Here is a 47,802-nt window from a genome sequence, read left to right on the forward strand (position 1 = left end):
ACTTCTGCGTTTTTCCTCTAACTCCCTAATTATCAAATCCTGTTGCGTTAATCTGCTGCAATTCGGCGGATATTCCATAGATTTTTCGTAAGTTTGCCTGCAAAACCATAAAAGACATTTACATTCATGCAACGTTACGATTACTTGATAGTAGGCGCCGGATTATTCGGCTCCGTATTTGCCTACAAAGCTACACAAGAAGGAAAGAAATGCCTGGTCATCGACCGCCGACCGCATTTGGGAGGAAACTTATATTGTGAAAACACTGAAGGAATCAATGTACACAAATATGGAGCACATATCTTTCACACCTCGAACAAGCGGGTCTGGGATTTTGTCAACTCAATCGTAGAGTTCAACCGTTATACCAATTCGCCCGTGGCAAACTATAAAGGTAAACTTTATAACCTGCCTTTCAACATGAACACGTTTTACCAGATGTGGGGAGTGACCACACCTGCCGAAGCTCAGGAAAAACTGGAAGAACAACGGGCAGTGGCGGTAGCACGGATGAAAGAACAAGGCATAAGCGAACCGCGCAACCTGGAAGAACAGGCACAACTGCTGATAGGAAAAGACATTTACGAAACACTTATCAAAGGCTATACCGAAAAACAATGGGGACGGAAATGCACCGACCTGCCAGCATTCATCATCAAACGCCTACCGGTGCGCATGGTTTTCGACAACAACTATTTCAACGACAAATACCAAGGCATCCCCATCGGCGGATACAACGTGCTGATAGAACGGCTGCTGAAAGGAACTGACACCCGCCTGGACTGCGATTTCTTCGCCCACAGGCAAGAACTGGAAGCACTGGCAGACAAGATTATATTTACCGGTGCCATCGATGAGTATTACGGATATAGATTCGGCAAACTGGAATACCGCACGGTGCGGTTTGAAACGGAAACGCTGGACACGCCGAATTACCAGGGCAATGCGGTGGTGAACTACACCGAACGGGAAGTGCCCTACACACGCGTCATCGAGCACAAGCATTTCGAAATGTTCGGTGCGGAAGTGTACCAATGTCCTAAGACCGTCGTGTCACGCGAATACAGTTCGGAATGGACCGAGGGAAGCGAACCTTATTATCCGGTGAATGACGAGAAGAACAATGCACTCTACTTGAAATACAAAGAGCTGGCAGACAAGGAAACCAACGTTATCTTCGGCGGACGGCTGGCAGAATATAAATATTACGACATGCACCACATCGTAGAAAAAGCCCTGCTTTTATAAAGAGCCAGTCGTTTCTATACACGGTACAGAATACCTCGAATCAGAAACGCACCATCATTTCCACCACCAGCTTATCCTGTTCCGACTCCAAGGCAAGCGAACGGCCGGCATAAAAATACTTTTCGTAATTTAAGCGGAGGTCTGCCTGAAACGGTTTCCCGAAACTGAACGTCAGACCTCCGGTGATACGCTTGCGTTCATAATCGGTAACCAGGAACTCGCCTTGCCCGTCTAATGTTCCGTCGCTATTATCGCCCATGTAATCGAAGCGGGCAAGGAGAGAAACCTTTTTGAACAGGCTTTTCTTTTTTCGAACAAACCAATCGTAATTTACAAAAGCATTCACCGCCCAAACACTCTTGAACGATGAGTTGACATACTCCTTATACATGGTTTCCACCTCGAAATGCCAGTCATTCCAATTGTAATAAGTTCCTACATCATACATATAAATATTTCGATCTGTAGGACGAATACGCTGTGTACTCAATGTCAGGTTATACCCTTTAAAAGGAGTTAATTCCAACTTTGCCGAATACGAAAGCGCCTTGTGCCAGCCTTTTTGCTCCGTCAGCCCCGAACCGCTGAACAAACCTGCTTCCAGCGAAAAGGGGAACCCTTCTTTACGCACATACTTTAACGTAGCGCCAGCATCACGCAGGCTGCCCATCTGCTTGGCGATAAACGAACGGTTAGCGAAATACTGCAAGTGAGGCGAGCGGTGCGCGTCAATCGTAAACGGCACACGCATCTGCCCGACAGTAACATAAAACCCTTTCAACGGGGCAACCCGTGCGTAAGCATCCAGCATCTTGATTTCTCCTTCATCGCAAAGGTCTATTTCGGCTTTATAGCTCACGATGGGAGTTACATTTCCCGTAACGCTCACCCTTGCGGTACGTACCTGAAAACGCTGTTCTCCGGTAGCGGTCTGGTACTCGTACTTACCTCTCAACGTTCCGTGTACTTCCGGCAAGTAGTCTTTCCAACTCACCTCTTGCGCAGCAGTCCCTATTGCATTAAACGCAACAAGCAATGCAAATATAGCTTTCTTCATAAACCAACTTTATAAAATATATATGAACGTCCTTTAGACCGGATTTGGCTGTAGGGGCGTATCGCATACGCCCTGAAAACGACCGCATGAATCAGTTGACACATTCGGGCATGCGATACCCCCTACAGCCAATTGGGCTAAATGTGGATATTTAGTCATTTATCCCCTCCAGGCTTTACATTCCAAACCAGCAAAGCACAGAGTGTTGACAACAGTGCCGCACCTATCCAGAACCAGTTGATAGCCGTAAAATCATAGACTTCCACGCCATCGGCCACCGCCTTGTTGCCCTCTATCAGAATGCCGCTCATCACGTCCTGAATGCCGGCACCCACGTAGCTGGCTATGCCTACCACGCCAAGTGCCGCTCCCGAGGCGTTGCGAGGCGCAATGTCGACCGCCATCAGCCCGCCCAGAAAACAAAGCAGCACGCCGATGCTGAGACCGAACAATATCATCGCCGTCACGTCCAGCCAATAATGCACGCCGGGAACCAGCAGGAACAGACACAAGGCACAGGTATTCAACAAACCGAATATCAATGCAGGTGCATTACGCTTGCCTTTGAACAAGCGGTCGGACACGAAGCCCGATAAGACCGTGCCCACAATGCCGCACACCGAGCCGATGGAGATAATGAAACTGGCATCCAACGTATCATATCCTTTCTGCGCTTCCAGATAGAACACGCCCCAACTGTTTACGGCATAACGGCTAATATACATAAAGGCGCTTGCCAATGCCAATATCCAAATGGCAGGCATCAGCAGGACCTGTTTCTGTGCCCTGTTATAGTCCGCCGCCTCTGCCTCGGTCAGTTCTTTCTTCTCTTTCGGCTGGCTGACGGGAGGCAGTCCCTTGCTTTGTGGCGTGTCATGGAAAAAGTTCCATACAATTAAAGCTCCCAGCAAGCCCACCAGTCCAGCTCCCCAGAATCCGTAACGCCAACCAAACGCACTCACAATGGAAGCCACGATGATAAAGGTCAACGCCTCGCCAATGTTGTGGCTTGCCGACCAGAATCCGTAGAACGAACCACGTTTTTTGTCATCAAACCAACGCGACAAACCCACCACGCACGAAGCTGCTCCCATCGACTGAAACCATCCACTGATTCCCCAAAGCACAGCAAACAGAATGAACGAATGGGTAAAGCCCAGGCACAGATTCACAAGCGCCGTTACCAGCAGACCTGTCGACATAAAACGCCTGATATTGCTTCTGTCCGCCAAAAATCCGTTGGTAAACTTCCCTATTGCATAGGTGAAGAACAGCACCGATCCGATGATGCCCAGTTCGGTTTCCGAGAAGATACCTTCTTCCACAATGGGTTTCTTCACCACATTCAGGCTCAGGCGGCAGACGTAATACATGCCGTACCCTAACGTGGCAGAAAGGAAAGTGGACCACTGCAGGTGCTTCAGCCTCCGTTCCGATTCAGGCGTCCATCCGTCTCCGCAAGGTTTCGGCTTGGATACTTTATAAAACTCAATTATTGATTTTAAAATCATATCATTTCTTTTTGTTCTAATTCTTTTAATATACAACTCTCCAAATTATCACCCGGCTTATAATGCAAGACGCTCATCCCTAAAGACCGAGCTGTCATGCAATTGGCAAAAGAGTCATCAATGAATAAGGTCTCCCTCACATCTATTCCGGCATCCTCAACGGCTTTATGGAATATAGCCGAATCAGGCTTTGCCGTATGCAACTTATAGGAAAGGTAGATTCCCTTAAAAAAATCATCGGCATTTAATCCTCTATAATCGAAACTTTTCTTGGAAAACGTGTTCCAATGTATAGAATTGGTATTGCTCAAAAGATATAAATTGTATGTATCCTTCAGTATATACAGGAGTCGCAATTTCTCTACAGGAATCCTGCCCAACATTCCATTCCAAACCGATCGACTTCCTCATCCGAAAGAATCACGGAAGCCCTTGCACGTATTTCGTTTCTAAATTCACAATCAGACAGGTTTCCTTTCTCATATTCCAAGAAAAAACCGGCTTTATGGGCACTGCCGACTTCATCATCAGCGAACTGTATCCCGAACGCTTTGCAGGACTTGGCAAAGCGTTCCACAGATACATCTATCAATACATTGCCCCAATCGAATATTAAATTCTTAATCATACCTAACACAATGTTTGGAGACTGAGAAACAGTTTCTGAGAATGGCTTATATTGTCTGCATGGCCTTACGGAACCATGCAGACAATTATAAAAGCTCCATTCAACCTTTATTGATGCAACCCTTTATCCCTCAGATAGTCCAAGAGAAGAGCCGGACGGTCTGTCTGAATAAGCTTGGCTCCCTGATTGATAATCCATCCCCAGCTTTCCTCCGGTTCGCCCAATTCCACCGCACGGTCATCATCGTGTCCTCCACAGAGTTCAGGCCACAAAGAATTGATGAATATCTTAGCCCCACTGTCTTTTACCTTCTTGATGAGACGCAATACTTCGGGCGAATCATTATTGAAAACCAACTCAAAAGCTTTGGGTTTCATATGCTCCAGGTAACCATCGATAAGGGCTTCTGCCCCCTCCTTATGCAAGTTTACCACCGGCATAAAGACCATCTTGTCCAAGACTTCCCCATTTTCGGCCTTCACCTTTTCATACGGATGGTTCGACTTTATCACACACTGGTCTACCGTAGCTGTTTTTTCCAATACGACGTATGCATCCTTAAAGTAATCGTATCCCTTGTCTACGTTCACCATTATCTTACCTTTACAAAGCATCATCACTTCTTCGAAGGTAGGGATTTTGTGACGGGTCTTCTGACCGTGCCCTCCTTTCAAGAAGAATTCCCTCAACTCTGCAAGCGTATAGTCTTCAGGTTTTCCTTTGCCTGTTGTCGTACGGTCAATGGTCTTGTCGTGCATCAAAACCAAATATCCGTCTTTTGTCTTTTTCAAATCTATTTCCACCATATCCACTCCCATGTCTATGCAATTCTGAATAGCCTGTAACGAGTTCTCAGGAGTGTTGCGCCAATCACCACGATGTGAAACCACTAAGATTCCTTCGGACGCTAAATTTTCAGTAACAGATACACTCTTCTTTTCAATGACTGGTTTCTCAGCAATTGAATTATTCTTCTCTTTCGGTCCGCAAGATGACAATGTCAACAAGCAGACACATACCATATATATAAAATACCTCATATTGAAAACCTTTTTAATTTGAACGACGACCGTTTCTCAAACTGTTACCTCCCCGCATTGACCAGCCTTTCATTGCCCCGGTAGCGGTTGTCCGGAATGCGCACAATCTGCCCGGCTGCTGGTTTGTCTCGACATTCACACAAATATAAACCGTACCGTCACTGCCTATTGCCGGCGATGAATAAATCTCATTGCCCAGCTTGACTTCCTTATATACTTGCTTGCCTTCTTCATTCAAGATGTAGAAATAGCCGGCACCGTCTCCGAAACAGATATTTCCGTTATCGGTTATGGCAGGTGTACAACGAATCCTTCCCTGGCTGCGGAATGTCCAAACCATATCTCCGTTCGATTGGCTGTAGCAAGTCATCACGCCGTCACTATCACCGACATACAGACGCCCGCTCAAGTCAAGCGCAATTCCGCTATTGTCGTATTTCGATACACTTGGCGACTGCCATTTGACAATTCCGTCGGCAGCATTTACAGCCATGACGATGCCTCCGTCAGACGTGTTGCCGCACATATAAATCGTTCCGTCTTCGCCCAAAGCCGGTGCAGCCGTACAAGACGCTCCATATTCTATTTCCCAAAGTTTAGAACCATCTGCCTTGGCGAAAGCCAGCATCTTGCCACTGTTGTTGCAGACATATACGGCATCGTCACCGATAACCACCGGAGACTGTATGTCACCGCCGCAATCCGCACTCCACAATTCACTCATCGAAACAGCTGAAAGAGCACATAACTTTTGATTGTCACCTCCATAATATACAGTTCCGTCCATATCCACAGCCGGAGAAGTATATTTCACATTGTCATTCGTATCGTATGTACCCAAAATGGTTGAAGACTCCGCTTTGAACGCATACAAATTATCATCATAACTGCCAATGTAGAACGTTCCGTCATCAGCAACAGCCGGCGTACTTCTTACCACATCACCCGCCTTATAAGTCCATTGTTCTTCGCCGTTATTATTCAGCACCGCAATGTTATAATCACCGCGGCTGTTATTGGCATCGCAACCGAAAATGATGTTCCCTTGATTATCGACTGCCAAAGAAGCATCCTGGAATCCCGTAGTGGTAGCATATTCCCATATCAGTTCCGGTTCCTCATCTGATAACGATTTTTCCTTGACAGCAATGGTCTTATCAAAGGAATTTGCATTCTGCTGCCCCTGATTGTCCCATACAGTCAACACCACCTTGTAATCACCTGGCTCATTGTAGGAAATGGTAGGATTCTCTTCTTCCGATGTTGTTCCGTTTCCGAAATCCCATTGCCAGCGGCTTATCTGCCCGTCTTCGTCAAACGACAGATTGGTAAACGAAATGCTTTGTTCCACTTCCACTGTAGTAGCCGTAGCCTTGAATGCAGCCACCGGCTTAGTATTCACTTTATCATCATCTTGGCAGGCGGTTATCAATACAAACGCCGCTGCCATCCATATTAGTTTTTTCATACGCTGTTAATCTCTTTTTAAGTTGTCAAGATATTTTTTTAACTCGACAGGAAAATCCGTCTGTGCAACAGTTCCTCCCAAACTGACAAACCTGTTTACTTTCTGATAGTTGTCCGTATATGGAGTATCATCGTCATTGACATAGACATTCATGAATCCGGCTATCCCGTTACTATATGCTTTCTCCAAAATATCGTTTTTCCAAGCCTCCGAATTGAATTGAACGATAGCAAGTTTATCAACTAAAGACATAAAGCCGTCTAAGTCATCCATTGTGTAAACAACCGGAAACACATTCACCGTCTTGTCAATGTTCAACAAATTAGACGCATCCTGCAACTCGTAAACAGTAAACATACATTGAGACAGCATACCGCATTGTTTCACTATATTGTAAACGGAACGGTAATCCGAAATCTTCATGTCAATATCCACATATATCTTCCCTCTTGCCGCCATCAGCGCCTCTGCCAATGAAGGTACATGTTCCATTGTCTGTCGACCGTCAAAATACAAATAGTAAGACTTTATCTCTTCGAATGTCAAGTCAGAAACCTTACCTGTTCCATTAGTGGTTTCATCTATCGTGGCGTTGTGCATCAACACAAGCTCATTGTCTTCCGTCATCCGCACATCAATCTCGATGAAATCAATGCCGTTCTGTATAGCCTTCTCGATAGCGGAAACCGAATTTTCCGGAGCTTCCTTCCAATACCCACGGTGTGCACATACCTGATAATGCCTGTCTGTCAAAGATTCAGGAATAGAAAGACGGACTGCCGAATTTATTTCTTCGGCAAAAACCTTTACCAAAGTCTTATATTCTTTCACCTCTCCAGTAGACAAGGTTACTGAAGCCACTACCGTATAATCATCAGGAATACGATAAGCATGTGACGGAGCAAATGCATCAGACGTTTCACCGTCACCGAAATCCCAACAGACAGAAGCTACATCTGATTCCGTCACATTCTGGAGCGTAAATGTCACGCCTTCTCCATAACCGACCTCATTGGCAGAAGCCTCAACCGCTATGGATGCAGATGCCGCACCTCCTTCTATCGAATCGGAGCCACAGGCATAGAAAGACATGACAGATACGAGCATGAAAAACTTAAAAGCCTTTATCATTGCGTTTCTCCTTTATTTGTCCCAATTCGGGTTCTGTTCCAAATTCTCGTTCAACAATAAGTCGCCTGTTGGCAGAGGATACAGATAATCACGCGATTCATCGAATTGTTTTGTATTATCCTTAAAACCGATTAAATTGCCGTGGTCACCTTCCGTAAGCTGAAGCACACCTCCGATTTCCACACTTTGCGCAGCGGTAGTCGAAGGGGCAGTACCCGTGTACAACATCAAATCAGGTGCACCGTCTCCATCCAAGTCAAACTCGCCTAATGACGGGAAATACATACCGATAAAATGAGGTTCCAGCAATTTGCCGGCTTTCCACCTCACGAGGTCATCCCAACGGAAACCTTCCATTACCAACTCAATCCGCCGTTCTCTTCTGATTTCCAATATGATTCCTTGGTTGCTTCCCGATACATTCGGATACAAGGCTGCCAATACCGCATCGGGCGACTGATTAGCGGATGTCATATCTAAATTAGGCATACTGACCCGACTGCGTATCAGCCGGATAGTACGGTCTATATCATCTTGCGTAATAATGCCCAGTTCAGCTTTTGCTTCCGCATAGTTCAACAAGACTTCAGCATAACGGATAAACGCAACATCCTGATACGAAGCTCCGTCACCGTCTTGCGTTTCGTCAGACAAGAACTTACATAGCTGATAACCTGTCATCGTAGCTGCAAAATCAGGAAGCAAGGTCGCTGTTCCGCCTATACGTTGATACCCCAAGGAACGGATTGTCTGCGCCAAACGGCGGTCACGGCTCTGCATTTCATCATAGAATCCCATTGTGGCATATCCTGTCTTGCTTGTAAAAGGCATTCCGTTCAGTTGGAGGTAGGAGTCTACCAAGTCTTTTGTCAGGCCGATGTCACGTTGGGTACGTGATGTCAAGTAATAGTTCACATTATGCATCTGGTTCAAAGTCAACGAATAACGGCGTCCCAAAATCACTTCATCCTCTTTTAATGTAGAAGCGAACAAATCCCGATAGTCCGTATCCGGATTGCCTGTACTATACAAGGTATAGCCTGATTCGTCCATCACTCTTCCTGCAGCTTCGTAAGCTTTCTGTAGCAATGTATCACTTCCTTGTATACCCAACTCTGTATGATATTTACGGAAAGTACCTTCATACAAACAAACACGGGAGAGAAGGGCCAATGCCGTCCAGCGGGTTACCTGATCAGAAGCACGTTCGTCCCCCAACTTGTCTACGGCTATCTCCAAATCCTGTATAATCTTGCTTACAACAAATTCACGGCTATCACGCGCTTTATACAATAAATCGATGTCACCGGTCTGAATAACCGTTTCATACCAAGGCACGTCGCCGAAGCGTTTTACTTTGTCGAAATAGAACCACGCACGGAAGAACCGGGCTACTCCTTCATACTTATCGCGCCCCGCTTCATCGGTACAGCGTTGGTAATTGTCGAAAAACAAGTTTATTTCACGCAGATCTTCCCAATCCCAGCCTCCGCTTCCTGTTTCGGAAGGAAGAATCCGTTCGTGGCTGCGCTGCTCATCCGGTATGCTGGAATACAGCACATTATCCGTCTTCAGGTCTGCATCGATAATGTTACGGATAGAAGGAAGCTGTTCATAAAAACCGTTTGTGTACAGTCTCAGGTCATCTGCCGTCTTAAATGAATTTTCCGGCGAGATTTCCGCAATGGGATAACGGTCCAGAAAGGAATCGTTACAGGAAACCGTCAATATGCTTCCCACAAAAAGGGAAACCAATTTGATTGTACTATATTTCTTTTTCATAACTGATATTCTTTAGAATTTAATGTCAAAACCAAAGGCAAATGTCTTGCTGAAAGGATAAGCATTGCCATTACCCAATTGTTCAGGGTCGACAGTACGGTCTGGATTATTCTTGTACAGCGGAGAGAATGTCAGGATATTCTCGCCGGACACATACATGCGGATGCTTCTGATAATCTTCAGCTTCTGGCAAATCCGTTCGGGCAAGGTATATCCAAGAGTAATGTTTTTCAAACGCACGTATGCTGCATTCTGAAGATATTTATCCGAAACAACTCTTAATTGTGAGCCTTCGTAATCGCCACCTTCATTGGCTGCATAAACAGCCAGACGCGGGAAATAGGCATCCGGATTATCCGGTGTCCACGACATGGATTCGATGCTTTTCGGATAGAAGTTCAGGTACTGTCGGGTGAAAGGTCCCCAGAAATAACCGTTGTCATCGCCCGGCCACCAGTCTTGTTTTAATACACCCTGGAAGAATGCGGAGAAATCGATACCCCGATAATTGAACCCTAAATTGACACCCAAGGAATATCTTGGTGTGGTATTTCCAATCCGACGCAAATCGCCGTGATCGCTCAATGTCTGTTTTCCCGGAGTGATTGAACCGTCTTCATCAATGTCCTTGAACTTCAAGTCGCCCGCTACAGGATGGTTTACCAGATAATAGTTGCGTATGCGCTGGTTCACCAGCAGCTGGTCGGCATGAGTCAGATATTCGTCATCGGTCTGGAAGAAACCTTCAATCGTATATCCCCATACTTCTCCCAGTTCTTTTCCTACATAGAAATCATCAATGTTCCCGCTCGGATTGTCGAACCGGGTAATAACCGTACGGTTATCTGCAAGGTTTACCCCGATATTATATTCGAAAGGAGCATCCCATAAGGTAAAGCGGTCTCTCCAGTTTACCGACAACTCAAAACCTCTGGTACGCAAGTCGGCTGCATTTTCTTGCGGTTCTTCCGTACCGAACACGGCAGGAAGCTCCTTGCCTTGCGTCAACATATCGCGTGTGTCACGCTGATACCAGTCGAACGAAGCCGAAAGACGGTTGTTGAAGAAGGACAGGTCAATACCGGCATTAATGGTTTGGGATTTTTCCCAAGTAAAATTAGAAGAGATAGCATCGGGAGTACTCAAGTAACTCAAGTTTGCCCCATTTACAATATAATTTCCTTGGCTCACTTTCATTTTAGCGATATAATCGTACTCGCCTACATTCTGGTTGCCCAATGTACCGAATGACAAACGCAGTTTCAGATTGTCCATCCACGAACGCAAAGGTTCGAAGAACTTCTCTTCGCTTACTCTCCAAGCTACTGATCCAGAGGGGAATATACCCAGACGATTATCATGAGGAAACTTGGACGACAAATCGAAACGTCCGTTGAACTCAATCAAATACTTCCCTTTATAATCGTAATTGAACCGATAGAAAGCGGCACGGATGGCCCATTCTGCTTTCGAACCCAGCAGCTCGATATTCTCGCCGGTCGCCAAATTAAATGAACCTAAATCTTCCGAGATGGGTCCGCTGCGCATAGCTACCGTACGCTCCCAGTGTCTCCACTCCTGATTAAACCCGACCATCGCTTTCAGGTTATGCTTATCATTGAAGGTATGGTTATAAGTAGCAAATGCATTGATGGCCTGATATTGCGAATGCCAGTGTCTTTCCTTGTACAATTCTGTATTGGGCTTATAGTCGGTCACTCCCTCTCCGCCCGGCTGGTTCGTATGAGGAGTAGATACACGCAACTGGCGTGAGAACGGACTTTCCTTACGGAATGTATAATCAGCGTTCAAGTCCAGTCCTTTAATAGGAGTGTATTGTATACTGAATGTATTCATCAGGTCATATTCCGAATCCGTTCCGTGGCTCTTTCCGTAAGTCAAATCAGCGAAAGTACCGTCGGCAATATCACGCCCCGGTGCATACGGACTGTTTATCATAATGCTTCCGTCAGGATTGTGAGGCAAATACAACGGCGAAGCATGGTAAGTGTATTTCCGCCAGTCTTCATCGTTATTGTTTCCGCTCATATCGCGGGCGTTGGTCACCGGATAATCGTAATCGCTCATATAAATATTGGTAGAGTTGGTGAACTTCAGGTTATCCAGTATCTGAAAATCCACCTTCGAGCGCAACGTGTAGCTTTTCATCTTGTCGGGATTGATGCGGTAGATACCGTCGCGCGAATAGAAGCGTCCCGACAAGTAATAGCGCACGCGGTCGGAGCCTCCGGAGATGTTCAGGTTATGTTCCATCGAAGGCTGGTTGCTGCGGAAAATATAATTCCACCAGTCCGTATTACCGTAATGCACATACCGTTCTACACCATCTATGGTCTTTATCAGCACACTGGGAAGCGACGGGTCTTTCTTACGCGCCTCCATATAAGCATAATCTTCTTCGGTATAGCCTAAATAGGTACTCGTGTTTTCCATCAGGCTCAGCTTATCACTCAACCGTGCCCATTCCAACCCGTCTGTAATGAAATTGTCGGTATTAATGGTCGGATTGCTCCATGCAAAATGATTGGAGTAGTTCACCTGTATCTTCCCTTTCTCGGGATTCTTGGTCGTAACCAATACCACACCAAATGCGGCGCGTGCTCCGTAAATGGCAGCCGAAGAAGCATCCTTCAGAACCGTAACCGAAGCGATGTCCTTCGGGTTGATGTAGTTCATATCCCCTTCTACACCATCAATCAGCACCAGCGGTTCGCCTCCGTTGATAGAACCTTCGCCACGCACATTGAACGAGGCTTTCTTGTTAATCGCACCGTCGCTGAACGACACATTGAAGTTGGGGATAAGTCCTTGCAGGGCAGACCCCGTATTGGCGCTGATGCGGTGCTCTATCTCCTTGGACGAAATCTGCGCTACGGAACCCGACAAGTTCGCCTTCTTCGCCGTACCATATCCTACAACCACCACTTCTTCCAATACTTCGGTATCTTCTTTCAATACAACATTCGCCAACGCTTTGTCTGTAGCCTTGAACGCCAGTGTCTTGTAACCAATGTAAGAAATATCTATCATCGCATCTTGAGGCACATCGGCAATAGAGAAATTACCGTCCATATCGGTAATGGTTCCGTTTGAACTTCCCCTTACCAATACACTGGCACCGATAACGGGAATGCCGGTTTCATCGGTCACCACCCCCGATACAGTAAGGCTTTTGTCGCTTTTAGATGTTTCCTTAACCTGCTTCTTTGAAATAATAATCATCTTGTCCTGTACAATCCACGTTAATTGCGGTCCCAGGATTTTCGACATTACTTCATCCAAAGAAGAGTTCTGGAATGATGCATTCACTTTCCGGTTCACATCCACTTCGTCTGTCTTGTAAACAACAGACAATCCCGTCTGGCTTTCCACCTCTTTCAATACGGTCTTCAGCGGCGTGTCATTGAAGCTCTTGCTCACGGTCTGAGCATTCAATGCCAAAACACCCCAGCCGAATGAAAGGCACAGGAACAGCCTGAGAAAACATTTTCGGTTGTTCATAGTTTAAAATTTTAATGATTAATTGATGTTATATGATAACTCTGATTTTCTTTCTTTACCGAAAAGGGAATAATCTTTTGAAGAGCATCAAACACTTGCTCCAATGTTTCTTCATTACGTAAGGAAACACTAAACGTCTGATGACTCAAGACCTCATCATCTACATAAATCCGGACATCGAAACGGCGGGAAAGCCGCATCATCAATTCCTGGAAAGTTATGTTATCATCTACCAGCTGATTGTTCGTCCAGGCATTCGACTGAGCGGCATTAACCCGCGAATGTTGCAATTCTCCAGTACTCTTTATCAGCTTCATCTCCTCGCCTGGCTGCATATCGACTGATTCGTCCTTATAATTCACTGTTACTTTTCCTTCTATCAATGTAGTAGAAATAAAAGGGTCCTCCTCGTATGCCGACACATTGAATTTAGTACCTTTCACCACGACATCATACCCATGTGTATGGACTGTAAACGGAACACCTCCGTTTTGTTTCACTTCGAAATATCCTTCCCCATCTAGCACGACCACACGGTTTTTCGCATTGAAGCCGGTAGAATACTTCAAGGTAGACCCACTGTTCAACCAGACCGAAGAACCGTCTGCCAAAAGAAGCCTTGTCTTATCGCCCAAGGGAGTCTCATTCACAAAATAAGATACTTCCATTCCGGTATGGACATTGCGGTAAAGTATGGCTACTGATAAGCAAACCAATACCAATACTACAGCAACAAAAGAAAACATACGCCGGAAAGTGAACCGATGTTTCGGAAACATAGGCATTGCGGCCTCATTGGCAAGCATCCGTGTATGAAGACGCTTCCATTGTCTCTCCACATCGGCATTTGTCTGCCCTGAATTCAACCACTCGCGTTCCCATTTCCGAAACAACGTGAAATGACGGGAATTTTCATTGATGAAATCAAACAAAACACTTTCTGCATCCCTCGGAATTTTCCCCTCGAAATACAAAAAAGCCAAGTTACGTATATAAGAAAGTCTATCCATAAAATTCGTTTTCTATAGATAGAACAATCTGAAAGATAATTACCCAACCCCCCCAATGCATTTTTCTCAAAAATTTTTTTTGAATCAGTACATCAGAAATTGTTTTGAATTTATCGTGTACTTATACTATGCGCGGTATGCATTTGTGCATTTTGTTGATGTCACAATTCCTGTATGCTGTCTCCGTTCCGTTCACCGCGCATTACTAAACTGTACTTTGTCAGACTCAGATGATTTAAAAGGTTGTCGTTATTATCTTCTTCTCCCAGCGCAGATAACTTCGTCTGGTATAAGATTAATAATCTTCCGCTTGTAAGATTAATAATCTTGCAGCCTGAAGATTAATAATCTTACAGCGGATGGACTTATTGCTTTCTTAAAAACAGGCTCTACTTGAAAAGCAAAAAAGACATAATAATAAGGTAGTGACTGTAAGACGTGTTGTCCTTCAAATAATCAGAAATAACCTTAAGAGACTTGGAGATATGCTTCTCTACCGCTGTTGTAGATATGCCCAACATTTCAGCTATCTCCCGATTTTTCAACCCTTTAAAACGGCTAAGCAAAAATATTTCCCGAGAACGGGGAGACAATTGTGACAAGGCTTTATCTATCTGAACTTTCAAGTCTTCATATAATATAGGCTCGTCGGCACTCAACATCAGGTCGGCAGAATATAATCTTTCTTCGCCATCCAATATGTTCAGATAGTCAATAGAAACATGATGCACCAACGCTGTATGTTTCAGATAATTCAAACAAGCATTACGAACCATTAGGAAAAGCAGAGAACCTAGAGATACCGCAGACAACATTTGCCTTCTCTCCCAGAAAGTCATAAAACATTCTTGAAGAATATCTTCCGCAGTCTCTTCGTCACGCACAAACCGTATAGCATATCCTAGCAATCTCGGATAAAACCGCTTGAACAGATATTCAAAAGCTGCATGATCACTTTGCTTTAAGTCACTCAGCAAATCTTCTTCTGTAGAAAAACGATAGATATTCGGTTGATTCAGTTGTACTACCATATTATATTTCCTAATTTATACAAATTCGTATGTCACAAAGTTAAAGAATTAGTTTCATTCCTTGTCTAAATTTCTACAAATATTTCTCCATAATCCCGCAAAATTGCTATCATCCATCATTTTTGTTAAAATTCTGTTTCACTCAGAAAGTATTTTGAATTTGTCATGTAATGATTGGAAATGAGTGTCCGAGACATTTTTGCTTTTGCGATATGACAAACCCTATAACCCGGTAACGAAAAAACAAGCAAAAGACTCTCCACTTTCCGAAAAAATAGTATCTTTGTCACAAGATCAAGGTATCTTTATTTTTCACAAAAAGCAAACTATAATCTATGGCATCGTCTATACTGATAGTGGAAGATGATTTGGTTTTTTCAACCATGATGAAAACATGGCTGACGAAAAAGGGATTCGAAGTAGACACGGCAAGTACCAATGCACGGGCACGGAAGCTGCTTGCCGAACACAGGTATGACCTGATTCTGTCCGACCTGAGACTACCCGACCAAGACGGCATCCACCTGCTGGCATGGCTGCGGAACCGGTCTTGCCATACCCCCCTCATCATCATGACCAGCTATGCGGAAATACAAAGTGCCGTAGAGGCCATGAAGCAAGGAGCAAGCGACTACATCGCCAAACCCGTACAACCCGACGAACTGCTGAAGAAAATAAAAGAAGCTGTCGAAAATGCGGAAGCGCCTGCCGCCCCGGGAAGTGAAAAAACGGCTCCACCTGTCACACAAAACTTCCTGGAAGGGGAAAGCGAAGCGGCACACCAACTGTTCAACTATGTACGCCTGGTAGCTCCCACGCAAATGTCGGTGCTGATAAACGGCGCAAGCGGAACGGGCAAAGAATACGTGGCACACCGCATCCACGAACTGAGCAAACGTAACGGCAAACCGTTTATCGCCATTGATTGCGGCTCAATCCCCAAAGACCTGGCAGCATCAGAGTTTTTCGGACACGTAAAAGGCTCATTTACAGGAGCACTGACCGACAAGGTGGGTGCTTTCGAAGAAGCAAACGGAGGCACACTCTTTCTGGACGAAATAGGAAACCTGAGCTACGAAGTACAAATACAGTTGCTGCGTGCTTTGCAAGAACGGCGCATCCGCCGCATCGGTTCGACCAAAGAAATCGAAGTGGACGTACGCCTTATCTGTGCCACCAACGAAAACCTGAAAGAGGGCATTGCCAAAGGGACTTTCCGCGAAGACCTGTACCACCGCATCAACGAGTTTACCCTACGCATGCCCGACCTGAAAGAACGCCGGGAAGACATCCTGCTCTTTGCCAATTTCTTCCTCGACCAGGCAAACCGCGAACTGGAACGCAACCTGACCGGATTTGACGCGGCGGCAAGCGAAGCACTCCAACGCTATCCGTGGCCAGGCAACCTGCGCCAGCTGAAAAACGTAGTAAAACGTGCCACACTGCTGGCACAAGGCAACTTCATCACTCCACTGGAACTGGGGGAAGACATACTGAATCCGCCGGCAGAAACCAACGACACACCATTCAGCCTGCACAATGGGGAACAGGAAAAACAGCGCATCCTGCACGCCCTGCAACGTACCGGAAACAACAAAAGCAAGGCGGCACAACTGCTGGGCATAGACCGGAAAACGTTATACAACAAAATGAAACTGTATAACATGATGAATAATGAATGAACTTGAAGCCCGCATATGTGTGGAATAATTCCACAATATTGTGACAGATTTCCACACATTCCCCACATCCCTCTTCAAGCCAAATCCGGGCACAAGGCTCATTATCAGCACCCTGGGAAAGTCCAACGGACCTGGCACGGCATTTGCCCTACATTGGGTGTAAGAGAGAATTGAAACAAGAAAAAATTAAAGGAAACTGGACTAAACAAAGGCTAAACTATTACCCAACCCCATAAATAAAACAAGTCAAAAATTAGTATTTCAACATACTATCTTTTGATAAAATGAAGATGCCTATGTGTTAATAAGGAAAGAGGATGCTGTGAAGCATCCTCTTTTTGCTTTCTTGTGTAGCCTGCGTCCGATGATAGCTCCAGACTTTCCTTTCCACCATGCCTTATACCGACAATACCGATTACGAAGGGTATTACCAACAGGTGCTTTACATCATCTTCACCTTGACGGGATATTATGTAGACGTAGAAGCGCACACCTCGAAAGAACGGATAGACGTGGTAATGCGCACCGCACATATAAATTATTCCTGCCCCAAAGGATTGCCATACCGGCAAAGATTTATTAACTTTGCATCAAACCCTATAAACAACACCCATGAGATACTTAGATCCTAAGGCCGACCTGACTTTCAAGAAAGTATTCGGCGAACATCCCGACCTGGTCATCAGCCTGCTCAACGCATTGCTGCCTTTCGATAAGCCTGAAGAAGAAATAAAGGAAATCGAATACCTGACTCCGGAACTGGTTCCGGAGACACCGCTGAAGAAAAACAGCATCGTAGACGTGCGCTGCAAAGACAAAGCGGGCAGGCAATTCTTGGTGGAGATGCAGATGCTTTGGTCGACCGCCTTTATGCAACGCGTGCTCTTCAACGCCTCGAAAGCATACGTGCGCCAGCTGGGAGGAAGGGAAAGCAAATACGAACTGCTACAGCCCGTCTATTCACTCAACCTGGTAAACGATATTTTCCTACCGGATGTACCGGACGCTTACCACGACTATCAAATCGTTCAAGTGGAGCATACAGACAAGGTCATCGAAGGACTGAGGTTTATCTTCGTGGAGCTTCCCAAATTCAAGCCACAAAATTTCAAAGGCAAGAAAATGGCGGTGCTCTGGCTGCGCTACCTCACGGAAATAAACGAACAAACCCGCCAAGCCCCCAAAGAACTGCTGGAAAATCCGGAAATCAGCAAAGCCGTAACAGAAATCGAAGAATCCGCCTTCAGCGATGCGCAACTCTGGTGGTACGATGACTTCTGGGACGCCGTACGGGTAGAGAACACCCTGATAAGCGATGCCTTACGCGAAGGTATGGAAAAAGGCATGGAAAAAGGAATGGAGAAAGGCAGACAAGAAGGAATGCAAGAAGGCATAAAACAGAGTAACATCCAAAATGCACGCGGCATGAAAGCAGAAGGCATTCCAACTGAAATCATAGCTAAAATAACAGGTCTCACACCTGATGAAATTGCAAAGCTATAAAAGAAAAGAAGAAGCGAGACTTATCTGGATAATTCACACTGAGACAAGCCTCGCTTCTTTTATCTATACCATACGCACTTGGGACCTTACATCTATTTCATGCGAAGCATTACAACAAAAGAGTTATTTCAATGATTCAAAAGGAGTAATAATATAGAAGCATAGGCTTCTACCCCCTTTAACACCTTATAATTATAATCCCTGAAAGGCTTTCCACAGATTGCCGTCGGGCACGGGAGCCGTAACCACTATCTGCTCTTTCGACACCGGATGAACAAAACATACCTTTCGGGCATGAAGGCAAATACTTCCGTCGGGATTGGAGCGCGGAAAACCATACTTCAAGTCACCCTTTATCGGGCATCCTATTTTTGCCAACTGACACCTTATCTGATGATGACGTCCTGTCTTCAGGTCAACTTCCAGCAGGTAATAATTTTCCGAATGCCCGATAAGGCGGTAATGAAGTACCGCCTTTTTCGAGCCATTCACCTCTTTATCATAAGCATACGACTTGTTCTGTTTTTCGTTGCGCACCAGATAATGCACCAATTCACCTTCTTCGACCTGAGGACATGTCTTGACAACTGCCCAGTAAGTTTTTTTCACCTCACCTTTGCGGAACATCTCATTCAGACGCGCCAATGCCTTACTGGTCTTGGCAAAGACCACCAATCCGCTCACAGGACGATCCAGCCGATGTGTCACTCCCAAGAAAACATTGCCGGGCTTGGCATATTTCTCCTTGAGGTATTGCTTTACCGTCTCCGACAGAGGCACATCCCCCGTTTTGTCGCCCTGCACGATTTCAGAAGCAGTCTTATTGACGATAATGAGATGATTATCTTCGTACACTACGGTCATACACTCGGTCGGGGCAACATTACATGTTCATACCGCCATCTACCTGAATCACCTGACCCGATACGTACGACGACATATCCGATGCCAGGAACAAAGCGATGTTTGCCACATCCTCGGGCGTACCGCCACGGCGCAACGGAATGCGTTTGTTCCATTCTGCCTTTACTTCATCTGACAATTGTGCAGTCATATCGGTGATGATGAAGCCCGGAGCAATGGCATTGGCACGGATGCCACGCGAACCCAATTCCTGAGCAATAGACTTAGCAAGACCAATCAAGCCAGCCTTCGAAGCTGAATAATTACATTGTCCGGCATTGCCATGTACACCTACCACCGAAGCCATATTGATGATATTACCACTACGCTGGCGCATCATAATCGGCGTGCAGGCATGAATGAAATTGAAAGCCGATTTCAAATTGACGTTAATAACAGCGTCCCATTGCCCTTCGCTCATACGCATCATCAGACCGTCTTTGGTAATACCGGCATTGTTAACCAAAATATCAATAGAACCGAAGTCGGCGTGAATTTGCTCTACCACCTTGGCGGTATCTTCGAAATTGGCAGCATTCGAGGCATAGCCTTTTGCCTTGACTCCCAAAGCGGCGATTTCGGCTTCGGTCTTCTTTCCATTTTCATCAATAACCAAATCTGTAAATGCAATGTTTGCTCCTTCAGAAGCAAATTTCAATGCAATTGCCTTACCGATACCGCGTGCAGCACCGGTAATGATAGCTGTTTTTCCTGTTAATAATCCCATAATCTTTAAGTTATTTAGTTTTTTGGTTTGTAAGTTTGTTAGTTTATAAGTTTTTTCAAGTTAAACGTAGTTACTTGAAGGACAATAATCCTGCTGCTGAAACCGATGCTAAAAGTATTGACATCTAACTCCTCATTGGCATTTTTACAATTTTCTTCCCAATGCCCCGTAGACAATCTTTGCTACGTAACGCCAGCCGATTTCATCGTCAAGGTCTTCGCCTATCTGACCGCGTATGTAGGGCACCTCAATCCCTTTTATGCAATAATGCAGAATGTCGGCAGTTATCTCCACATTGTCGATATCAAACAGTCCCTGCTCTTTTCCTTCCTTCAGCACAGTACGGAAAAGCTTCATTTCATTGGCATCAAAATGCTTGCGCATTGCTTCCACACGCCAGATATCGCGAAAGAAATTGGCACGCAGCGTACCGTTGCGATATACCGCCAGCTTGACAATATCCAAATGGGTGGAAATAAGTTGAAGAATCTTTTCATCAGGAGGAATATCTTTCTGGGCAACTTTCTCCATCGTATCGGAAAGCATTTCCAACTCCGACTTGACTACAGCCATATAAATCTGCTCCTTATTTTTAAAATAAGTATACAGCGTACGGCGTCCCTTTTTCGAAGCCACGGCAATATCGTTCATTGTCGTAGCATCCACTCCTTTCTTGGCAAAAAGCTGTCGGGCTACGTCTACTAATTTTGCTCGGGTCTTCAGTACGGTCATCGTTAATCCTTAAAATTGCACAACATCTACATAACGTGAGCAAAAGTACAGTTTTTCTTCCGACTACACAAATTTTTTTTATTGTCTTTTTGGAGTTAAAAGAAGTCAGAAGGAGCCAGAGGGAAAATAAAAATGCAGACATGCATATTGTCTTTTTATAGTCCTCGAAAACAATTCGCAAAATTAACCTGGGCAAAGAAACTGTTTTGAATTTATCGTGTGCTGGTTTGAAATGAATTTTTGAGGCATTTCCGTTTGTGTGATGAGAAAGATAGCGGACTATCTGACGAAGGACAGAAGCGGAAAGGACAAAAAAAACCGCCCAAAGCACACACGAAAACGAATACATCAAACCAAGAAAAACTTTTTGGAGAAATTCAAAACAGTTAAACAAGCTCCATATAAAATCTGCTGCAAATCCGAAGAACAAGCGAAAAAAATCTGCAAATCATTTGCATATTTAAAAAAAAGTCTCTACCTTTGCACTCGATTTAAGAAAACAATGATTAACATCGCGGAGTGGAGCAGTTGGTAGCTCGTTGGGCTCATAACCCAAAGGTCGTCTGTTCGAGTCAGGCCTCCGCAACCAGAAGCAGGAGAGGAACGGAAGTTTCTCTTTTTTGTTTTATACGGATATAGGAACATGCCTAAAGAAACAAAAACCCCTCTTTCCCTACTGCTTCCCTACCGAAGTCTAATTTTCAACTGAACACTATGGCACGTATCTACAACCAACTGACCGAACTTATCGGCAACACTCCTCTTCTAAAGCTGAACCGATTAGGAAACGCACATCATGTCCAAGCCTCCATTATGGCAAAACTGGAATACTTCAATCCGGGTGGAAGTGTGAAAGACCGCGCCGCGCTTGCCATGATAGAAGATGCCGAACAGAAAGGGCTTATCGCACCTGGAGCCACCCTCATCGAACCGACCAGCGGAAACACTGGTATCGGAATGGCATGGATAGCCAATATCAAAGGGTATAAAACCATCCTCACCATGCCCGAAACCATGAGCGTGGAACGACGGATGCTACTGAAAACAATGGGAGCACAACTGGTACTCACACCGGGAGCAGAGGGTATGAGCGGAGCCATCCGAAAAGCAGAAGAACTGCACCGTGAACTACCTAATTCTATTATCTTAAAGCAATTTGAGAACCCTGCCAACCCACTTGCCCACTTGCATACAACGGCTGAAGAAATATGGCAGGATACCGATGGAAAAGTGGACGTGTTTATAGCCGGGGCAGGAACTGGAGGCACGATAAGCGGAGTAGGAAAAGGACTGAAAACCCATAATCCCCACATCGAAATCATCGCTGTAGAGCCAGACAGTTCGGCTGTATTATCGGGAGAAAAAGCCGGAAGCCACCGCATTCAGGGCATCGGTGCCGGATTTGTCCCGAAAAACTATTATCCGGAAACAGTAGACCGCATTATCCGCATCAAGGATGATGACGCCTTTCGTATCGAAAAAGAACTTGTCATAACCGAAGGTCTGCTGACAGGTATCTCATCTGGAGCCGCCGTATGCGCTGCCCTTCAGCTTGCTGTACAACCGGCTTATACCGGTAAAAACATTGTGGTGCTTCTACCTGACACAGGAGAAAGATATCTTTCCACCTTTTAAGAGCCTGTTAGTTAGAAGGAGTTAAAAGCCTATTGGTTTTCAACTCCTTTTAACTCTGTGAAATAACTCCTTCTAACTCCTTAGTCTTAAAAAAGCTTCTCTATATCTTCCTCTTTCAGCACAGCCAGTACGGTCTTGCCATCGGGAGTATAATTAGGGGTAGGAACGGCAAAAAGTTCGTCCACCAGATTATTCATCTCTTCTGCCGTCAAGACTTGTCCCGGCACAATGGCCGAAGCTTTTGCCAGCGATAAGGCCAGCGCCTGCTGTATTTCTTCTTTCACGTCCTTACCTTTCTCCATCGCAGTCTGAACCAAGTCGGTCACCAACCGCTCTGGATTCAGTCCTTCGATGCCTGCGGGTACACCATTGATGGCATACGAGCCTCCACCCAAATTGCTCAAATCGAATCCCAAAGCTTTCAAATCGTCCATAATCGTTTCCAACACCGGTATTTCGGAGACAGAGAAATGTACCATCTCAGGGAATAACATGCGTTGTGATACGTGCCGCTTGTCGGCTATCTGCTTCATATAACGGTCGAACAAGATGCGGATGTGCGCCCGTTGCTGGTCGATAATCATCAGCCCCGATTTTACGGAAGTCAGTATATAACATCCTTTATACTGGTAATGCTGTGTAACGCTCTCTTTCACGGTTGCTTCGGGATGTGTATCGTAGAGTGTAGGAGAAGCCGGCTGTATTTCTTCCGTATGCCAGCTATCCTCAGAAGCGGGTGTTTCCGCTTCAGGCTGCCAGGCATTGCTTTTCCGCTCCAGTCCCTCGAACAAAGGCTCCCATTGCGTATGCTTCTGGCGAGAGGAAGAAGGAGAATACGAAGAGGGAGGAGCCGTTGAAGTCTTTACATCAAACGGATTGTAAGAAGGATCATACGATAGTGACGGCTGCACAACCCCAGCTTGCTGGTCGGGCTCAAATGCCGGAATATCGGGCATCCCTTCGGTATCGAAATCAATGGAAGGAACAGCATTGAAACGTCCCAGTGTCTCTTTCACCGCCGCCGAAAGGATTTGCCAGATAGCCTGTTCGTTTTCAAACTTGATTTCAGTCTTGGTAGGATGGATATTGACGTCAATATTGGCCGGTTCCACCTCAAAATAAATGAAATAAGATACTTGTTCGCCCACGGGTATCAAGTGTTCGTAAGCATCCACCAATGCTTTATGAAAATAAGGGTGGCGCATAAAACGTCCGTTGACAAAGAAGAACTGGCGGGCGCCTTTCTTACGTGATGTTTCAGGCTTACCGATAAACCCGTGTATTTGCACCATACTGGTAGTAACGTCAAGCGAAAGCAATTCCTGATTCAGTTTTTTGCCAAACACGCCCATAATGCGCTGGCGCAAAGGCAAGACAGGGAGATTCAACATTTCCGTGCCGTTATGATGCAAAGTGAACGAAATGTCAGGATTCACCAACACGATGCGTTCGAATTCGGTCAGGATATTACTCAGTTCTGTCTGGTTCGACTTTAAGAATTTGCGCCGTGCCGGCACGTTGTAAAAAAGATTCTTCACACTGAAATTACTTCCGCAAGGACACGCCACAGCTTCCTGCCCTTCTACTTTCGAACCGGAAATAGTCAGCAGTGTTCCCAGCACGTCCCCTTCCTGACATGTACGCAATTCCACCTGTGCCACTGCAGCAATAGACGCCAGGGCTTCTCCTCTGAATCCCATTGTGTGGAGGGCAAACAAGTCGGATGCCTCACGAATCTTCGATGTCGCATGCCGCTCGAATGCCAGCCGCGCATCTGTTTCCGACATTCCTTTCCCGTCATCAATTACCTGTATACACGTTTTTCCAGCATCCGTTATCAGCACATCTATATGATGCGCACCTGCATCCACTGCATTCTCCACCAATTCCTTTACCACGGATGCAGGACGCTGTATCACTTCGCCCGCCGCAATCTGATTAGCTACGGAATCGGGCAACAAACGTATCACATCGCTCATATATTCTATACTCCTAAAGAAATTTCATCTGTCAACTATCTGGTATGGAAGAATCGGCTTCCTCCACATTCTCCTTTTCCTGGTTTCCAGCCTCTGTTTTTCCGGCATCACTTTCCGACGGAGCCTTTTCTTCCACTTTCTTTTCTGGTTGGGCCAACTTGTCAAACAAGTGCTGGTTCGGAAGTTCTATCGGACCACGTACATTCTTCTTCAACTGATCTTCTGCTTTCTTGGCACGCCAGTTGAAAATATCCTCCTTATTCAACGGACGGATGTAATCGAACCACACAAAGTTCTCCAATTTGTCTTTCCCTTTCGGAATCATCAACATCGGATACAAAGTACCGTTCGACTGGGGGCTCATTACCATCCGTTCCAATTTCTGGTGCTCCAGATAGATTTCCAGCTTACTCGTCTCAGACACATTCATACCAATCAGCGTACTGTCCGAATCCATCGGATAATAGACCAGGCGTACCGAGCCGATAACTTCAGTCTTATGCATTTCCCCATCGCGGAAATAGGCTTTCATCTCCTTTCCCGTCACCTGATTATACATTGTCGAATCCAATTCTTCTACCGACAATGCCTGATTGATGATATGAGCCCAGTCAATGGTGCTGTCATTCATATAAATGCATATCTTCTCTCCTACCAGTTGTTGATTCTTGTTCCACAAAATAGGATCCTGGTACATTGTCAGACAACTGTCTTTGGTAGAGAATACCAGCGAATCTGCGACTCCCTGCACATCCGTACGATAGAAACGCACCTTATGAAAAGCCTGCATCTCCCTGAACATCGTATCCGTATCCAGATGGAAAGTGCGCATCATCAGCGTATCACCGTGAAGAAACAAACTGTCCCCCTGCGAATAATCAATCCCCACCGCCTTATCGGTAGCAAAGGCAAACTTGGTCTTCTCATTATAAAAGCCATATTCGCCGGTCATCATATTCTTGTTGATGGTATCGGTCATCACCATGTTGCGGAATGCTTCGCCCGTTCCTGCATCACGGTCATAATACAAGGTATCACCAGTCAGCTGTTTCCCATCATTGGTCAGAATCGAGCGGTTGTACAAATAGGCTTTTCCGGTCATCGTATTATATGTACCCAGCTCGGAATAAATATGGTTATTGTCACTGTCTATATCCGACGGCCCCACGATGTTGGCTATCTTCGTCAGCGTATTATATTCCAGCGTATCCGAAGTCAGCGTAAACTGCGGGTTAACCAGCTGTACGTTATAATTGAACACCGATTGCTTCGTACTGGGATTGTATTCACCCCATTCCGAAGTCAAGACGTTCTGTTCGTCCATCAGTGTTCCTCCGTCAAAAAAATAGCCGAGATTGTACACACGGTCATAGTTCAGACTATCAGTCAGCAACGTAGTATTCTTATTCTCCATCCGTACGTTCATACGTACTTCAGCAATCTGCGTATTCCCGTCATAAAACAATCTGTCTCCATACAGAAAAAGCGTATCTCCCTGATTCATCTTGACATTGCTGAAGGCTTCAAACGAACTTATCTTGTCATAATAATAAGCACTGTCGCAATACATATACACACTATCGTGCCGGAAAACGACATTGCCCACCACGACCTGTGCATCAGGATGACGGGAATCTTTCCGCAACAAGTCCGAATGTATCAGATAAACCTTGCTCTTGGGTTGCTGTTTTTTGGGAGCTGTCTGTTTCTGAGGCATTTGCCGCTTTTGCGCCACCGAATCCTCCTGCGTCCCGGCTATCTGCGAACGGAGCGGTTTCTGCGCCAAAAGACAAAAGCCGAAAAGGCATAGGACACTCACCAAAAGCGCCCTATGCCCGTTTATCCTATATTTCCTGTTCTTTTCTTTTTGCATCATAACTTTTTCAGTTCATCGCTTAATCCATCCCGGATATTTGAATTCGCAATTGCGCCATTTCGGACTGATACGCACATAAGTGTTCTTCTGCTTGTCAACAATCCATTTCTGAAGCTTCTCTTCGCTCCTCTTTGAAGTTACCATCGCCTTCAGACGCTGATAGTCTTCCGTAATGGTAGCCTTATGTCCGTCAATGCGGTTCTTCAGTTTCACAATGGCACACACCTGCTTGCCGCTTGAGTTAATCATCGTAAAAGGTTTTGAGATTTCCCCGATCTGCATGCCTTCCACAACTTTCGCTACATCTTGCGAAACCAGTCCGGCAAGTTCCTGCATCTCGAAACGGGAAGTATTCGATTGCGGATTGGCAAGCAAACCATGATTGTTTCGGGTATCCTTATCCATCGATATCCACGTGGCGGCATCATCAAACGAGAATTTTTCTTTCCGGATGTCATCGGCAATGGAATCCAGACGCGCCAAAGCAGCATCAATGTCTTTTTGGTCTACTTTGGGACGCAACAGGATATGACGGTAGTTCACACGGTCGCCTCGTTTTTCTATTAATTGTGCAATGTGAAAACCAAATTCCGTTTCGAACACCTTCGACACCTTTTTGGTATCTGTAAGGTTAAACACCACATTGGCAAATTCGGGAACCAATGCACCACGGCCCGTAAATCCACCTTCACCACCACGGCGTGCCGTACCAGGGTCTTCCGAATAGAAACGTGCCAAGGTAGAAAAAGAAGTCTCGCCTTTATTTACCCGGTCGGCATATTCACGCAACTGTGCTTTCACCCGTTCTATCTCTTGCTCCGAAATTTTGGGCTCCTGCGTAATAATCTGCACCTCTACCTGTGTAGGTACGAACGGAATGCTGTCTTGAGGCAGTTTGTTGAAATAGTTACGCACCTCGGCAGGAGTGAGCTTGATGTCGCCCACGATTTTCATCTGCATTTCTTGCACGGTCTTGCCGTCGCGGACATTCTCACGAAGCATTTCACGGATCTGCGTGTAAGTCTTATTATAATATTCTTCCATTTTCTCCCGCGAGCCGATTTGTTCAGTCAGCCACGAAATGCGTCGTTCCACCTCTTGAATCACATCCTGGTCGGACACCACGACACTGTCCAGTTCTGCCTGATGCAAGAAAAGCTTCTGCACCGCCAGTTCTTCTGGAATCACACAATAAGGATCACCGTCGAAATGCCTGTTTTCGTATTGTGCGTTCAAACGTTCGTTTTCTACATCTGATTTCAAGATAGCCTCGTCACCCACTACCCAGACGACCTCATCTATTACATTGTCTTGGGCATAAGCAGAAATCCCTGCCAGCAACAACAGCATGCATACACACCATCTGATTACTCTAAACTTATTCATTGTCAGGTTTATAATAAATTATGTCATTAGCCTCCGAAGCCTCTTTATATAAATCATGCTTCATCTGATTTATAAATTCCACACGCTTCAGATTAATTATCATTTCTTTTATCTCATTCTTGGCATATTCCAGCGGCAGGCGGTCACCCTTCGGAAGAAACTTTTCCACATGCAGGAAATAACAGAAAGCCGTATCACGTACCTCCACATTCTTGTTCCGGTTCAAATAATCGGGATCTGTATCCAACGCATCAAGGGGAAGTTTCAATGAAAATTCCGACACCGGACGCCAACGGTCGTAAAAATAATCATAACTCACTGCATGGGCAATGCTGAACTTTTCCAACCTGTCCACAGCCTCCTGCGTATGTTGCTTGTACCATTTCCGCACCAGATTCAAGTTTTGCGTATGCAAAGGAACTTTGACAAACACACCTTGTATGTAAGGTTGCTCTGCTTGAAATTGTCCGGCATGCCGCTCATAATACGCACTGATTTCTTCCTCACTCACCTCGTTGCCCAACTTCTGTCTTACCAGTTCTTCCTGATAAGCATGCATAATCAGTGCCCGCCGGTAAGCCTCCACCTGCTGGTCTATCTTTACATTGTCGGGAATATTCCCCTCTGCCTTACGGTAAAGCAAGTTATCTTCCACCCAATTACGGATATACGCCTCGGCAAATTCTACGCTGTCTTTCCCTTTCACACCTATCGGCATCGCCGCATCCACGTCTTCTTTGTACAGAAACGCATCCCCCACCTCCACCAGCGGGGTTTTCCCCTGATGGTTGAGCGTCTTGGTGCAAGCAGTCAAGACCAGCAATCCTATGGTCAAGAAACATCCTTTATTCATCTGTGACGTTTTTCGTCTGAAAGAGCGAACGAAGATACAGTTTTAATCGATTACTTCCGCTACAATTAACGGTTTTTATATATCAAAGTACGCAATTTTTCGTCATTTTACGATTAGAAAAAACATAGAAGAAACTTACACATTTATGAACCGCATAGCTGCCTTGCTTGTAAGATTATTAATCTTCACGCCGAAAGATTATTAATCTTCACGCTGTAAGATTAATAATCTTACAAACGATGCAGCTATATGGCGAAGAGAACAAAGCTTGCTTGTCATGCCGGATATGTGAGCCGGCGTAACGGAAGAAGCGGATTGGCTATCCAGCATGACACTGGAAAACAGGAATAACACCGGCTGTGTGTATTCCATAACAACTCCCCTTTAACTTCCTGGTGACTAAATGCCGACATTCAGCTGATATTTTCTTCATTTTCCAACACGCGTCCTTAATTCTTCCAATTGTCTCATTTTCAAAGTTCTGACAAAATCCGTTTTCACTTGTCCATACACATCTGTATAATTTTCCGGTCCCTTCTTCAACCGTTTACCTACCACAATAGCATACGGATAACGTGGGTCATGCGGCATCTCTCCACACTTGAAAGCCAACTTATCGATATACGGATTCTTTCCTATCTGAAACAATCCTACCTGTATCACAGCATCCACCTCGGGATGTTCTGCCTGCCACATCCGAAACACCTCTTCCATCTGCTCCATCGGAACTTTTTTCAAACATTTGCGAATGCGTGAAGCGCTTTTTTTATCTTTGCAAAGCACTACAGCCCCTTTGTAATGTGGAAATTCCCATGCATAAGCCTTCTTGTTAGCTTCGAAAAAATGCTTCAATTCATTTTCATCGCTAACATCAGGCAAAGGATGACGAACATCCCACCATGCCGCCAGCATACAGTTCTTTACCTCCGTCAGACAACGTTCCACTGCAACATCTTTTCTTTCACCGTGTTGCCATTGCATATAACGCGACCGGTTAAGTGCCGGATTTTTCTCCCCCAACCGGTCCAGATAAATCTCCAGAAAAGGACTTGCTTCCTCATAACTGATAGCCGGCTTCCGGTCGACTAATTTGATAATATGCACGCCCAACGGCGACAAAAACGGTTTCGTATAGGTTCCCTTCCGCATTGTATCCAAACGACAAGAGAACTCCTTCAGCAAAGCCACCGACGGACACCATTGTGCTTCGCATCCTTGTTCCAGATATATCTCGAAAGGCATTCCGCCCTGCAACGAAACATACACCGAATCCATTTGCCGGCAAACCTGCCCTACTTCGTTCCGGGTAGCACGTTGCGGAAGCAACCGGACAATTTCTTCCAGTTTCACCCAGCCTTTCGCCGAATAACGTTCCACACTTTCACGGTAAAGCGCATGCAGTACAGAATCCTGGCGACCTGCATCAAGCAACACCGCCCGCAATGCCTTTCCTTGTTCCACCTTACAACGGTGACGGAAAGCAGGCACGGTATCCCAGCCACAACGTTTGGCATCTGCCACCTTCAGAAGAAACAATTCATCATCCAATTTATCGGCATAAAGAAAAGAAGCAGCCTTCAAAAAACAAATGAAAAGAAGCAAGATTCTGGACAATTTCATACGATATGCTTATAAAAACGAAAGACACAAAGACACAAGATATTTACAGTTCTATCTACGAAGTACAACCGCTGTAAATCGTAAACAAGCAGTAAATAAAAACTTGGTGTCTCTGTGCCTTTGTGTAACAATATCTTATCCTTATTGCGGACGACTGTAGTTAGGAGCCTCGCTGGTAATCGTCACATCGTGAGGATGACTTTCCAATACACCTGCATTGGTAATACGCGTGAATTTCGCATTGTGCAATTCCATAATGTTATGCGCACCACAATACCCCATTCCTGAACGCAAACCGCCTACTAACTGATAAATCACCTCATACAATGTACCTTTGTAAGGAACACGTGCCGAAATGCCTTCCGGAACCAGTTTCTTTACATCGGTGGTCGAACTCTGGAAATAACGGTCTTTCGAACCATTTTCCATAGCTTCCAAAGAACCCATGCCGCGATAAGACTTAAATTTACGTCCGTTGAAAATAATGGTATCGCCCGGTGACTCTTCGGTACCAGCCACCAATGAGCCAATCATTACGCAATAACCACCTGCAGCCAATGCTTTGACTACATCACCCGAATAGCGCAAGCCACCGTCAGCAATCAAAGGAACACCTGTACCTTCCAATGCTTTTGCCACATCATAAACAGCAGACAACTGAGGTACACCTACACCAGCAACCACACGTGTAGTACAGATAGAACCCGGACCAATACCTACCTTCACAGCATCAGCACCAGCCTCCACCAGCATCTTTGCCGCATCACCCGTAGCCACGTTTCCTACCACGATATCAATATCAGGGAAAGCCTTCTTGGCTTCTTTCAACTTTTCGATAACATACTTCGAGTGTCCGTGAGCCGTATCAATCACAATAGCATCGGCACCAGCCTTTACCAACGCTTCCATACGTTGCAACGTATCATTGGTTACACCTACACCCGCAGCCACACGCAAGCGACCTTTAGCATCCTTGCAAGCCATCGGTTTATCTTTTGCTTTGGTAATGTCTTTATACGTAATCAGACCTATCAGTTTACCATTCTCGTCTACTACCGGTAATTTCTCGATTTTATTCTTCTGAAGGATATCCGATGCCGTTTCCATATCCGTACCCGGAGCTGTAGTCACAATGTTCTCCTTGGTCATCACCTCGTCGATACGCTTATTCATGTCACGCTCAAAACGAAGGTCACGGTTGGTCACGATACCTACCAGATAGTTTTCGTCATCCACTACCGGAATGCCGCCAATCTTATATTCTGCCATGATATCCAGCGCATTCTTTACCGTGGAACCACGTTTAATGGTCACCGGATCGTAAATCATACCATTCTCGGCACGCTTTACGATAGCCACCTGACGTGCCTGCTCTTCAATAGGCATATTTTTGTGAATAACACCAATACCTCCTTCGCGGGCAATAGCAATTGCCATCTGCGCTTCGGTAACGGTATCCATGGCTGCCGTCACAAACGGAATCTTCAATTCAATGTTGCGTGAAAACTTAGTCGTGAGATCGACTGTTTTTGGTAAAACTTCTGAATAGGCAGGAATCAACAATACATCATCGTAAGTCAATCCGTCCATCACTACTTTATCTGCAATAAATGACATAGGGTTTATGTTTAGATTTTATTGCGTGCAAATGTACGAATTTTATTTGAATCTAAAAAATAGCAAGACATTTTTTCACTTATTTCTCCTGTTTTTTTAGGTTTCAGGCTCTTCCAAAGCAGCAATTTGCTTTTCATGATACTGCCACCCTATGCCGTTCTTACCTCACTACTTTTCTTTTATAAATGCTAACAACGTTTCGATATTTCCACAAGCCACAGGCTCTCTACCTGCGGGATGCCATACAAATAAATCTGTTTCTCCAGAACCGGCATCAATATATGCTTCCGATTCCACTTCACGGTCGGCATAAATGGCATAACGGCGTAAAGCTTTCTGCACCATGTCATATCGATACCCCTCTCCTGTCAGCCTGATGCTTCTTACATATTCGGGCGCAATACGGAACAATCCGCTCCGGCGATCGAATGCAATACCCTCGCGGGTAAAGAAAGTCTCCAATGTACCGTCCAACGAAAGATCTTCGGGAGTCCCGACAACTACCCCCTGCCGGTCCATCAACCAAAGCTTATCAGCTATCTGAAGTGCCAGCTCAAGGTCGTGCGTAGAAAGAAATACGGTCTTATCCAAACCATGTGCCAGCGTGCGCAGCAAACGCATCATTTCTACCTTGCTGGGAAAATCAAGAAAGGCGGTCGGCTCATCCAACAAGATGACCGGAGTCTGTTGTGCCAAAACCTTGGCTATCATCACCTTTTGACGTTCTCCATCGCTCAAAGTATGTATCATACGGTCAGATAATCCGGCAATACCTACCTGTTGTATCGCCTCTGATACGATACGCTTATCTTCTTTGCCCAGTGTTCCCCAAAAACCTGTATACGGACTTCTTCCCAAACCTACCAGTTCTTCCACACTCAGATTGGTCACTTCGCACCGTTCTGTCAATACAATGCCTATCAGTCTGGCAAGCTCCTTATCTGCATAATCCGACAAACGTTTGCCTGCTATCCATACTTCCCCAGCCAAAGGAGGTTGGGAAGCCGACAAAGTGCGCAATAAAGTAGACTTTCCAGCCCCGTTCGCCCCCAGCAAACAAGTCAGTTCACCATTATAGACAGATGCATTAATATCCGATGCCACACGTATCACACTGTGTTTTCCAGTATAACCGGTAGAAAGGTGCCGAAGCTGAATTACAGGTTTTTCCATCATACATGCCAAACATAAAAAAGAGAAGCCACCCTTACAAGGTGACTTCTCCCATTGTTATCATTTATTAATCAAAACACGTCTTATGACCGATGATTAATCGTTTACTGATGCCATGTGAGCAATCAGATCCAATACTTTGTTAGAGTAACCGATTTCGTTGTCATACCAAGAAACAACTTTAACGAAAGTATCAGTCAAGTAAACACCTGCGTTTGCATCGAAGATAGAAGTCAACGTGCAGCCCAGGAAGTCAGAAGATACAACTGCATCTTCAGTGTAACCCAGAACACCTTTCAATTCGCCTTCAGAAGCTTCCTTCATAGCAGCGCAGATAGCTTCTTTAGTAGCCGGTTTAGCCAAGTTTACAGTCAAGTCAACAACTGAAACATCCAAAGTCGGCACACGCATAGAGATACCAGTCAGTTTGCCGTTCAGTTCAGGAATAACTTTACCTACAGCCTTAGCAGCACCTGTAGAAGACGGGATGATGTTGCCAGAAGCAGCACGGCCACCGCGCCAGTCTTTCATAGAAGGACCGTCAACAGTCTTCTGAGTAGCAGTAGTAGAGTGAACTGTAGTCATCAAACCGTTTACAATACCGAACTTGTCGTTCAATACCTTAGCAATCGGAGCCAAGCAGTTAGTAGTACAAGAAGCGTTAGAAACGAACTGAGTACCCTTAACGTAAGTCTTTTCGTTTACACCGCAAACGAACATCGGAGTAGCATCCTTAGAAGGAGCAGACATAACTACGTATTTAGCACCAGCCTGAATGTGAGCTTGAGCTTTTTCCTGAGTCAGGAACAAACCAGTTGATTCAACAACGTATTCAGCTTCTACTTCGTTCCATTTCAAGTCAGCCGGATTCTTTTCTGCAGTTACGCGGATTTCCTTACCGTTAACAATCAATTTGCTATTTTCAACGTCAGCTTCGATAGTACCGTCGAATGCGCCGTGCATTGTATCATACTTCAACATGTAAGCCAAGTAATCTACCGGGCACAAGTCGTTAATACCTACGATTTGGATATCGTTTCTTTTTTGAGCTGCACGGAATACAAAACGGCCAATACGACCGAAACCGTTAATACCTACTTTAATCATTTTGCTTAATTTTTAAAGGTTTTATAATAATGTTATAAACACTCTCTGTTTTCGGTTGCCCCAGCAAGAAGTCTGTTCTTTCTTTCTGACTGCGTTGCAAAAATAAGCAATTCTTTCATAAGTTGAGCACGAAAAGTATTAAAATTAAGAAAAAAACAAGTTACATTTTACCACTTCTTCCTTAAAAGCTCTGCTTTCCACCTCCGAATATATCATTTTGCAATCCCTACTTTACATGGCAGGATTTTTCCCATCAGAATGACAATCGCATTGTACAACGCACACCATGCGTCTGTATATCGGGATTATCACGATAATTCAAACGCCATACATAATCCAGACGGAGAAACTTGAAGATATTCTCTATACCTACACTGGCTTCCATATAAGGAGCACGCCCCAGCTGTGAAGTCTCTTCCGGAAAACGGAACAGACCTTCACCATTTTTTACAGGATTGTTCTTATCTGTCAAGTGTCCCCATAATCCACGAAAGCAAAACACCTCACGCCACTTCAATTTCTTAATCAGCGGAATGCGGTTGAACAAATTTCCATTCATATAATAAGTAATGTCCCACGAAGCATACTCATCATTTATAAACTCCATAGCATTCATGTTCGTATAAGTTTCGGGTTGGATGGTATAAGTAAGGTTGGCATTAGGCAATATCAGAAGCGGATAAGGCACCTTGTTCCATACCTTGCCTGCTTTAAGAATAACATCCAGATAGCCGAACGCCGAAAACCAGAAACGTTTCTGCATGCCGACATCCGTACGCTGATAAGTGTACGACGACCCCAGTACCCCTTTCTTTGCCATCACGTGACTCAAATTGAATATCAAGGCATCAAACGTAATCGGAATGCGCTGCGTACGGGTCTGGTAATATTTCTCGTCCTTACCATAACGCAATTTGATTTCCAGTTCCGTCATATCGTAATGGTTACGTGGCGTTACGCTTCCGTCTGTCCCGATGCAATCGAAAGGAGCATATGGCGTGGCATATTCACGCCGGTTACGGAGAATCACGTTATACGAAAACCCGTTGTAATGTTCGCGTGTATAAGTCAGTTCGGCATTCCGCAAGTATGTGGCACGCGTGTCTTTCTTCCGGCGGATAGCAAGCATTACATTGTCTTTGCTGGTATACATGTAATTCTGCCCCAGCTTGTTGATATCATACATATACTCCAAGCGAAGGGAATGCATGGGATATTCCATGCGGTACGTCTGGCGAGGATTGAACGAATATTCCACCATGGCATCGTATTTTATCTTCTTGTCGCGCGTGCCATACGCAGCATAGCCTTCAAAGAACCAATGCTTGTCGAAAACAGGAGTCGTACCTCCACCTACACGAAAACGTGCACCTTCGATGGCATTGCCGTTAATGGTACTGTTCATCGGTCCTAAATCGAACCGGTTCTTCCGGGAATCTTTATTAGTAGGAATATAACCTGAAACCAAAGTTGTCACCACCTTTTCGGTCACATAAAAAACAGGAATCGACCGAAGCCTCTTCATCAACTGTTCTACTGAATTGGGATTTTTCTTGCGCGCAACTTGCGGGCGATGTTCTTCCCAATAATCCTCCGAACGGCTATAAGCCTCTTTTTGCGTAATAACCGGTGCACTTTGAGCAAAAATCTGCCTTTGTCTGTCATCGGGAGGAAGAAATGAATGATGATCGTATACTATCAGCCGCTGGGCATACATGCCTTTCGATTTCTCACTCAGTTTAAAGTTTACCCGGATATCATCTTTCTTTAAAATACGGATATTGGCAGAATCCCGTTCGAACACCTGCTCAATAGTCATACCTGATACAAAATTCAGGTTGATGTCTTTCGGAACATTAAGTATCACTTTCTTGACAAAATAGGTAGAATCAAGCGTAACGAACAAATGCCCCGTAAAACCGAACGACTCGGAATTGAAGGGCACAAATCCCAAATCTACACATTTACGACCTTCCACCTGAAGCGTATCGAGCAAATAATACTTATAAAATCCCGGTCCGAAAGTAGATAGTGGACTGACAAAACGCTGAAGAAACAATGAAACATTATTCTGGAAAATATCCACTTCCTGAAAAGCTTCGCTCAGGAACTGCTGTACCCCGTCACGCGAAAACACTTCATCTACTCCCGATGACTTACTTCCCATCAGCAAACGTTTCTCCGACTTGGGGGACTTCCGGTAATATACCTTCTCCAAGCGTTCTTTTTCTGACAAAGGAAGTACCGTAGTCCCTACTTCAAGTGTATCAATAAACTCGGCAAGAAAATCAAATTTTCCTATTTTCCCACTCTTTTTGGGCTTTGGCTTATAATCATTCATAGCAAAGACCATTTTCTCATATTGGTCATAACTGAAATAATCTTGATTACGCGGGTCATTGCTCTCGCGCCGGTCAATCACTTGTCTGGCAAACCGCACTGCAGGATTATCCTTTCTCCTGTATCGTTCACGTTTCGGCTTCACCACGATATCGCTCAATGTGACACCACTCGGTATCAAGGCTATGTCAATCCGGTTGATTTTCCCCAGCTGAACCGTAATATTACGGGTATCGTATCCCAAATAAGAAACCTGCAGGCGGTTGACCGATACAGATGTAGCCAAGCGGAAACGCCCGTCATCTCCGGTACGTGTACCGGCAGAAGTACCTTCGAGCATCAGCGAAGCGTATGGCAATACTTCTCCGGTCACCGAATCGCGCACGGTTCCTTCGATAACGGTCTGTTGCCCGTAGGATACTACCGGGAAACACAACATCATTACAAGCCAGACAATTTTCTCCTTCATATTCTCCTTATTATAAATACTTCACCTGCCAGGCTTCGAAATAAGCAGGCTTTTCCACCATCAGTTCCCCCTGTGCATCGATAAACAACTGCACCGTGGTGCCCTCGGCACAAAGCGTATGGTCGCTTGCACGAAAGACCTGATACATATAATCCAATCTTGCACCGGGCTTGTACACATAGCGGGTATGTATTTCGACACCATCGTTCAACAAAAGCGGAGCATAATAGCGGACACGTAAATCATATACAGGCGCATAAATGCCTTCCCGCTGCATATCGGCATATCCGATGCCCGGATAATGCCTGCCGAAAGACTCTCGTCCGTCTTCGAAATATGTCACATAAGAACCATGCCATACCCGGCGCATCGAATCGATTTCGCTAAACTTCACTTGCACCTGGCAAATGTCCAACAACTCTTTTTTCATATCTTATGGAAGTTGAAATGCTGTATCCGGCACATGGGCATCCAGCATAAAACCGGAAAAGTCATAACGGGTATAGTTCTGCCCCCGTTCATTCATCTGCAAGCTCTTACACTCTCCTTTCTGCAAGTCGACGGTCAGTACAAAAGAAGAAAACAACAATCTGCGGCGCACCTTGTTTCCTCCATCTACCCGAGGTGTTACTGTCAAGGTACAAAGACCATCTTTCTCTTCCATTTTCACCTCTGCCAGTTCTTCGGGACTAACCGAAATATCCATGCCCAGCACCATTTGCTTGAACACCTCTACCAGCGATTCGAATTGAGCTTGTGTCTGCCCTTTTGCCACGCTTTTACGTCCCGATTCTACCATCGTAAATTCATTGCCTTCCATCAGCAACATATCCTTATCTCCTTCGAAACGCATGCACATCCGTCCGGGAGCCTTGAAATAAAGTTTCCCATCCAATCTGGCATCTTCTGCAAAAGCTACATTGTGCTTGATACGCACCACAGAAGCCGTAAGCGTATGCACACTTCTATACTTCTTCATGACTTGTGTCATGCCGGCACCTTGTGCCCACATAAATGTAGTACATGCCAGCAAAAATACCGATAAACATACCAGCCATCTTTTCATCGTTGTTCTCATGTATAAAGTCCTCCATCAATTGATATTACCTCTCCCGTAATGTATCCGGCTTCGGGCGAAATCAAAAAGCCGACCAATGCCACCACTTCCCGGGTCAAGGCATATACATCCGTCTGTAATTCCATATATGTTCTGTCTTTAAATTAACTATATTCTATTTCTGTATCACTTGCTTCCATATCCAATCCCGTCCTATAATTTCCGCACACGTGAAAAGCGCGGTCATAGTTACACCTTGCACACCATGCACCATCAGGCTTTGTCCTGTGAGGAACAGGTCGGGAATGGGCGTACGCACCGGAAGCATCCCTCCAAACGGACTGTTGAAATCTTTCCGCATGCCGTAAGCCGACCCGTCGGGAGTATGCACATAGTCACGGTATGTAAGCGGAGTACTGGTATAACATTGCACGACCGCTCTCCGCAAACCAGGTATACACGATTCGGCCAATGTCATACAGGCATCTGCCATACGGAGTTTCATTGCCTCATACTCCGGTCCTCTCTTACCTACTTGGGTAAATATCCATGGACGGCACAGACTCCAGTCCATCGGAGCCAATAAATCGATTTGCCGCACATACTCTCCTCCATCGTCCGGAACATGACTGGCTGCCAATACTCGGTCAATTTCTCCATCTGACGGATATGTCCAAATATCAGGATGCCGATATACATAGTAATTCCAGTTCGCATAAGGCAATGCATGAGGTTTCAGGCACAACGATACCGTAAACATCCCATTGGTGTTTTCCTGCCGGCATATCCGGTGACGATACACATTCTTCAGCAATCCCCCTTGCTTCAACATCCGGCACATCTCTGCCGGATGGGTGGCACAAATGAATTGTATCCCTTCGTAAATTCTTCCGTCCTTACACCGGACTCCCGTCAGTTGACCTTCCTTTTCCAGTAATTCATCTACTTCCGCATTACATATCACCTCGCCTCCCTGCGAACGGATTTGTTCTGCCAACGCCTCTGCTATCAGCGAACCACTGCCTGCAATCCGCCAACTACTGCCCACATAACCACAATAGCCATGAGCAAATGTAAACAACGGCAATGTGTCTTTTCTCAGTTCCATCTTCAGTGAAGCACCACTCAGCACGTCGACCAGCAAAGAATCGTCAAACTTCTCCTGCAGATACCGGTACGCATTGGTCTCCAACATCCAAGTATGGAAATCCATATCCGATGAATGAGGGTTCAAGGCATTCAGCTGCATTTCTTCCGTCCGCTTCAACAAATCAGCATATTGGTATAAGGCATCTCTTTTCGCCGGAAACTCATCGGCAAGCATTTGGGCAAACCGGTCATAACCTTGTGCCAGTGCAAAGGTACGCTTTCCTATCATCACACGGTCGACCACCTCATCCATGCGCTTCCACGGAAGTTTCATCAATCCCAAATAGTCGAATACCCGACGCAAGAGTTGTCCTTCCTCCAGTCCTCCCACATAATGGAACCCTGTATCAAACTCCATTCCTCCCCGGCGATAACTCTGGATACATCCACCTGTATGCTTTCCTTTCTCCAGCACGAGCAGGCGTTTTCCCGCCCGTGAAAGGATACAGCCACACACCAGTCCCCCCAGTCCGCCTCCTATTATTATAATGTCGTATTTCATTTCTTCTTCTGAATCATTCTGAACACAGCGGGCTGTAGCACATAAGAGATAATAACAGCCGCCAGCAATCCGACCAAGGTAGAGAAGCCCACCGAACGGATTGCCGGATGTACCGCAAACAACATCGAGCCTACAGTTACCACTAATATAACCGCACTGAAGAAAATAGCGGTTTTATGGTATCCCAGCAATCGCGTGTCGCGTTCTTCTCCTATCAGTCCACTCATAACAAAGATGCTATAATCCACTCCGATACCAAAAATAAAAGTAGAGATAATGATGTTGATAAGATTAAAACTCATATCGAACAACACCATCATTCCCAATACAATAAGCCAACTGAATACAATCGGCATAAATCCCAGTAACGTATACCGGATATTCCCCCTGAAGCTGAAAAACAAGACCAGCAAGACAAAAAGCATAGAAACCCATTGCAATACACTGAAGTCATCGTTCAATTGCATCAAAGTATCCGTAGTATAATAATAGGTATCCAACACCAACATGTGAGGCTGTGTTGCAATAGCATCGCAAATACGATGATAATCGCTCGTCTTGCTACGCACCGTATCATTGGCGCATCTCACCGACGTAAAACACAGGTATTCGCCATTATACGATTGCTCCATTAATGTAGACTGATATCCTGCAGGGATGATACCCGCCTCATACAAGGCATCCGGATGATAATCGGCAGTAGCATATTCGAAAAACAAGTCAAAAGCTTCGGGACGCAAGCCAACCTGAGGTGCCGTACGGGTAATCAACTCGTGCACCCGTTTCAGACGGTCTTCGTTCCAATATGCTTTCCAGGCATCTATACGTTCTTGTTGCACACGTAAAGGAACGAATATCCGGTCGGTACGTGTATAGCCTTTCACCAGTCCTGCCTGCTGAAGCGAATCCAGTTTCCGGGCCATTCCGGCAAAACGCTCCACCGCCTCTTCCATCGTAGCTCCAGAAGTGGCGAAATATTTCTCTTTATCGCCCGTATACGTCTTGCTTCGCAACAATTCTTCCGAATAGGTGGTAATATCTGCCTTATATCCCAGGTTATGCATATCAGCATCAAAACGTGTGCCTCCGGCCAGGTAAAGTCCGATACAAGCCACAGTTACCACCAGAATAACAATCAATAAAGGTTTGCTTCTGTCGAACGGCACTGCATTGATACGGTCAATTAAGGCAAAGGCACGCCGGTTCAACTTATTTCGCTTCGGACTTAAGAACTGCGGCAAATAGATCAAGCTGAATGCCGTAGTGCCCAGAATGGCGAAAGTGGCAAAAAGTCCGAAGTCCTGCAACAACTCGGTACGAATAAATACTACTCCCATAAACGAGCCAATGGTTGTAAGACAACCCAGACACACCGGCTTGACTTCGTCACGCAAGACCTGTTCGGGATTACCAACATACTTATAATGGGTGATGATGTGTAACACATAACTGAATGCCACACCCAAAATAACCGCTCCGATACCCAATGCCAACAATGAAAATTGTCCCTTGATGAAATACATCAAAGCAAGTCCGAATAACGTTCCGAACAGGACGGGCAAGACCAACAAAGGAAGTGTATCCCAATTGCGATAGCAAACAAAAATAAAAGCCAATACGAAAAGCAACGAACCGGAAAGGGTGCCAGCCAAGTCCGACTTGATTTGTTTCGAATTATAAAAGCCACTGGCAGGCGTACCGTGATAAGCTATCTTGATGTCAGGAGCCGTCTGGGCAAATTGAGCTATCTGTTCATTCAACATCGTAAACAAAGCAGAACCTTGACCTGTATTAGTTGCCGAATAGCGGGGCGTAATAAATGCCACACACACCGTAAAATCACTTACGAAAATATGCCCGTCAAGGATTTTATAACCTCCTTTTTTCTCTCCAGCTGATGCCGGCAAGAATTGCTCCTTCAGAAGCATACGCATACCTAGCGGATCCATCTGGATAAGTTCGGGATATAACGTGCCTATCGGGCTGAGCAAATCCTTCCGGTTCATCTCCATCTGCCGGCGAAAATGCTTTTCGGTCAGCATCGTGTCGATGCAGGCATAAAAGCTTGTATCGATATAAGCAGGGAAATGTCCACTCAGGTAATCAATGGCATCCGGCAAGAGTTCTTCAGGCAAACGGTAAAACACATCCCCTATCACCCGGTGTAATGAATCGGACAAGGCATCCTTAGCCTGCAACGAATCAATAAAGGCATCACACACCTCTGCCATACGTTCGGTAGAAACACCCTCTTTGCCTTCGAACACCAAAAATGTCTTGTCCTTAATACGCAAGTTGGCAAAAGCCAGCTTGGTCGTACCATCTTCGTTTTTCGAAGAAGGCATCAGTTTATTGATGTCCTCCTCCAGATGAATGCATGAAGCACAATACCCAAAGAAAGCAAACGACACAACCAGAGATATCCAACACACCATACGATGACGCCGGAAAAAACGATAAATTCTGATGCAAAGTTCTGTCATTTCTCTATCTCTCCTTTAAATTCCATATACGTAATACCTGCATCGGATAGAGTAGCGGTCAACAGGAACCTCCCTTCCCCCAATACCTGAAAATGCAGACGGAGATCCAATTCGGGACACACATCGGGAGATGCCAGCGAAGTAAACCGGCATTGTTTAATGAAAACAATAGATACACATTTGCCTACCGCTTCTTCCACACATTCTTTCATCATCTCGATATTACATGCCCCCGGACATACTGGTCTGCCGGGGAAATGCCCCCGATATACATCGCATCCGGGCAACAAAGCAACATGAAAAAGAGCGTCTTCGGCTCCATAATGTGCACTATATACCTTATAATAATTGTTTCTGAGTAACATGTCTCAACTCTCTTAAATGGATATTTTCATCTGAGTATCTGCTACCGGAGTACCGTTGCCGGAAGTCTCTCCTCTTACCAGAGTGATGCCTTCCGCTTCGGCTTCTATTGTAATCCGGGTATGCAGGATTTCTCCCGTTTGCGGACAACGGTAGCAATGGAATTTCTTCACTTCACCAATATATCCTACCGGAGGTTCGGAAGCTCCGGCCTGCAAAGCCCAATAACCGGCAAATGCCAAAGCCGACTGAGCAATATGCTCAATGATTCCCGCCTCTTCCAATCGTCCGTCCGGAGCAACAAAAAAATTGTCCGGACGGATTTCCAACGAAGTTTCCGCATACGCATGCTCCACCTTATCCAGCCTGTCGACCATGATTATCGGCTCACGTTGTGGAATCAACGCCTGTATATCCACTTTCATCATGCCGCAGGCAAATGTGATTCGATATAATCATACAAATCGGTAAACGTCTGTATCTGACGCAAGTCCGAAACAGGAATCTTCACCTGATAAGTCTGCTGGATAAGTGCCACCAGGTCTACCAGACTCAGACTGTCCAGCGAAAGGGTTTCCTTAACATTTGCATCGGGAGTCAATGTAGATGCTTCTACTTCAAATTCTTCTGCCAACAACGTGTTGACTTTTTCAATGATTTCTTCGCGTGTCATAACTTAGTTTTTATTTATTTACTTAATTTATAAATCATCATACAAAACAGCTCCATCGTATCCGTCATCCCTCATTCCGGACAATCAACGTCGAATTTGTACCTCCAAAGCCGAACGAGTTCGACAAGAACATATCGAAATGTATGGGACGCGTCTCCGGAAGCACATGAATACGGGCTGTATCTTCATCGGGATGCTCGAAATTGATGTTTCCGGCTATGAAATCATTCTTCATCATCAGAATGGAATAAATCAGTTCGCTGGCACCAGCCATCCACATCTCGTGCCCTGTCTGGCTCTTGGTGGAAGTGACCGGTACCGGAAGCTCACCAAACACCTGTGCTATCGCCAGTGCCTCCCGGCTATCACCGATACGTGTGGAAGTGGCATGAGCATTGATGTAACCTATCTCATCGGGAGACACGTTCCCATTCTTCAGACACAGTTCCAGCGAGCGTGCCGGACCTTCTACATTGGGAGTAGATATATGCGCACCGTTGCCCGAGAATCCCCAGCTTACGACTTCGGCAAGGATAGGAGCACCTCGCTTTACAGCATGTTCGTAACTCTCTACAATCAACGTAGCTGCCCCTCCTCCAGGCACCAGACCATCCCGGTTCTTATCGAACGGACGACTTGCCTTGGCAGGTTCGTCCTCACGTATGGAGAACGACTGGATGCCATCGAAAGCCGCCACGCCATACATATTGGCTTCTTGCGCTCCACCGCACACGATACAATCCTGCAAGCCATTTCGAATAAGCAAATACGCAAGTCCTACCGACTGGGAGCCTGAGGCACAAGCGGCGGATGCTGTCAGATTGATACCTTTCAATTTAAACAGACAAGCAAGGTTCATAGTCACGGTAGAGTTCATCGACTGGAAAATGGTACCGCTTCCACATGCCGCCGTATCGTGAAACTCACGAAACTTGTCAAGCCCGGTCATAGTAGCTTCAGACACCGAATCATTTCCATAAATGATGCCTATTTCATGCTGCTCGATATAGTCAGGCTCCAGTCTGGCCTGCTCCAGTGCCGCACGTGTAGCCATATAGGCATATTGCGCCTCTTCGGGCATAAACTGACGCAGATTGCGCGACACAAAAGGTTTCAAGTCGGGCTTGGCTATCTGTGCACATAAAGCCGAACGGAATCCTGCATCCTTACGTTCAGGGCTGAATACGATTCCACTTTTTCCTGTATACAAAGACCGGCACACTTCATCCAGTGTCGTACCCAGACACGACCAGATACCCATACCGGTTATTACTACTCTTCTCATATTCTATCAGTTTATTATTTTATTCCAACACTTTCCGATAACACCGCCTCCTTTTCACGATTTCCGGATGTAGAGGTTTCCATTGCGAAAGTTCCTTTACGTTTGTTTCCAATTGCGGCCCTGTTTCTGCCCAGGTGAAACCATACTTGTTATAGACCGGTATCAGATCAGCAAAAAACAAGGCATTCACACCCAATCCCTGGTAATCAGGGCGGACAGCTATCAGAAAAAGTTCTGCCTTCTCTTCCCGTTTCCATTTCAATGCACGCAGCAACGGATACCATCCCCACGGGAAAAGTCTTCCACCTCCCTTCCGTAACGCATTCGAAAGACTGGGCATCGTTATCGCTACGCCTACCAGCTCACCTTTCTCATTCTCTATCACAGGAAGCAACTGCAAGTCAAGCAAAGGCAAATAACGTTTCAGATAGCCATCTATCTGCCTGTCCGACAATTCGGTATATCCGAATAAAGGAGAATAGGCAACATTCAATAAATCGAATACTTTCTTACCATAATTACGTTCTGAAATGTCGGCCGAAGTCAGCTTCCTTACCTGCAAACCAAACATTTCTTTCGACAATTCCGCCACACGGGCATATTTAGGTGGAATCTCCTCGGGAACCTGTACACGAATCTGAACCCAATCGACTTCTTTCTCATAACCCAATGCTTCCAAATGACGGGGATAATACGGATAATTATAGATGGTAATCATAGAACTGACCTGATCGAAATCATCCACCAGCATACCTTCCTTGTCAAAGTCGAAAATTCCCATCGGTCCCTGTATCGCATTCATTCCCCGTGTCCGCCCCCATTGTTCTACAGCACGAAGCAAGGCTCCCGCCACCTCAATATCATCGACAAATTCAATAAAGCCGAAACGAACGTTACGCGTATGCCACTTTTCGTTGGCACGATGATTAATGATGCCGGCAATCCTCCCTACCGTATCTCCATGACTATCATAAGCGATGAATGGCTGAATATCCGAGAAATCAAGCCCCGGATTTTTCCGTTTGTCGAACGTCTCACGTATATCCATATCCAAATCAGGCACATAATAAGGACAATCCGCATACAACCGATGGGGAAACCGTACGAAATCGTCCATTTCACGCCCGGTCTGAACCTCTTTTACTATCAATTTTTCCATAACGATGACGAAATTATAAAAGGTGAACCTAACCGCCAAAACCAAGTGTGATATTGACGAACTTTAGTGAAAAAAAGAACAAAATTCATCCGGAAAGCCTCCTTATTCCGATAGTTGCAAAGAGGATAGGCTTACATTTTTCCATTTCAGAATAACGATTCAAAACAAATTAATATGAATACGGACACTTATACTATATGTGGTGAGAAAAGGCACAATTTCATACCACGCATGGTATAAAAAACATACGTGCCGGAAACGATGTCCTGCAAAAATAAACCTCCGCAAAAATTAAACACGTTTGCGTTGGAATTTTCAACACCCTGTTTTCAATTCTCAATTTAAATGAGTACCTTTGCCCAATCTTTCAATTTTATACAGAACTGAATATGCAGGAAAAGATTATTATTCTCGATTTCGGCTCGCAAACCACGCAGCTCATCGGACGCCGCGTGCGCGAACTGAACATGTATTGCGAGATTGTTCCCTACAACAAGTTCCCTTTCGGCGACCCTTCCGTCATTGGTGTGATTCTGTCGGGAAGCCCTTTCTCGGTTTACGATGAAAAGGCTTTCAAAATCGATTTGAGCAATATCCGTGGCAAATATCCGGTTTTGGGCATCTGCTACGGTGCACAATTTATGGCATACACCAACGGAGGCAAGGTAGAACCTGCCAATACCCGTGAATACGGACGGGCACATCTGGCTAAGTTCGACCACGATAACCCGTTGCTGAAAGATGTCCGTGAAAACTCGCAAGTATGGATGAGCCATGGAGACACCATTACGTCTCTACCCGAAAACTTCAAGATTATCGCCTCTACCGACAAAGTAGCAGTTGCCGCTTATCAGGCAGAAGGAGAAAAGCTATGGGGGGTACAGTTCCATCCTGAAGTGTATCACACTGAAGACGGCACACAAATCCTGAAAAACTTCGTAGTAGACATCTGCGGAGGCAAACAAGACTGGAGCGCGGCGTCATTCATTGAAACTACAGTTGCGCAACTGAAAGAACAATTAGGTGATGACAAAGTAGTACTCGGGCTGAGCGGAGGTGTTGACTCATCAGTAGCAGCCGTGTTGCTCAACAAAGCCATCGGCAAAAACCTGACTTGCATCTTTGTCGACCACGGTATGTTACGCAAGAATGAATTCCGCAATGTACTTCATGACTATGAATGCCTTGGTCTGAACGTCATCGGTGTTGATGCCAGCGAAAAATTCTTTACCGAACTGGCAGGCGTGACCGAACCCGAACGCAAACGCAAAATCATCGGCAAAGGATTCATTGACGTATTTGATGAAGAAGCGCACAAAATACATGATGTGAAATGGCTGGCGCAAGGAACCATCTACCCCGACTGCATCGAATCGCTCTCCATTACCGGAACAGTAATCAAAAGCCACCACAATGTAGGCGGATTACCCGAAAAGATGAATCTGAAACTTTGCGAACCGCTCCGTCTCTTATTCAAGGACGAAGTACGCCGCGTAGGCCGTGAACTGGGTATGCCCGAACACCTCATCACCCGTCATCCTTTCCCCGGACCGGGACTTGCCGTACGTATCCTGGGCGACATCACCCGCGAGAAAGTACGCATCCTTCAAGATGCCGATGATATTTTCATCCAAGGTCTACGCGATTGGAAAACAAAAAATACTGAAGGCAAAGAAACTGCGCTCTACGACCAAGTATGGCAAGCAGGTGTCATCCTTCTACCTGTGCAGAGCGTAGGTGTAATGGGTGATGAACGCACCTACGAGCGTGCAGTCGCACTACGTGCCGTAACAAGCACTGATGCCATGACCGCCGACTGGGCACACCTTCCTTATGAATTTATGGCAAAGGTATCGAATGACATCATCAACAAGGTGAAAGGCGTAAACCGAGTTTGCTACGATATTTCATCGAAACCACCTGCCACAATCGAGTGGGAATAAAAAAAAGAATGTCCATCAGCCGATACATATCTTCGTTTTCAGGAGATATGTATTGGCTAATCAGGACATTCATTAAGAAGATGTTTTGAATTTCTCCAAAAAGTTTTTCTTGGCTTGATGTATCCGTTTTCGTGTGTGCTTTGGGCGATTTTTTGGTC

General features: G+C 45.4%; 36 protein-coding genes, 1 tRNA gene and 3 pseudogenes. 7 read left to right on the forward strand and 33 right to left on the reverse strand.

Annotated features, from left to right (window positions below; all coding sequences use genetic code 11):
* Positions 1–126: 126 nt before the first annotated feature.
* A complete protein-coding gene (glf, locus tag H9625_RS09445) occupies positions 127–1,248 on the forward strand; it encodes a UDP-galactopyranose mutase (protein ID WP_191764051.1) in 1,122 nt (373 codons plus the stop codon).
* Between the two features lie 40 nt (positions 1,249–1,288).
* Here the strand turns inward: glf and H9625_RS09450 are convergent, their stop codons facing one another.
* From H9625_RS09450 to H9625_RS09500, 11 genes are all read right to left on the reverse strand, one after another.
* The gene (locus H9625_RS09450; RefSeq protein ID WP_191764053.1) at positions 1,289–2,305 is read right to left on the reverse strand and encodes a porin; all 1,017 of its coding nucleotides are present in this window, start codon (positions 2,303–2,305) and stop codon (positions 1,289–1,291) included.
* Between the two features lie 155 nt (positions 2,306–2,460).
* Entirely contained in the window at positions 2,461–3,813 is a 1,353-nt protein-coding gene (locus H9625_RS09455; protein WP_191764086.1) for an MFS transporter, read from the reverse strand.
* Positions 3,813–4,199 carry an HAD-IA family hydrolase gene (locus tag H9625_RS18045; protein ID WP_225226392.1) on the reverse strand — a complete coding sequence of 129 codons (387 nt, stop codon included), beginning with the start codon at positions 4,197–4,199 and terminating at the stop codon, positions 3,813–3,815. Before H9625_RS18045 ends, H9625_RS09455 begins: the two co-directional genes overlap by 1 nt.
* Complete coding sequence (locus H9625_RS09465) at positions 4,178–4,444, reverse strand: HAD family hydrolase (protein ID WP_191764064.1); 267 nt, start codon at positions 4,442–4,444, stop codon at positions 4,178–4,180. The genes H9625_RS18045 and H9625_RS09465 overlap by 22 nt, the downstream gene beginning before the upstream one ends.
* Positions 4,445–4,551: 107 nt before the next feature.
* Complete coding sequence (locus H9625_RS09470) at positions 4,552–5,484, reverse strand: glycerophosphodiester phosphodiesterase family protein (RefSeq protein ID WP_022041049.1); 933 nt, start codon at positions 5,482–5,484, stop codon at positions 4,552–4,554.
* A 13-nt stretch (positions 5,485–5,497) separates the two neighbouring features.
* Positions 5,498–6,952 (reverse strand): outer membrane protein assembly factor BamB family protein, encoded by a 1,455-nt coding sequence (locus H9625_RS09475; RefSeq protein WP_191764066.1) that lies wholly within the window; start codon positions 6,950–6,952, stop codon positions 5,498–5,500.
* A gap of 6 nt (positions 6,953–6,958) precedes the next feature.
* Complete coding sequence (locus H9625_RS09480; protein WP_087207410.1) at positions 6,959–8,083, reverse strand: glycerophosphodiester phosphodiesterase family protein; 1,125 nt, start codon at positions 8,081–8,083, stop codon at positions 6,959–6,961.
* 12 nt (positions 8,084–8,095) lie between these two features.
* Positions 8,096–9,865, reverse strand: a complete 1,770-nt coding sequence (locus tag H9625_RS09485) for a RagB/SusD family nutrient uptake outer membrane protein (RefSeq protein WP_191764068.1) — start codon at positions 9,863–9,865, stop codon at positions 8,096–8,098.
* Positions 9,866–9,877: 12 nt separating this feature from the next.
* Positions 9,878–13,387, reverse strand: coding sequence for a TonB-dependent receptor (locus tag H9625_RS09490; protein ID WP_191764070.1), 3,510 nt, complete (start codon positions 13,385–13,387; stop codon positions 9,878–9,880).
* Positions 13,388–13,398: 11 nt separating this feature from the next.
* Positions 13,399–14,397, reverse strand: a complete 999-nt coding sequence (locus H9625_RS09495; RefSeq protein ID WP_087247159.1) for a FecR family protein — start codon at positions 14,395–14,397, stop codon at positions 13,399–13,401.
* 389 nt (positions 14,398–14,786) lie between these two features.
* Positions 14,787–15,401, reverse strand: a complete 615-nt coding sequence (locus tag H9625_RS09500) for an RNA polymerase sigma-70 factor (protein ID WP_087207452.1) — start codon at positions 15,399–15,401, stop codon at positions 14,787–14,789.
* Positions 15,402–15,763: 362 nt separating this feature from the next.
* Between H9625_RS09500 and H9625_RS09505 the strand changes: the two genes are divergently transcribed.
* The 3 genes and pseudogenes from H9625_RS09505 to H9625_RS09515 all read left to right on the forward strand — a co-directional run bounded on the left by H9625_RS09505 (position 15,764) and on the right by H9625_RS09515 (position 18,613).
* Entirely contained in the window at positions 15,764–17,110 is a 1,347-nt protein-coding gene (locus tag H9625_RS09505; RefSeq protein ID WP_191764072.1) for a sigma-54-dependent transcriptional regulator, read from the forward strand.
* Positions 17,111–17,481: 371 nt separating this feature from the next.
* A pseudogene (locus tag H9625_RS18115) lies at positions 17,482–17,652 on the forward strand (PD-(D/E)XK nuclease domain-containing protein); the annotation flags it as partial.
* Positions 17,653–17,722: 70 nt separating this feature from the next.
* Positions 17,723–18,613, forward strand: a complete 891-nt coding sequence (locus H9625_RS09515; RefSeq protein ID WP_191764074.1) for an Rpn family recombination-promoting nuclease/putative transposase — start codon at positions 17,723–17,725, stop codon at positions 18,611–18,613.
* 192 nt (positions 18,614–18,805) lie between these two features.
* On the opposite strand, the gene H9625_RS09520 is transcribed toward H9625_RS09515, so the two are convergent.
* The 3 genes from H9625_RS09520 to H9625_RS09530 all read right to left on the reverse strand — a co-directional run bounded on the left by H9625_RS09520 (position 18,806) and on the right by H9625_RS09530 (position 20,975).
* Positions 18,806–19,477 (reverse strand): RluA family pseudouridine synthase, encoded by a 672-nt coding sequence (locus tag H9625_RS09520; protein ID WP_022041037.1) that lies wholly within the window; start codon positions 19,475–19,477, stop codon positions 18,806–18,808.
* A 19-nt stretch (positions 19,478–19,496) separates the two neighbouring features.
* Positions 19,497–20,243: a 3-oxoacyl-[acyl-carrier-protein] reductase gene (gene fabG, locus H9625_RS09525; protein ID WP_087207423.1), complete on the reverse strand. Its 747-nt coding sequence runs from the start codon at positions 20,241–20,243 to the stop codon at positions 19,497–19,499.
* Between the two features lie 144 nt (positions 20,244–20,387).
* Entirely contained in the window at positions 20,388–20,975 is a 588-nt protein-coding gene (locus H9625_RS09530) for a TetR/AcrR family transcriptional regulator (RefSeq protein ID WP_022041035.1), read from the reverse strand.
* Between the two features lie 513 nt (positions 20,976–21,488).
* Between H9625_RS09530 and H9625_RS09535 the strand changes: the two genes are divergently transcribed.
* Both H9625_RS09535 and cysK read left to right on the forward strand, forming a co-directional pair.
* Positions 21,489–21,564, forward strand: a tRNA-Met gene (locus H9625_RS09535).
* Between the two features lie 125 nt (positions 21,565–21,689).
* Positions 21,690–22,610 (forward strand): cysteine synthase A, encoded by a 921-nt coding sequence (gene cysK, locus H9625_RS09540; protein WP_087207427.1) that lies wholly within the window; start codon positions 21,690–21,692, stop codon positions 22,608–22,610.
* An 86-nt stretch (positions 22,611–22,696) separates the two neighbouring features.
* Here cysK and mutL read toward each other — a convergent pair whose 3' ends face one another.
* From mutL to H9625_RS09635, 19 genes and pseudogenes are all read right to left on the reverse strand, one after another.
* Complete coding sequence (gene mutL / locus H9625_RS09545; RefSeq protein WP_191764076.1) at positions 22,697–24,589, reverse strand: DNA mismatch repair endonuclease MutL; 1,893 nt, start codon at positions 24,587–24,589, stop codon at positions 22,697–22,699.
* A 157-nt stretch (positions 24,590–24,746) separates the two neighbouring features.
* Positions 24,747–26,465, reverse strand: a pseudogene (locus tag H9625_RS09550) (OstA-like protein); the annotation flags it as partial.
* Between the two features lie 12 nt (positions 26,466–26,477).
* A complete protein-coding gene (locus H9625_RS09555; protein ID WP_087207431.1) occupies positions 26,478–27,851 on the reverse strand; it encodes a peptidylprolyl isomerase in 1,374 nt (457 codons plus the stop codon).
* A complete protein-coding gene (locus tag H9625_RS09560) occupies positions 27,844–28,704 on the reverse strand; it encodes a peptidylprolyl isomerase (protein WP_022041030.1) in 861 nt (286 codons plus the stop codon). Before H9625_RS09560 ends, H9625_RS09555 begins: the two co-directional genes overlap by 8 nt.
* 429 nt (positions 28,705–29,133) lie before the next feature.
* Positions 29,134–30,324 (reverse strand): foldase protein PrsA, encoded by a 1,191-nt coding sequence (locus tag H9625_RS09565; protein WP_191764079.1) that lies wholly within the window; start codon positions 30,322–30,324, stop codon positions 29,134–29,136.
* Positions 30,325–30,465: 141 nt separating this feature from the next.
* Positions 30,466–31,941 (reverse strand): IMP dehydrogenase, encoded by a 1,476-nt coding sequence (gene guaB / locus H9625_RS09570; RefSeq protein ID WP_022041027.1) that lies wholly within the window; start codon positions 31,939–31,941, stop codon positions 30,466–30,468.
* Between the two features lie 168 nt (positions 31,942–32,109).
* Positions 32,110–33,117, reverse strand: a complete 1,008-nt coding sequence (locus H9625_RS09575) for an ABC transporter ATP-binding protein (protein WP_191764081.1) — start codon at positions 33,115–33,117, stop codon at positions 32,110–32,112.
* Positions 33,118–33,210: 93 nt separating this feature from the next.
* A complete protein-coding gene (gene gap / locus H9625_RS09580) occupies positions 33,211–34,221 on the reverse strand; it encodes a type I glyceraldehyde-3-phosphate dehydrogenase (RefSeq protein ID WP_022041025.1) in 1,011 nt (336 codons plus the stop codon).
* A 253-nt stretch (positions 34,222–34,474) separates the two neighbouring features.
* On the reverse strand, positions 34,475–37,030 hold the full coding sequence (locus H9625_RS09585) for a DUF5686 and carboxypeptidase-like regulatory domain-containing protein (protein ID WP_022041024.1): 2,556 nt from the start codon (positions 37,028–37,030) through the stop codon (positions 34,475–34,477).
* Positions 37,031–37,040: 10 nt separating this feature from the next.
* Positions 37,041–37,460 carry an acyl-CoA thioesterase gene (locus tag H9625_RS09590; protein WP_022041023.1) on the reverse strand — a complete coding sequence of 140 codons (420 nt, stop codon included), beginning with the start codon at positions 37,458–37,460 and terminating at the stop codon, positions 37,041–37,043.
* Between the two features lie 3 nt (positions 37,461–37,463).
* A complete protein-coding gene (locus tag H9625_RS09595; RefSeq protein WP_087207437.1) occupies positions 37,464–38,096 on the reverse strand; it encodes a LolA family protein in 633 nt (210 codons plus the stop codon).
* Positions 38,097–38,104: 8 nt separating this feature from the next.
* A pseudogene (locus H9625_RS09600) lies at positions 38,105–38,197 on the reverse strand (3-oxoacyl-ACP reductase FabG); the annotation flags it as partial.
* Between the two features lie 65 nt (positions 38,198–38,262).
* Positions 38,263–39,738: a phytoene desaturase family protein gene (locus H9625_RS09605; RefSeq protein WP_087207439.1), complete on the reverse strand. Its 1,476-nt coding sequence runs from the start codon at positions 39,736–39,738 to the stop codon at positions 38,263–38,265.
* Positions 39,735–42,221, reverse strand: a complete 2,487-nt coding sequence (locus tag H9625_RS09610) for an MMPL family transporter (protein WP_191764082.1) — start codon at positions 42,219–42,221, stop codon at positions 39,735–39,737. Before H9625_RS09610 ends, H9625_RS09605 begins: the two co-directional genes overlap by 4 nt.
* The gene (locus H9625_RS09615) at positions 42,218–42,586 is read right to left on the reverse strand and encodes a hypothetical protein (RefSeq protein ID WP_022041018.1); all 369 of its coding nucleotides are present in this window, start codon (positions 42,584–42,586) and stop codon (positions 42,218–42,220) included. The genes H9625_RS09610 and H9625_RS09615 overlap by 4 nt, the downstream gene beginning before the upstream one ends.
* A gap of 12 nt (positions 42,587–42,598) precedes the next feature.
* On the reverse strand, positions 42,599–43,012 hold the full coding sequence (locus tag H9625_RS09620) for a beta-hydroxyacyl-ACP dehydratase (protein WP_022041017.1): 414 nt from the start codon (positions 43,010–43,012) through the stop codon (positions 42,599–42,601).
* Positions 43,009–43,257 carry an acyl carrier protein gene (locus H9625_RS09625; RefSeq protein ID WP_022041016.1) on the reverse strand — a complete coding sequence of 83 codons (249 nt, stop codon included), beginning with the start codon at positions 43,255–43,257 and terminating at the stop codon, positions 43,009–43,011. The genes H9625_RS09620 and H9625_RS09625 overlap by 4 nt, the downstream gene beginning before the upstream one ends.
* A 64-nt stretch (positions 43,258–43,321) precedes the next feature.
* Positions 43,322–44,542, reverse strand: a complete 1,221-nt coding sequence (locus tag H9625_RS09630; protein ID WP_191764084.1) for a beta-ketoacyl-[acyl-carrier-protein] synthase family protein — start codon at positions 44,540–44,542, stop codon at positions 43,322–43,324.
* Positions 44,543–44,561: 19 nt separating this feature from the next.
* Positions 44,562–45,701 (reverse strand): N-acetyltransferase, encoded by a 1,140-nt coding sequence (locus tag H9625_RS09635; RefSeq protein WP_087396426.1) that lies wholly within the window; start codon positions 45,699–45,701, stop codon positions 44,562–44,564.
* A gap of 389 nt (positions 45,702–46,090) precedes the next feature.
* Here H9625_RS09635 and guaA point away from each other — a divergent pair, with 389 nt between their 5' ends.
* The gene (guaA, locus tag H9625_RS09640) at positions 46,091–47,644 is read left to right on the forward strand and encodes a glutamine-hydrolyzing GMP synthase (RefSeq protein WP_022041013.1); all 1,554 of its coding nucleotides are present in this window, start codon (positions 46,091–46,093) and stop codon (positions 47,642–47,644) included.
* The last annotated feature ends 158 nt before the right edge of the window (positions 47,645–47,802 follow it).

The sequence above is a fragment of the Phocaeicola intestinalis genome, assembly GCF_014837065.1.
Lineage (GTDB): Bacteria > Bacteroidota > Bacteroidia > Bacteroidales > Bacteroidaceae > Phocaeicola > Phocaeicola intestinalis.

Bases quoted from the DNA above. Each gene is read 5' to 3' on its own strand.
- fabG (WP_087207423.1), bottom strand. From the start codon at position 20,243: ATGGGATTATTAACAGGAAAAACAGCTATCATTACCGGTGCTGCACGC.
- H9625_RS09585 (WP_022041024.1), bottom strand. From the start codon at position 37,030: ATGAAGGAGAAAATTGTCTGGCTTGTAATGATGTTGTGTTTCCCGGTA.
- H9625_RS09520 (WP_022041037.1), bottom strand. From the start codon at position 19,477: ATGACCGTAGTGTACGAAGATAATCATCTCATTATCGTCAATAAGACT.
- guaB (WP_022041027.1), bottom strand. From the start codon at position 31,941: ATGTCATTTATTGCAGATAAAGTAGTGATGGACGGATTGACTTACGAT.
- H9625_RS09485 (WP_191764068.1), bottom strand. From the start codon at position 9,865: ATGAAAAAGAAATATAGTACAATCAAATTGGTTTCCCTTTTTGTGGGA.
- H9625_RS09605 (WP_087207439.1), bottom strand. From the start codon at position 39,738: ATGAAATACGACATTATAATAATAGGAGGCGGACTGGGGGGACTGGTG.
- H9625_RS09515 (WP_191764074.1), top strand. From the start codon at position 17,723: ATGAGATACTTAGATCCTAAGGCCGACCTGACTTTCAAGAAAGTATTC.
- guaA (WP_022041013.1), top strand. From the start codon at position 46,091: ATGCAGGAAAAGATTATTATTCTCGATTTCGGCTCGCAAACCACGCAG.
- H9625_RS09560 (WP_022041030.1), bottom strand. From the start codon at position 28,704: ATGAATAAAGGATGTTTCTTGACCATAGGATTGCTGGTCTTGACTGCT.
- H9625_RS09475 (WP_191764066.1), bottom strand. From the start codon at position 6,952: ATGAAAAAACTAATATGGATGGCAGCGGCGTTTGTATTGATAACCGCC.
- H9625_RS09620 (WP_022041017.1), bottom strand. From the start codon at position 43,012: ATGATGAAAGTGGATATACAGGCGTTGATTCCACAACGTGAGCCGATA.
- H9625_RS09635 (WP_087396426.1), bottom strand. From the start codon at position 45,701: ATGGAAAAATTGATAGTAAAAGAGGTTCAGACCGGGCGTGAAATGGAC.
- H9625_RS09630 (WP_191764084.1), bottom strand. From the start codon at position 44,542: ATGAGAAGAGTAGTAATAACCGGTATGGGTATCTGGTCGTGTCTGGGT.
- H9625_RS09450 (WP_191764053.1), bottom strand. From the start codon at position 2,305: ATGAAGAAAGCTATATTTGCATTGCTTGTTGCGTTTAATGCAATAGGG.
- H9625_RS09470 (WP_022041049.1), bottom strand. From the start codon at position 5,484: ATGAGGTATTTTATATATATGGTATGTGTCTGCTTGTTGACATTGTCA.
- H9625_RS18045 (WP_225226392.1), bottom strand. From the start codon at position 4,199: ATGTTGGGCAGGATTCCTGTAGAGAAATTGCGACTCCTGTATATACTG.
- H9625_RS09565 (WP_191764079.1), bottom strand. From the start codon at position 30,324: ATGAAATTGTCCAGAATCTTGCTTCTTTTCATTTGTTTTTTGAAGGCT.
- H9625_RS09480 (WP_087207410.1), bottom strand. From the start codon at position 8,083: ATGATAAAGGCTTTTAAGTTTTTCATGCTCGTATCTGTCATGTCTTTC.
- glf (WP_191764051.1), top strand. From the start codon at position 127: ATGCAACGTTACGATTACTTGATAGTAGGCGCCGGATTATTCGGCTCC.
- H9625_RS09530 (WP_022041035.1), bottom strand. From the start codon at position 20,975: ATGACCGTACTGAAGACCCGAGCAAAATTAGTAGACGTAGCCCGACAG.
- H9625_RS09610 (WP_191764082.1), bottom strand. From the start codon at position 42,221: ATGACAGAACTTTGCATCAGAATTTATCGTTTTTTCCGGCGTCATCGT.
- H9625_RS09575 (WP_191764081.1), bottom strand. From the start codon at position 33,117: ATGATGGAAAAACCTGTAATTCAGCTTCGGCACCTTTCTACCGGTTAT.
- mutL (WP_191764076.1), bottom strand. From the start codon at position 24,589: ATGAGCGATGTGATACGTTTGTTGCCCGATTCCGTAGCTAATCAGATT.
- H9625_RS09625 (WP_022041016.1), bottom strand. From the start codon at position 43,257: ATGACACGCGAAGAAATCATTGAAAAAGTCAACACGTTGTTGGCAGAA.
- H9625_RS09505 (WP_191764072.1), top strand. From the start codon at position 15,764: ATGGCATCGTCTATACTGATAGTGGAAGATGATTTGGTTTTTTCAACC.
- H9625_RS09555 (WP_087207431.1), bottom strand. From the start codon at position 27,851: ATGAATAAGTTTAGAGTAATCAGATGGTGTGTATGCATGCTGTTGTTG.
- cysK (WP_087207427.1), top strand. From the start codon at position 21,690: ATGGCACGTATCTACAACCAACTGACCGAACTTATCGGCAACACTCCT.
- H9625_RS09490 (WP_191764070.1), bottom strand. From the start codon at position 13,387: ATGAACAACCGAAAATGTTTTCTCAGGCTGTTCCTGTGCCTTTCATTC.
- H9625_RS09615 (WP_022041018.1), bottom strand. From the start codon at position 42,586: ATGTTACTCAGAAACAATTATTATAAGGTATATAGTGCACATTATGGA.
- gap (WP_022041025.1), bottom strand. From the start codon at position 34,221: ATGATTAAAGTAGGTATTAACGGTTTCGGTCGTATTGGCCGTTTTGTA.
- H9625_RS09495 (WP_087247159.1), bottom strand. From the start codon at position 14,397: ATGGATAGACTTTCTTATATACGTAACTTGGCTTTTTTGTATTTCGAG.
- H9625_RS09590 (WP_022041023.1), bottom strand. From the start codon at position 37,460: ATGAAAAAAGAGTTGTTGGACATTTGCCAGGTGCAAGTGAAGTTTAGC.
- H9625_RS09465 (WP_191764064.1), bottom strand. From the start codon at position 4,444: ATGATTAAGAATTTAATATTCGATTGGGGCAATGTATTGATAGATGTA.
- H9625_RS09595 (WP_087207437.1), bottom strand. From the start codon at position 38,096: ATGAAAAGATGGCTGGTATGTTTATCGGTATTTTTGCTGGCATGTACT.